The following is a 57671-nucleotide window of genomic DNA, read 5'->3' as shown; positions in this document are numbered from 1 at the left end:
TGCTCGCACCCGCGCAACATCCCCGACGACGTGCTCGCCCAGCTGCCCGGCAACGGCGGCGTGGCGATGGCGACGTTCGTGACCAAGTTCGTGCTGCAGGAGTCGGTGGAGTGGACCGCCGCCGCGCAGCGCGAGCTGGTCGCGCACGGCCTCAGCGACCTGTCGGGCACCCCGGAGGCCAAGGAGGTGCTGCGCAAGTTCGAGGAGGCCAACCCGCAGCCGGTGGCCACCTCGAAGACCGTCGCCGACCACCTCGACCACATGCGCGAGGTCGCCGGCATCGACCACATCGGCGTCGGCGGCGACTACGACGGCACGATCTTCCTGCCGCAGGACCTCGACGACGTCTCCGGCTACCCGAACCTCATCGCCGAGCTGCTCCGCCGCGGCTGGTCGCACGCCGATCTGGGCAAGCTGACCTGGCACAACGCCGTCCGAGTGCTGCGCGACGCCGAGCGCGTGGCCGCGGAGCTGCAGCGCACCGAATCGCCGTCGATCGCCACCATCGAACAGCTCGACGGCTGAGCTCCTCGTGACTCGCGCCCGGCGGTGATCTCCGCCGGGCGCGTTCTGCTACACCTCCCGCCTCGGGTCCGGCAGCCGCGCGTGCGCCGACCCGGTGAGGCGGGGGCGTTCCTCGCGTCCGCGCGCAGTCGCAGTCGGTAGTCGACTAGTCCAATGTGGTCAGGATGGGCCACTCGATCCGGCCACCTCCTGGCGGGTCTGCGCGGGACACGCGCATCCGGTGTCCAATATGGAACCGGGGAGAAGGTGCGTGGTCGAACACCGGCGCGAATCACCGTGATTCATGTGGTTCTTCGTTCGCCCTGCGGTGCCGCAGGGGCGCTCATACGATGCCGGTTGCGCCTCCTGGCCGGTGGATAGGAGGAGGACCGATGGTCTTGTCGTTGCCGGACGAGACGCTGTCCGGAGTGGATCCCGAACACCCGCAGTGGTCGGCGCGTCCGGGGGAGCTGCCGCGCAGCGCCGCCGTGCTGGCGAGAATGCGTTCGGAGAACTTCCCGGTGGCTTCCCGCGTCCTGCCCGGAGGTGTCCGCAGGCACCTGCACGCCCTCTACGGCTACTTCCGGCTCGTCGACTACGCCGGGGACGAGGCGCCCGGCAACCGCGACGCGCTGCTGGACTTCCTCGAACACGACCTCGAACGCGCCTACCAGGACACCGCGCGCATCCCCATCATGCAGGCGCTGGCGCCCACGGTCACCGAGTGCGGAATCCCGATGCGCACGCTGGTCAAGCTGATCGAGGCCAACCGGTGGGACCAGCACGTCAAGCACTACGACGACTTCGCCGGGCTGCGGGACTACTGCGCGCTGTCGGCCAACCCGGTGGGGGAGTCGGTGCTGCACGTCTTCGGCCGCGCCGAGGAGGGCCTGATCGCCCTGTCCGACCGGATCTGCACCGCGCTGCAGATCCTGGAGCACCTGCAGGACCTCGCCGAGGATCAGCGGGCCGGCCGCGTCTACCTGCCCGCCGAAGACCTCAAGCGCTACGGCTGCGACGAGCAGGACCTCACCGCGCCGCGCGCCTCGACCGCGCTGCGCGGGCTGGTGCGCTTCGAGGTCGACCGCGCTCGCCGGATGCTGCGCGACGGCAGCGTCCTGGTCGGAGCGCTGTCGGGGACGGCCCGGGTGGCAGTCGCCGGCTACGTCGCGGGCGGGCTGGCCACCGTCGCCGCGTTCCGCGCCGCCGGACACGACCCGCTGGCCGCGCAGGTCAGCCCGACCAAGTCGCGGACGTTCACCGAATGGGCGCGGCTGCACGCGATGGGAGGGACCCGGTGACCTCACCGACCCGGTTCCGGGACGCCTACCAGGAGTGCGAGCGGATCACCCGCGAGCAGGCCCGCAACTTCTCCTACGGCATCCGGTTGCTGCCAGGTCCGAAGCGCGGTGCGCTCTCGGCGGTGTACGCCTTCGCCCGCCGCGTGGACGACGTGGGTGACGGCGACCTGCCGCGCGAGGAGAAGCTGCGCGAGCTCAAGGCCTGCCGCGAGGCCGTGCACCACGCCTCGACCGATTCGACCGATCCGGTGCTGGTCGCGCTCGCCGACGCCGCCACCCGCATGCCGATTCCGCTGGAGGCGTTCGACGAAGTCATCGACGGCTGCGAGGCCGACGTGCGCGGCGCCAGCTACACCACCTTCGACGAGCTGCTGCACTACTGCCGCTGCGTGGCCGGTGCGATCGGTCGGTTGTCCCTGGGCGTGTTCGGCACCGACGAACCGAGGGTCGCCACCGCGCGGGCCGATGCGCTCGGCGTGGCGTTGCAGCTGACCAACATCCTGCGGGACGTCCGCGAGGACCAGCTCAACGGGCGGGTGTACCTGCCCGCCTCCGACCTCGCGCACTTCGGCGTGCGGCTGGAACCCGGCGGCGGCTTCGTCGAGGACAACGCGAGGTGGAACAGGCTGATGCGGTTCCAGGCAGCGCGCGCCGACCGCTGGTACACCGAGGGGTTCCGGCTGCTGCCGATGCTGGACCGGCGCTCGCGCGCCTGCTGCGCCTCGATGGCCGGCATCTACCACCAGCTGCTGGTGCGCATCGCCATCAACCCCAACGCCGCGATGCACCAGCGGACCTCGCTGTCGAGCTGGCGCAAAGCCGGAGTGGCCGCCCGCTCGCTGGCCGGGATGACGCCGTGAACCGCGGGTCCGTGGTGGTCATCGGCGGCGGGCTCGCCGGCATGGCCGCTGCCCTGGACTGCCGGGAGCGCGGGTACTCGGTGCGGCTGCTGGAGGCGAGACCCCGGCTCGGCGGGGCGACCTACTCGTTCGCGCGCGGAGACCTGCTCGTCGACACCGGCCAGCACGTGCTGCTGCGCTGCTACACCGCCTACCTCGACCTGCTGCGCAGGTTCGGCGCGGCCGACGGGATCCGGATGCAGCAGCGGTTCCGCGTCCCGGTGCTCAGCCCGGGTGCGGTACCGGCGTCGCTGAGCCGCTGGAACCTGCGCGCTCCCGCGCACCTCGCCCCGGCGCTGCTGAGCTACCGGCGGCTGAACTGGGCGCAGCGGGTCCGGGCGGCGCGGACCGCGCTCGCGCTGCGCGGCATCGACCCGGCGGACCCGGCGATCGACGAGCAGAGCCTCGGCCAGTGGTTGCGCGATCGGGGAGAGACGCCGCGCGCGGTCGAAGCGCTGTGGGGTCTGCTGGGCGTGGCCGCGCTCAACGCCGAACCCGACGACGCCTCGATGGCACTGGCCGCCAAGGTGTTCCGCACCGGCTTGCTCGAAACCGCCGACGCCTGCGACATCGGAGTCCCGCAGCGACCGCTCTCCGAACTGCACGGCGAGGCCGGGCGACGCACCCTGCTCGCAGCGGGCGTCGACGTCCGGCTCCGGTGCAAGGCGCGCGCGATCCGCCGCGGGCCGAAGGGCTTCCAAGTCCCGGTCGAGGAGCAGGCCGGCGCGAGCGTGCTCGACGCGGACTCCGTCGTGGTGGCCACCCCGCACCCGGCGGCGTCCGCTCTCGTCGACGAGCTGCCCGTGCGCGGCTCCGCTGAGTGGTCCCGGTTGTCCTCCTCGCCGATCGTCAACGTGCACGCCCACTTCGACCGACCGGTCACCGATCACGAGATGGCCGCCGTGCTCGACTCGCCCGTGCAGTGGGTCTTCGACCGCACCCGCATCTCCGGTGCCGGCCGCGGTCAGTACCTGGCGCTGTCGCAGTCCGCCGCGCAGCAGGAGATCGGGATGCGGACCGAGGACCTGCGCGAGACCTTCCTCCCGGCGCTGCGCGAGCTGTTCCCCGCGGTCGGGAAGGCGGAGCTGCTGGACTTCTTCGTCACCCGCGAACCCCACGCCACCTTCCGGCAAGCCCCCGGCAGCGCGGCACTCCGGCCCTCGGCGATCACCGACGTGCCCGGCCTGGTGCTCGCCGGTGCGTGGACGGCAACCGGCTGGCCGGACACCACCGAAGGCGCGGTCCGCAGCGGCATCCGCGCCGCCGAAGTGGTCGACGCCGAGCTGCGATCGCGAACGAGCGTGGAGGTGACGGCATGACCACACTGCTGCCTCCGGCCCTGCGCACAGCGCGGGAGCTGGTGGAACCGACGCTGCGCTCGGCGGTCGCGCGGCTGGACGCCGAGACCCGGCGGGTCGGCGAGTACCACTTCGGCTGGACCGACGTGGACGGTGCGCCGACCGACGCGGGCGGCAAGGCGCTGCGTCCCGCGATGGCCCTCGCGGCGACCGAAACCGCCTGCGGCACGGCGGAACTCGGCGTCCCGTCGGCGGCGGCGGTGGAGCTGGTGCACAACTTCTCGCTGCTGCACGACGACGTGATGGACGGCGACACCTCCCGCAGGCACCGGCCCACCGCCTGGACGGTCTTCGGATCCTCCGCGGCGATCCTGGCCGGTGACGCGCTGCTGGCCGTGGCACCGGAGGTCCTGCTGGAATCCGACGCCCCCAACGCGGCGGTGGCGGTGCGCTCGCTGCTGACGACGACACGGGTGCTCATCGCCGGGCAGACCGCCGATCTCGGCTTCGAACGCCGCCAGGACGTCGACCTCACCGAATGCCTGAGCATGGCGCACGACAAGACCGCCGCGCTGCTGGCCTGCGCCTGCTCCATCGGGCCGCTGAGCGTCGGCGCTCCGCGGGAGAGCGTCCGCGCCCTGCACGCCTACGGCACCGAGCTGGGGATGGCGTTCCAGCTGGTCGATGACCTGCTGGGCCTGTGGGGAGACCCGGAGGTCACCGGCAAACCGGTGCTGTCGGACCTGCGCACCCGCAAGAAGTCGGTCCCGGTCGTCCACGCCCTGACCTCGGGTACAGCGGTGGGAGAGCGGTTGTGGGAGCTCTACGAGCAGCCCGAGCAGCTCACCGAGACGCAGCTGTGCGAAGCCGCCGAGATGGTGCGGCGCGCCGGATCGGAGGAGTGGACGCGGGGGGAGTGCTGCCGCCGGCTCGAACTCGCGGAGGCGCAGCTGGAAGTCGGATCGCTGGGCGACACCGCGGCACTGGGAGAGCTCGCCGAATTCATCGTACGGAGGAAGCTTTGACCGAACAGCTGCAACAGCCCACGCGATCGGCCACCACCGCCGCCCAGATCCCCAGCCAGGGAGCGGCGCGAGCCGACGCCCGGACGGCGGCGCTGGCCGCCCGCGACCACCTGCTGTCGCTGCAGAGCCCGGAGGGCTGGTGGAAGGGCGAGCTCGAGACCAACGTGACCATGGACGTCGAGGACCTGCTGCTGCGGCAGTTCCTCGGCATCCGCACCACCGCGGAAACCGCGCAGACCGCCCGCTGGATCCGCTCCCAGCAGCGCGAGGACGGCACCTGGGCGAACTTCCACGGCGGCCCCGGCGACCTGTCCACCACGGTCGAGGCCTACGCGGCCCTCAAGCTCGCCGGTGACGACGTCGACGCCGCGCACATGCGGGCCGCCCGGGACTGGATCCTGGCCAGCGGTGGCCTGGAGGGAACCCGGGTGTTCACCCGGATCTGGCTCGCGCTGTTCGGCGAGTGGTCCTGGGACGACCTGCCCGCCATGCCACCGGAAGTGGTGCTGCTGCCCGAGTGGTGCCCGCTCAACGTCTCCGACTGGGCGTGCTGGGCCCGGCAGACCGTGGTGCCGCTGACCGTGGTGTGCACCATGCGCCCCCGCCGCGACCTGGGCATCAACCTGCGGGAGCTGCGCACCGGACGGCCTGCGGTGCCACCGAAGCGCGAGTGGTCCTGGGGCTACGGCTTCCACGCCCTCGACCGCGTGCTGCACCGATACCACCGCCGACCGGTGAAATCGCTGCGCACGCACGCGATGCGGCGCGCGGCGGAGTGGATCGTGGCGCGTCAGGAGGCCGACGGCTCCTGGGGCGGCATCCAGCCGCCGTGGGTGTACTCGATCCTGGCGCTGCACCTGCTCGGCTACCCGATGAACCACCCGGTGGTCGCCAAGGGGCTCGGCGGCTTGGAGCGCTTCCTGATCCGCGAGCAGACGCCCGAGGGCACCGTCCGCAGGTTGGAGGCGTGCCAGTCGCCGGTGTGGGACACGGTGCTGGGCGTGCAGGCGCTGCGCGACGCCGGTGTTCCCGCCGACCACCCGTCGCTGCGGCGAGCGGTGGACTACCTGCTGGCCGAGGAGATCCGGATCAAGGGCGACTGGTCGGTCAAGCGCCCGGAACTGCCCGCCGGGGGAGGCTGGGCGTTCGAGTTCGACAACGACGGCTACCCCGACATCGACGACACCGCCGAGGTGCTGCTCGCGCTCAACCGCGTCGAGCACCCCGACTCCGAGGCCGTGCGCGGTGCGATCGCGCGCGGTGTCCGCTGGTTGCGCGGGATGCGGTCGAAGGACGGCGGCTGGGCCGCGTTCGACGCCGACAACACCCGGCAGCTGGTGCGCAAGCTCCCGTTCTGCGACTTCGGCGAGGTCATCGACCCGCCGTCGGCCGACGTCACCGCGCACGTGGTGGAGGCGCTGGCCGTCCTCGGCGAGCAGGACGAGGTGCTGCGCGGCGGGGTGAAGTGGCTGCTGTCCAACCAGGAGCGCGACGGATCGTGGTTCGGGCGGTGGGGCGCCAACCACGTCTACGGCACCGGTGCGGTCGTGCCCGCCCTGGTCGCGGCCGGAGTGGACCGCCAGCACCGCGCGTTGCGGGACGCCGTGCGCTGGCTGGAGAACCACCAGAACGACGACGGCGGCTGGGGTGAGGACCTGCGCTCCTACGACGATCCTCAGTGGATCGGACGGGGCACCTCCACGGCGTCCCAGACGGGCTGGGCGCTGATGGCGCTGCTGGCCGTGGGAAGGCACGACACCGACGCGGTGCGCCGCGGGATCGGCCACCTGGCCCGAAGCCAGCGCGCCGACGGCGGTTGGGACGAACCCCAGTTCACCGGGACCGGGTTCCCCGGGGACTTCTACATCAACTACCACCTGTACCGGGTGATCTTCCCGCTGAACGCGCTCGGGCGCTACCTGCGGGACGGGGAGTGACATGTCGACGAGGATGCTGATCTGCGCGCCGATGCGACTGGAGGCGAGCGCGCTGCGCTCCGCCCTCGGCGGGGCCGCGACCGGCCAGGAGGCCCTGCGCACCGCCGGGCTCGGGGCCGATTCGGTGACGGTGCGGCGCACCGGGTACGGGCCGCGCCGCAGCGCGAGCAGCGCGGTCCGGCTGCTGGCCGCCGACTTCGACGTCCTGGTGATCGCCGGCCTGGCGGGCGGGCTGTCACCGGAGGTGCGCAGCGGGGACGTGATCGTCGCCGACGAACTGCGCGGACACCGCGAGGTGCTGCGCTGCGACACGGCCCACTCGCTGGCCGCCGAACTCGCGCGCAGCGGGTTCCCGGTGCGCTGCGGGCCCGTCGTGACCGCCGACGCGCTGGTCCGCGGTCAGCGCCGCGCCGAGCTCGCCGCCACCGGGGCGCTCGCGGTGGACATGGAATCGGCGGTGCTGGCACAAGCCGCGGGGCACCGGCCGCTGGCGGTCGTGCGCGTCGTGGTCGACACCGCGCAGCAACCCCTGCTGCGGCCCGGAACCGTCCACCGGGCGATGTCCGGGCTGGCGCGGCTGCACGCCGTGGGTTCGTGCCTGCGGCGGTGGGGCCGCCACATCCCACCGGAACTTCGCACGACCTGTGAGGAGGCGTTGTAACCATGGGAATTCCCGTGCGCCAGGCGGTTCGCGTCGGTGCGTACCTGATGAAGCAGAAGCTGGCCCGGCGCGAGAAGTTCGCGCTCACCCTGGAACTGGAGCCGCTGTTCGCCTGCAACCTGGCCTGCGCGGGGTGCGGGAAGATCCAGCACCCGGCGAACGTGCTCAAGCAGCGGATGCCGGTCGAGCAGGCGCTGGCCGCGGTCGAGGAGTGCGGTGCCCCGGTGGTGTCCATCGCCGGGGGCGAACCGCTGATGCACCCCGAGATCGACGTGCTGGTCAAGGAACTGGTCAAGCGCAAGAAGTTCGTCTACCTGTGCACCAACGCGCTGCTGATGCCGCGCAAGATCGACGAGTTCGAGCCTTCGCCGTACTTCTCCTTCGCCGTGCACATCGACGGGATGGAGGAGCGCCACGACGCCTCGGTGTGCAAGAAGGGCGTGTTCGCCCAGGCCGTGGACAACGTCGAAGACGCCCAGCGGCGCGGATTCCGGGTGACCACGAACTCGACCTTCTTCACCACCGACACGCCGCAGTCGGTGATCGAGGTGCTCGACTACCTCAACAACGACCTCAAGGTCGACCAGATGATGCTCTCGCCGGCCTACGCCTACGACAAGGCTCCGGACCAGGAGCACTTCCTCGGCGTGACCGAGACCCGCGAGCTGTTCAAGAAGGTCTTCGCCGACGGGCGGCGGAAGAGGTGGCGCTTCAACCACTCGCCGCTGTTCCTGGACTTCCTGGAAGGCAAGATCGACTTCGGTTGCACGGCGTGGGCCATCCCGTCGTACTCGCTCTACGGCTGGCAGCGACCCTGCTACCTGATGAGCGACGGCTACGCGAGCACCTACCGGGAGCTGCTGGAGGACACCGACTGGGAGGCCTACGGGCGCGGCAACGACCCGCGCTGCGCGAACTGCATGGCCCACTGCGGCTACGAACCCACGTCGGTCCTGGCCACCATCGGCTCGCTCAAGGAATCCCTCCGAGCAATGCGCGGCTAGGGCCGACGGCAGTTTTGGTCCGAAATTGACCGGGCAAAAGGGACATCGATCCTGGTCGGTTCGGACCAAAACCGCCCGATGGCCCCATCACCGACCGGCGGAGTCAGCCGAACCTGCGGGCGAGGTGGTGGAAGACACCGGGCAGCGCGCCGTGGACCCGGTCGGCCGCGGTCAGCCAGCGCGGTACGAAGACCTCCGCGCGGCCGCGGGCCACCGCGTCCACCAGCGCATCGGCGACCCGTTGCGGCTCGACCATGCGCGGGAACCGGCGCCGGTAGTGGCGGCCGTGGAAGAACGGCGTGCGCACCGCGCCGGGGAACACCGTCGTCGTGGTGATGTCCCGGTAGCGCAGGCTCGCGGCGAAGGCTCGCAGCCCCGCCTTGGTGGCCGAGTAGACGTCCTCGTCGCGGACGCCCACCGCGGCGACCGAGGCCACGAACGCCACCCGCGGAGGCAGGACCGCGCGCGTCAGCCGCATCGGAACGGTCAGGTTCAGCTCGACGAGCTCGTCGATGCGCTCCGGTGGCATGTCGGCGAACGCTCCCGCCCAGCCGATCCCGGCGCTGTGCACCAGCAGATCGACCCCGCGCGCCGCGTCCGCCACCTGCCGCAGCCCGTCGTCGGTGGTCAGGTCCGCGGCGAGCGACTCGCCTCCGGTGCGCTCGGCCAGCGCCTCCAGGCGCTTGCGGTCGCGTCCGGTCAGCACGACCTGCCAGCCGTCGGCCGCGAGCCGGAGCGCGGTGGCCGCGCCGATGCCCGAGGACGCGCCGGTGACCAGTGCCGAGTTCACCCCCACGAGTCGCTGCCCTCCCGGGCGGCCAGCTCGCGGCCGATCTGCTCGCTGCGCCGGGCCAGCACGGCGATGCCTCCGACCATGAGGGCGGCCGCGACCGCTTCGCCGGCCAGGATGGTGGGGGAGGACTCGATGCGCTCACCCAGCCAGCTCACCCCGATCGCCGCCGCCACCAGCGGATCGACCGTGGTGATCACCGCCAGCGACGGCGACATCAACCGGCCGCGCTGGAAGGTCTGCTGGCTGAGCAGGAAACCCATCGGCCCGATCACGCACACCACGTACAACGTCCAGTGTCCGAAGGGCTCGACGATCCCGCCGGTGCGGAACTGCCCGGCCACCACCCGCATCAGCCCGGCCGTGACCCCGTAGAACACCCCGGTGGCCACGGCCAGTCCCACCACGCCGAACTCGCCGGGAAGCCACCGGGCCGCCAGCAGCGAGGCGACCACCAGCAGTCCCATCCCCAGCGCCAGCGGCAGGACGGGCGCCCCGGTGAACTCGCTGCCCTGACCGGATGGCCGGGCCAGGAGCAGGAACGCCGCCAACCCGCCCGCGCACGACAGCGCGCCGAGCGCGAGCACCAGGTCCATCCGCCTGCCCGCCAGCCACGCCGCGAAGGCCGCGCCGAACAGCACCGAGGTCACCAGCAGTGGCTGCACCAGCACCAGCGGGCCGAAGGCCAGCGCCACCACCTGGAGCGACAACCCGACGATCACGGTGCCGATGCTCAACACCCAGATCGGTTTGCGCACCAGGTCCCACAGCATCCGCGGGCTGAACGTGGCGACTTCCGGGACCTGCTTGGTGACGCGGTGCTGGATCGCGCTGGCCATCCCGAAGCTGGCGGCACCGATCACCGCGGCCGGCACCGCGACGCCCAGCACCGTCCCGGAGGTCAACGCCTCTCCCGCAGCTCGTCGAACGCCTCCCGCAGGTGCGCGGTCAACCGCCCTGCGTCGGGTGCGAGTCCGGGATCGGTGGTGATGCCGAAGCCGAACTCCTCGCCCCATCCGATCGCCCCGATCGCCACGCCCACGCCGTCGGCCAGCGACAGCACCGGCAGCACCTGGCTGAGCCTGGTCCCGTTGATGTGGGCGGGCCGCCGTCGGCCCGGCATCACCGAGACCACCGCGTTGAAGAACCGGCGTCCGTAGATGCGCCGCACGATCCACGCGTGCACCGGGGCGGGCAGCAGGCCGAGTCCGGCCAGCACCGCGCCCGCGGCCTCGGGCTGTCCGCTGCGGTCGGGTTCGGCGAGCGCGTCGGCGACCGCGCGGATCCGCCACACCAGCGGCATAGGGCCGACCGGGAGGTCCACCGACAGCGAATGCGTGTGGTTGCCCGGAGCGGCGGTGCCCGCACCGTCCCGCCCGGTGCGGGCCGTGCGCGGAACCATCACCCGGAACCGCGCCTCGCCTCGCTGCTCGCCCAGCGCCCGGTGCAGCGCCTCGGCGACCAGTCCGATGAGCAGGGCGCTGCTGGTCACCCCGTGAGCACGCGCACGGGCGCGGACCTGCACGGCCGGCAGCGTCAGGTGGCCGAAGCTGCGGGCGTGCGAGCTCCGCCCGGTCCAGGCGGGGTTGGTCGCACCGGCCGAGGTGGCCAGGCCGAGGAGTCCGCGCAGCACCACCGGGGCCCGCCGCGTCCACGAGCGCCCGCCCGCGCTCGGGGCCGAAGCGGGGTGGTGGCCGTCGCAGAGCAGCCGGATCAGCGCGTTGGTGACGGCCAGACCGTCACCGAGGGAGTGGTGCATCTTCGCCAGCAGGGTTGCCCGCCCGGTGGCCGCGTCGTGCAGCAGGCGCAGCTCCCACGGCGGCCGGTCGGTGCGCACCGGCGTCGAGAAGAACTCGCTCGTGAGCCCCTCGGCGTCCTGTTCGGAGCTGAGCTCGCGAACGCCGAGGTGCAGTGCGGGATCGACCGGTCCAGCGTGCCTCCACTGTGGACGACGGCCGGGAGGGGTGACCAGCCTGCGGGTCAGCATCGGCAGGTGCGGCGCGCAGTCCTGGATGCGGCGCGCGAAGTGTTCGCACCACACCTGTGCTGAATCCGGCGACGGCGCCAAGCGCAGGATGGCCCCGGTCTGCTGCGACACCTCAGGTGTGGTGGCGTAGACGAAGAAGGCGTCCTGCGCGCGCAACCGGCGAGGGCCGTGGTGGCGGGGCAGGTCGGCCAACGCCGCGACCTGGTCGGCGAACTCCGCGGACCGGCTGTGCTTGAGCGCCCGCTCCTCCCGTTCGCCGACCTCCTGCGGGTCGGCGACCCAGCGGCGCAGCGTCGCGGTCAGCTGCGACTCCTTCGGGCACAGCTCGGCCAGACCCGCATCGGCCATCAGCTCGGCGTTGGCCCGGCCGTGACCGGCGATCGGCTCGAACATCAGCACCGCGCGCCCGCAGGCCAGCGCCTCCAGCGCCGTGGCGCCACCGGCGTTGGTGATCACCACGTCCGAGCAGGCCATCAGGCCGGGCATGTCCTCGACCCAGCCCAGCGGCACCAGCCGCTGCTCGCCCCGGGCGAGCAGGCGCTCCTGCAACGCCTCGTTGCGCCCGCACACCACGAGCACCCGGGCGAGACCCTCGACCCGCAGCGCCGCGTCGATGGCGCGCTCCACCGCGCCGAAGCTCATCGCACCGCACGAGATCAGCGCCGTGAACCCGGCTTCCGGGAGTCCGAACTCGGCTCGAGCCTCGGTGCGATCGCGGGGCTGGAAGTCGTGCCGCACCGGCGGCACGGACACCGCGCCGACCGCCTCGGGCTCGGCGCGGTGCATCGCGCGCAGGCTCGCCTCGCTCATCACGTAGTGCAGATCGGCTTCCGGGTAGACCCAGAACGGGTGCGGCGCGAAGTCCGACACGACCGCCGAGACCGGGAGGTCGAGTTCGCCGTGCCGCCGCATCCAGTCCAGCCCCGCGGTTCCCAGCGGGTAGGTGGACACGATCAGGTCAGGGTCGACCCGGCGGATCTCGCGGCGCAGCAGCGGACCGCACCAGGCGCCGACGAAGCGCCGCGAGGCGTTGGCGAACCACCGGTAGCGCCACAGCGAGTCGTAGAAGAAGTCGTAGAGCCACGGCGTGGATTCCACGTTGGTGACGTAGATCCAGTTGAACGCCCCGGGAACCCAGCGGCCCATGATGCGGAGCGCGTCGAGCCACACCACCTCGCAGTCGGGCCAGACCTCGCGGGCCGCCTCTTCGACGGCACGAGCGGTCGCGTTGTGGCCCTCACCGATGGTGGCGCTGATCAGGAGCACTCGACGGGGCTGGAAGCTCACGCGGCCGGTTCCTTTCGCCAAGCACGTGCCATCGCAGGCTAACGCTTGACGAGGAGACCGGCTTCCCGAGAACGGCCACCGCGATCATCATCCACAGTGGCCGGTGCCGCTAGGCCGCGGTGCGCTCCAGGGGGCCGTGGCTGGACACCAGGCGAACCGTGCCGTCGGCCAACCGGTAGGACAGGCCCGCCACGGCGCAGCGGCCGGCGGCGACCTCGTCGGCCAGCAGCGAGGAGCGCTCGAGCAGCAGCTCGCAGGTGCGCTGGATGTGGACGTCGACGATGCCGTCGACCTCGTCCTCACCGGCGGCCCTGGCGGCCAGCACGCTCGGGGTGACCCGCTCGACGATGTCGCGCAGGTATCCGGGCGGGTTGGAACCCTCCACGACCGCCTGCCGCGCCGCGACGACCGCGCCGCAGGAGTCGTGGCCGAGCACCACGATCAGAGGAGCGCCCAGCACTCCCACGCCGTACTCGATGCTGCCGAGCACCTCCGAACCCGTCACCTGACCGGCGGTGCGCACGACGAACAGGTCGCCCAGGCCGCGGTCGAAGATGATCTCCGCTGCGAGGCGGGAGTCGGAGCAGCCGAACAGCACCGCGAACGGGGTCTGGCCCGGCGCCAGGGAGGCGCGGTGATCGGCGTCCTGGTGGGGGTGCAGCCGCGTGCTCTCGACGAAGCGCTGGTTGCCTTCCATGAGTGTCGCGAAAGCCTCGGCAGGCGTGGTTGGCGTGCGGTTCATGTTGTTGACATTAACCCAACCGGGTGGCCGCGGCAGATCGCGAGTGGGGGAAAGCACGCTGGTGGCAGGGGTGTTTGAGTTCGCAACGACCTGTCGCGCGTCGTATTCTCGGCGCGCGGTGGTGAGGCGGATGAGGGGGCCGCCTCACCACCGATCTGTCGTTCGGAAGTGGTCCGCACACGAGGTCCGACACGACCTCGGCGTGTCGGAGCGAATTGAGATCCGGCAATTCGCACAGAGTTTCGCCAGGTCAGAATGACGGCGACGGCAAGCGTCGAAAATTGTTCGGCCCGGGAGCTTGTGCGCTGTTCGGGGGAACGGTCATCATCGGAACCGATGCCGGTGGTTCAACCACCGCGCTCTGGGGGAAGAAGCTACGCGAACACCTGGGGGGTGTAGCGATGGATCATCGTATTTTCTGGCCACGCGTGTAGGAGACGCCGCGTGGGCCGACCTGCGTTGCCAGCAGGTCGGATGCGAGCACACGCCGGCCCGTGAGGCCGATTCGGGTTGACGTTCCCGCGGCCCCGGTCGTCGCGTCGTCGCGAGCGGTTCGGGTTCTCGGAATGTCGTTCCATTCGCTGATGAGCTGTTGTCACTTGGCCATTCGCGCTCCTATTCCGATATCCGAGCCTGCATCGAACAGGTAGTCGGTATCACTCATTGGAGTGCTTCTCGTTGAGTTGGCCGACGATGTCCGGTCAATGTGCGCGGCGTGGCTTTCTCGCCGCTTTCCGGAGGCAGCGGCGAACGGGCGAAGTGCGGCAGGATTGATCGTTTGTGGATTTCTGGGGGAAGCGAGATGCGGTTCGAAGTTCTTGGACCGGTCCGGATGTTCGACGGGGACAGAGCGGCACCGCTGACGGGTGCGCTGCGGCGCGGCCTGCTGGCGGTCCTGCTCGCCCACGCCAACGAACCGGTACCGGTCACCGTCCTGTTGGAAGCGCTGTGGGGTGAGCCGGACGAGCACGGGGCGAGCCGGCTCCAAGTGCACGTTCACCGGCTGCGCCGGGAACTCGACGACCCCGACCGGCTGACCTACGGACCCGGCGGTTACTGCCTGCGGGTCGAGAAGGGAGAGCTCGACGCGGCGGTCTTCGCGGGGCTGCTCGACGAAGCGGCCGGCGAGCCCGATCCGACCTGTGCGGCCCGGCTGCTGCGCCGCGCGCTGAGCCTGTGGCGGGGCAGGCCGTACCAGGAGGTCGACCTGCCCGACGTCGACGCAGTCATCGAACGGCTCACCGAGCAGCGGTCGCTGGCCGTGGAGGAGTGCTACGCCGCCGAGCTGCGGGCCGGCCGGCACGAGGCCGTCGCGGGCGAACTGCTCGATGCGGTGCACCGAAACCCCCTGCGGGAGCGGTTGCACGGCCTGCTGATGCTCGCGCTCTACCGCAGCGGACGGCAGGCCGAGGCGCTGTCGGCCTACCAGCACGCGTGCGAGGTGCTCAACGACGAGCTCGGCCTGGACCCGGGGCCGGAACTGCGCACCCTGCACGACCAGATCCGCGCGGGCGAAGCGATCGAGGTCGTGGGAGCGACGCAGGTCCCCGCCCAGCTGCCGCACAGCGCAACGGATTTCGTCGGCCGCGAACTCCCGCTGTCCGAGCTGGACGCGATGCTCGACGCCAGGTCCCGCGCGATCCCGATCGCGGTCATCGTCGGCACGGCCGGAGCCGGCAAGACCTCGCTGGCGCTGCGCTGGGCGCACCAGGTCAAAACCCGCTTCCCCGACGGTCAGCTCTACACCGATCTGCGCGGGTTCGGCACCGGAACACCGGCTGAACCCGGCGACGTGCTGGCCGGGTGGCTGCGGGCGCTGGGCGTGGACGGCAAGGACGTACCGCTGGACCCGGCCGAGCGCGGCGCGCGGTTGCGCAGCCTCCTCGACGGCAAGCGCGTGCTGCTGGTGCTGGACAACGCCGCCAGCGCCGAGCAGGTGCGCCCGCTGCTGCCCGGCAACGCCGACTGCGCGGTGGTGGTCACCAGCCGCCACCAGCTCGACGGGCTGCTCGTCGGGCACGGAGCCAACCTGGTCGAGCTGGACCGGATGACCGCGGACGAGGCGCGACTGCTGCTCAAGGAACTGCTGGGCGACCTGGTCACAGACGAGGGCACCGTGGACGAGCTCATCGAGTGCTGCGCGCGACTGCCGCTGGCCCTGCGCATCGCGGCGGAACGGGTGCGGCGGCACCGCAACCGCGGCATCAGCCAGACCATCGCCGAATTCGGTTGCGCCCAGGCGCGTCTGGACCTGCTCGACAGCGGTGACCCGCAGGCGTCGGTGCGCACCATCTTCGCCGCGTCCTACCGGAACCTGTCGGTGGCCGAGGCGAAGTTGTTCCGGATGCTCGGACTGCACCCCGGCGAGGAGATGGACGCCTACTCGGTGGCCGCGCTGGCAGGGGAGGACGACGTCCGCGTGATCCGCCGGGGCCTGGCCGAACTGGTGCGCGCGCACCTGCTGGAGGAGGTCGCGGGCAAGCGGGTCCGGCTGCACGACCTGCTGGCGACCTACGCCGCCGAGCTGTCCAGCACCACCGAGAACGCCGCCGAGCGGCGGGAAGCGCTGCGGCGGCTCTACGACTACTACCTGCAGGTCGCCACGACCGCGTCGGGATTCCTCGCCCCGGGCTCGCTACCGTCGCCGGAACTCGCGTTCCCCGCGCCGCCGATCCGCGACCACGAGGACGCGGCCCGCTGGCTCGACGACAAGCGCGACACCGTGGTGCGCATCGCCGAGCTGGTCGACGGCGAATTCGAGCACTACGCGGTCGAGTTCGCCATCGTGCTGGACGCGGCGCTCGACTTCGGCTGGCACGTCGACGAGGCCCAGCGGCTCCACGGCAAGGCACTGGAGATCGCCGTGCGGCGCGGCGATCGGGTCGGCGAGGGCATCGCGCTGCGCGGACTGGGTGTGGCGCACTGCCGGCGCAACGACTTCGCGACGGCCCGCGACCTGCTGGAGCGGGCGCTGCGCAAGGCGGTGGGGCCTGCCGGGATCGCGGCCGTGCTGCAGAGCCTGGGGGAGGTGTGCGTGTTCACCGGGCACACCGAGCTGGCGCTGGATCACCTGCGCCGTTCCACGCGGCTCTACCAGCAGGCCGGGCTGCGCTTGCTGGGTCTGCGGCCGATGATCTGCCTCGGACGGCTGCACCGCCGGTGGGGGCGGCAGGAGGAGTCGCTGGAGTGCTTGCGAGAAGCCTCGCGGGTGGCCGCGGCGCACGGGTACCGCCCGGCCGAGGCCGACGCGTCCTACGCGCTGGCAGGCCTCTACCGGGACCTCAACCGGTTCGCCGAGGCGACCGATCACGCCGAGCGCGCGCTGGTGCTCGCCCGCCGCAGCAAGTTCCGATTCCTCGAAGGCATGACGTTGCACCGGCTGGGAACCATCCGCCGGTGCCTCGGGCACCACCCCCAGGCGCTGGAGAGCCACCGCGCGGCACTGGTCTTCGCGCGCCGGATGCGGTCGGCGAACCTGGAGGCGATCGCGCTCACCGCGCTGGCCGAGACGCACGCGGCGATGGGCGACGAGGCGGAAGCCGCCCGCTGCCACCAGCACGCCCTGCGGGTGGCCGACAGCGGGTGCAGCCACTACGTGCGGGCGCGCGCCCACGCCGGGCTCGGCGATCTGCACGACGCGGCGGGCAGGCGGGAATCGGCCACCCGCCACTGGCGCACCGCGGTGCGGATCTACGAGGAGCTCGACGCTCCGGAGGCCGGCGAGCTGCGAAGGAGGTTGAACGCGGACATCAGCCCGAGCGTGCCCTGCTGAGCAGGCGAAAGCCGAGCCCGACGGCGAACACCGCCAGCCCGGCCACCACCGAGGTCCACGGCAACGTCGCGGCCAGCAGCAGGCACCCCGCAAGCCCGGCGGCGTTGAGCGCCTTCGGCCACCGGCGCTCCGCCGGTGGCTGGGTGAAGGCGGAGGCGTTGGCGATCGCGTAGTACACCAGCACGCCGAAGCTGGAGAACCCGATCGCCCCGCGCAGATCGGTGGTGATCACGAGCACGATCACCACCGCGGCGACGGTCAGCTCGGCGTGGTGCGGGACCTGGAAGCGCGGGTGCACCGCGGCGAGGTAGCGCGGCAGGTCTCCCTCGCGGGCCATCGCCAGCCCGGTGCGCCCGACGCCGGCGATCAGCGCGAGCAGCGCGCCGAGGCTCGCCGCTGCCGCGCCGATCCGCACCACCGGCGTCAACTGCGCGTACCCGGCCGCGGTGAGCGCGTCGGCGATCGGCGCGGTGCTGGCGGCCAGCGCGTGCGGGCCGAGCACCAGCAGCACGGCGAGCCCGACGACGCCGTAGGTCACGGCCGCGATCGGCAGGGCCAGCAGGATCGCCCGCGGGATGGTGCGCGCCGGGTCGCGGACCTCTTCGCCGAGCGTGGCGATGCGGGCGTACCCGGCGAAGGCGAAGAACAGCAGGCCGGACGCCTGCAGCACGCCCAGCGGCCCGTTCGGCAGCCAGTCATGCGCACCGATGGGCCCGGTGGACGGGTAGAGCAGCGCGGCCGAACCGGCCAGCACGAACAGCACCAGCACCAGCAGGATCCGGGTCAGCGCGGCGGTGCGGGTGATGCCCACGCAGTTCACGGCCGCGAGGACCGCGACCGCCAGCGCGGCGGCCGGTCGCTCGAAACCCGGTGCGGCGTAGGCGGCGAAGGTCAGGGCCATCGCGGCGCAGCTGGCCGTCTTGCCGACCACGAAACCCCACCCGGCGGTGAAACCCCACCAGTGACCGAGCCGGACGCGGCCGTAGACGTAGGTGCCGCCTGAAGCCGGGTGGACCGCCGCAAGCTGCGCCGAGCTCGTGGCGTTGCAGTAGGCGATGAACCCGGCGATGACCAGTGCGAACAGCAGACCACTACCGGCGGCGGCAGCGGCAGGGGCGAACACCGCGAACACCCCGGCGCCCAGCATCGAGCCCAGGCCGATCGCGGTCGCATCGACGGTGCCCAACCGCCGTGCCAGCGGAGCACCCGAGGAGTGCGGGTTCGGCGTCACGACCGGGACCGGATCAGCGGTGCGCGGTGAGGAAGTGGGCCGGTACGAGCGCCCGTCCGGCCTCGTCGGCCGGGTGGTGGGCGCCGACCCCGGCGGGGAGGAAACCGGCGATGGTGCTCGGCTCGATGGAGTCGACCGTCCAGTGCTCGGCGACCGCCGCGCGCAGTTCGTCGGCGTCCACGGCGTTGGGGCCGCCGCCTTCCGGGAACGCGCCCTTGTCGAACACCAGCATGTACAACCTCGCGCCAGCGCGGGCCGCACGAGCGATGGCGGCGACGTAGGCGGCGCGGCTCTCGACGGGCATGGAGTGGAACAGGGTGCTGTCGATGACCGTGCGGAAGTGCCCGTCGTGGCCGGAGAGCCCGGTGATGTCGCCGACCTGGAACGTCGCCGAGGCGTGCCGTTCGTCGCGGGCCGACTCGGCTTGCGCGATGGCGGTCTCGGACAGGTCCACGCCCAGCACCTCGAAGCCGCGCGCGGCCAGCTCCCGAGCGGTGACACCGACACCGCACCCGGCGTCGAGGACCGGCCCGACGACGTCACCTCGCTCGATGACCTCGCTGATGGCCGGCTGCGGCACGCCGATGTTCCACGGCACGCGCGCGTCTTCGGTCACCGGCGACTCGCCCCGGTAGACGGCGTCGAAGTCGGGAAGTTCGGTGCTCACGCGAGCCTCCGCAGCAGATCGCACAATGCCTCGTCAACGCGGGAAAACTACCACGTTCCAAGATCGGCTCCGCGCTGCGCGAAGCCGAGCACGACGGTCGGCTTCGCCGACGCCGGCACCGCTTTCGCGCTCGCGATCACGCCCCCAGGTAGCGCCCGGGGCGGTGGTTGAGCGCGAGGACTCCGTTGAGCAGCACCGCACCCATCGCCGAGATCAGCATCGCGGTGGGGGAGACGACGAGCAGCGCGGCGGCGATCACCAGCACGTCCAGACCCATCTGCACGTAGCCCGCCCGCCACCGCAGCCGTTCCTGGGCGATCAGCGCCACGACGTTGAACCCGCCGAGGCTGGAGTCGTGCCGGAACACGATCAGCAGCCCGATGCCGATGAGCAGGTTGCCGCAGACCGCCGCGTAGAGCGGCGGCAGGTGCAGGGCGCCGAACAGCTGCGCGTGCAGCGGTGCGAACGCGGAGACCAGCGCGATCGAGATCAGCGAGCGCACCGCGAACCGACGGCTCTTCTTGGCCACCGCCAAGGCCATGAACGGCAGGTTGACCACCAGGAACAGCACCCCGAAGGGCACCGGCAGCCCGTAGCTGAGCAGCAGTGACAGCCCGGCCGTTCCACCGGTGACGATCTGGCTGGACTTGAGCAGGTGCAGGCCGAGCGAGACCACGAAGGTGCCCGTGAGCAGACCGAGCACGTCCTCGGTGCGGGTGTGCGGCAGCGCGGTCGGGTGCCGTGTCTCGGCGGCGCTGGTCGGTGCGGTCACGGGGGTCGGGGTCGCGGTCTGCGCAGGCATGCTCGAAATGGTCGGGTCAGCACAGCACAGCAGGCAACACAGCCCTTCGCGGCTGCGACAGAATTCGCGAACGATCGAGTTGGTGTGGCAGAGTGCTCAATCCGCGGGTGCTCGTCACACGGTTCCTCCCCACTGTGTTCGGCACCACACCTGACCTGGGGTTTCGTCCGCGCGAAGCGCGCGGCGAATGGCGACCTTCCGGAGCGTGCCGCTGGTGAACGAGATCGACGCCCTCGACGCCCGAATCCTGCTCGCCCTCGACGACGATCCGGACCTGACGATCCTCGGCCTGTCCCGCGAGCTCGGCGTCGCGCGCAACACCGTGCACGCGAGGCTGCGCAAGCTGGGCCACAACGGGGTCATCGGCGACTTCAGCCGACGCGTCGACCCGGTCGCCCTCGGCTACGACCTGGTGGCGTTCGTGTCGATGCAGATCAGCCAGACGAAGCAGCCGGTGACCACCACCGCGCTGCGCGAGCTGCCGGAGGTGATCGAGATCCACGCGACCTCCGGTGACGCCGACCTGATGGTCAAGGTCGTGGCCCGCGACACCCAGGACCTGCATCGGATCACCAACGAGATCCTCGGCATCGACGGAGTCGAGCGCACCAGCACCGCCATCTCGCTGCACGAGGCCATGACCACCCGGATGCGGGCCCTGCTGGAGGTCGCCGCCCGCACCTCCTGAGCAGCGAAGTGGTCGAGTTGTTTCCGCCTTTTGCTGATTCGGCTACCGACTCGAGATCGAACCGTGTTCACCCGAAGGGGTGTGATCTTGCGTGGCGAACAGGCATGATCACCCGGTGTCGCTCGATGTCTCTCGCCTGTCCGTGCTGATCTTCGATGTCCTGGGAACCGTTGTCGACGAACGAGGTTCGATCCGCACCGCGGTCCAGGAAGCGCTGGGAGAGGCAGGTGAAGCGGAGGAGAAGGGCGACGCGCTCGCGACCGCCTGGCTGAACAGGCTCGACGAGCTGCTCTCCGAGGCATCGGACGGCGAGTACCGCCCGATGGACGAGCTCAACCGCGAGGCCCTGGAGCACGCCGTCAAGGCCAGCGACGTCTCGCTCGGCGAGGACGTGCTGGCCGAGCTCGCCGCGGAAGGACTGCGCCCCAAGCCCTGGCCCGACGCCGCGCCCGGTGTCGGCGCGCTCGCCGACCGGTTCAACGTCGTCGCGCTGTCCAACACCACCATGCTCGCGCTGGCCGAGATCACCCGTCGCGGCGGCCTGCGCTGGGCGTTCGCCCTGTCCTCGGAACTGGTCGGCGCCTACAAGCCGGACCCGTCGGTCTACCGCAAGGCGCTGGAGCTCATGCGCGTCGAACCCGGGCAGGCCCTGATGGTGGCCTCGCACCCGTGGGACCTGCGCGCCGCCGCGGAGCAGGGCATGGCCACCGCCCACATCGCCAGGGAAGGCGACGGCGAGCCGGTCGACGCCGACGAGTTCGACCTCCAGGCCGCTACGATCGCCGAACTGGCCGCCCAGCTCCTCTGAGGCGCCCGAACCGCCGAGGATCGGCCGTTCGGCGCATTGCCGCAGGTATGACGACTACGTGTTACCGAAATGTACACCCGAACGATTGCCACCGGGCTGCGGAACATGGACGATTTGCTGGGGATCGATGATCTCGCCTGCTCCGAACCACCTCAACGACGACGGGAACGGAACATGACGAACCTGGCAGCGAACCTGGTCGCGTCCGCTCAGCGGCACGGCGACCGGCCCGCGGTCCGTCTCGACGAGCACGTGCTCAGCTACGCCCAGCTCCACGCCTCGGCCGCTGCCGTGGCCGGTGACCTGCGGGAACGCGGCATCTCACCTGGCGACCGAGTCGGCTTGGTGCTGCCGAACGTGCCCGCCTTCCCGATCCTGTTCTACGGCGCGCTGCTGGCAGGCGCGACCGTCGTGCCGATGAACCCGCTGCTCAAGGCCCGCGAGGTCGAGTACTACCTGCGCGACTCGCAGATGTCGCTGGTCTACGGCTGGGACGGTGGCGGCGACGCGGTGCCGGACGCCGCCGCGGAGGTGGGAATCCCAGGTGTCGTGGTGGGCGCGGTCGGACCGATCGAACTCGGCGGCGAGCCGATCACCGAACCCGTCGAGCGCACCGACTCCGACACCGCCGTGCTGCTCTACACCTCGGGAACCACCGGCAAGCCCAAGGGCGCCGAGCTGACCCACCACAACCTCGCCTCCAACGCCGAGATGGCGGTGGAGACGCTGTTCGAGCTCACCCCCGACGACGTGGTGATGGGCTGCCTGCCGCTGTTCCACGTCTTCGGCCTGACCTGCGCGCTCAACACCTCGGTGCTGGTCGGCGCGTGCCTGACCCTGCTGCCGCGGTTCGACCCGGCCAAGGCCCTGCAGATCGTGCCGCGCGACGGGGTCACCATCTTCGAGGGCGTGCCCACGATGTACGCGGCGATGCTCAACCACCCCGACGCCGACGGTGCCGACATGAGCTCGCTGCGCACCTGCGCGACCGGTGGTTCGGCGATGCCGGTGGAGGTGCTGCGCGGCTTCGAGGCGAAGTTCGACTGCCACGTGCTGGAGGGCTACGGCCTGTCGGAGACCTCGCCGGTGGCCTCGTTCAACCAGCCCGGCTACGAGCGCAAGCCCGGTTCCATCGGGCTGCCGGTGCGCGGCTGCGAGATGAAGGTCGTCGACCTCGACGGCAACGAGGTCGGCCTCGACGAGCCGGGCGAGATCGTCATCCGCGGCGAGAACGTGATGAAGGGCTACTGGGGCCGGCCGGAGGCGACCGCCGAGGCGATCAAGGACGGCTGGTTCCACAGCGGTGACATCGCCACCAAGGACTCCGACGGCTACTTCTTCATCGTCGACCGCAAGAAGGACCTGATCATCCGCGGCGGCTACAACGTCTACCCGCGCGAGGTCGAGGAGGTGCTCTACGAGCACCCGGCCGTCGCCGAGGCGGCCGTGGTCGGGGTCAAGCACCCGGACCTCGGCGAGGAGGTCGGCGCGGCCGTGTCGCTCAAGCCCGGCCAGGACGCCACCGAGGACGAGCTGCGCGAGTTCGTCAAGCAGCGCATCGCCGCCTACAAGTACCCGCGCGAGGTCTGGCTGGTCCCGGAGCTGCCGAAGGGACCGACCGGAAAGATCCTGCGCCGCGAGGTCAAGGAGATGCCCCGCGAGGTGTGAGCGGAACCGGGCCCGGCCGCGCGCCGGGCCCGGGACCGGCGGACTAGGCTCACGGAAGTCTGTGAGTGAGGTCTGAGCATGGTCGGAATCAAGGACGTCGCGCGGCTGGCCGGGGTCTCCATCGGCACGGTGTCCAATGTGGTCAACCGCCCGCAGCTGGTGTCGGACGAGACGCGGCGGCGGGTGCAGTCGGCGATCGAGGAGCTCGGCTACGTCCGCGACGAGTCGGCTCGGCAGCTGCGCGCCGGCAGCAGCCGCATCATGGCGCTGCTCGTGCTGGACCTGGCCAACCCGTTCTTCGTCGACTTGGCACGAGGGGCAGAGGAAGCCGCCCACGAGGCCGGGCTCAACGTGATCACCTGCAACAGCGGCCAGCGCGTCGACCTGGAGTCGTCCTACCTGTCGATGCTGGCCGAGCAGCGGGTGCGCGGACTGCTGCTGTCCCCGGTGGACACCACCGGCGAGCGGCTGCGGACCTTCGCCCGCAGCGGCATTCCCTACGTGTTCGTCGACCGCACCGTGCCGGAGGTGCAGGGCAGTTCGGTCGCCGTCGACGACGTGACCGGGGGAGCGCTGGCGGCGCGCCACCTGGCCGAGACCGGGCACCGCGAGATCGCGATGGTCAACGGCCCGTCGATGCTCGCGCAGTGCCGGGACCGCGAAGCGGGTGCCCGATCGGCCCTGGAAAGCACCGGGGCGCACCTGTCGGTGCTGGAGTCCTCCGCGCTGGACGTCGCGTCGGGACGCGACGCGGGTGCGCGGCTGCTGGGCATGAGCCCGCGCCCGACGGCCGTGTTCTGCGCCAACGATCTGCTCGCGCTGGGCCTGCTGCAGGCGATGGTGGCCGCGGGGGTGCGGGTGCCGGAGGAGATGGCGATCGTCGGCTACGACGACATCGAGTTCGCCGGGGCCGCGGCGGTGCCGTTGACCTCGGTGCGCCAGCCCGCGCGCAAGCTCGGCCGCACGGCAGCGGAGCTGCTCATCGCCGAAACCTCGGGTGAGCCGATCCGGCACCGCCAGATGGTGTTCCAGCCGGAACTGGTCGTCCGCGCCTCAACTCGCGTCAGCCGCTAGAAGTAGCCGATCCACATCGCACCGACCACGAGGAAGGTGGTGATGGACAGCGTCGCCGTGATCATCTCGGCGTGGCGTGCGGTCATGGTGCTTCCTCGGGTGGGCTCAGGTTCGGGCGGTGGCGCGGCCGGGGTGACCGGCAGCGGCGTGCGGATCGGGGAGGTACCGGGGCGAGCCGGCAGCGGGCGCCCCACCCAGGGGCGGGTGGCGGTCGGGCGCGTGTTGTGCCTGCCGCGGGAGTGCTGCCTGCGACGTGCCTTCCGGTGGACCTGTGCGGTGTTCAAACCAGCGCCCCCTCGCGGCCGATCATCCTAATCCGTCGCGGGCAGGAGCTTTCCCCCGCCTGCCCCGAACGGCGTCGGGATCGTTGATCCGTTCGGTCGACCGCCGGCCAGGGGGCATGCCCGCGCACCCAAGTGCTGGGCTCAATCTGACATCGGCCGATGGAGAAGTTAAGCGCTGATGTCCGGCGCGCCCGAATTCCGCTGGATTGCACCCGATCGGCCGCCGTCCGTCACACATCGTGACCTAGCCGCTGAGCTGGGCAGAACACGGCACAGGTCAGTCGCTCTCGACGAGCTCCAGGAACTGCCAGTGACCGTCCGAGAGACCGGCGAGCAGCTTGCCGCAGTTCTGCAGCACGCCCGGCCCCGAGGTCACGTGCTGGGTGCCGCCGTGCAGATCGCGGAAGAATCGCTGCAGCGCGCTGCGCCGCAGCGCCGCCGTGCCCGCCCACCTGTAGACGGTCTGGCCCACCTCGTGCACCGACGAGGTCGCGTTGCCCAGCGCCAGCCGGGTCAGGGTCTCCTGCTCGGTGCTCAGGCCGCGGCCGTCGTCGAGGGTCTCCTCGCACTGCTTCCAGGTCTCGAACGCGAACGCCCGCGCCGCCCGGAACTTGGCTTCGGCCTGGGCGTATTCGGCGTGGAACTGCTGGCTGTCGACCGCGGCCCGGGGCGTGCCGGTCTTGGTGGCCGCCAGCGCGCGCATCTCGTCGAGCATCCGCCGGCCCACGCCCAGCGCCCAGCCGGCGTGGCAGATGCCCGACATGTTGGCCAGCCCCAGCCGGTACAGCGCCCCGCCCATCCGGGGAGACGTGCAGGTCGCCTCGTAGGCGTAGGACGCGGGCACGAACGCCTCGCGGATGCTGTAGTCGATGCTGCCGGTGGCGCGCAGTCCCATCACATCCCAGTTGTCCTGCAGCGCGACCTGCTTGACCGGCAGGGTGAACACCAGCGCGCGGTCCTCCTCCGCGCAGTGGGCGGAGGTGTGGATGTGGGTGGCCATCGACACGCCGGAGGCGAACTGCCAGTCGCCGCTGATCCGGTACCCGCCCTCGGTCTTCACGGCCGTGCCGGGTTTGGTGCCCTGCCCGGCGATGAGCGCGTGGTGTCCTCTTAGGACGTTCGGGTACAGGTCGTGCACCACGTCCCACCCCAGGTAGGCCGGTGTGGTGCCGGTGGCGAGCTGGAGCGCCATGAACGACCAGCCCGCCGAGGCGTCGAAGTAGCTGACCTCGGCGATGGTCTCCATCGCCTGGCGCGGGGAGAACTCGTAGCCGCCGAGCTCGGCGGGGATCCCGATGCGGAAGATCCCGGTGTCGACGAGCGCCTTGGCGGACTCGTCGCTGAGCCTGCCGATCTCCTCGCTGTGCTCGGCGTTGTCCTCCAGCAGCGGACCGATGGCCCGGATCCGCCCGATGACTGCGTCGAACTCCTCGCTGACGTGCAACTCGGCCATGGTGCCGTCCTTCTCCACGCGTGTCGGTGGACCCGTTCAAGCAGACGCCCATGTCAGGTCCCCGAGGACGCTACCGGCGGTCGCTCGGCGGCGGCCACCGTCAAATGTCCTGCGGAGCCCGTGAGCTGGAGGACACCACCGGCCGGGTGGAGGTGCCCTCGCTGCTCTCGGTCACGTGACATCCGCTGGGATGGGTGCGGGGACCGGAATGCCGCGGTGATCCGGGGACCTGGTGATCCGGCTGATCCGCAGGCGTCCACAGGGGACTGCGCGGTCTCGCAGATGTCGCGCACGTCACCGGGGCGTGCTCAGCAGCGCGTGTGCGCGTGACGGGAAGCTTCCGCGCGGTGCGGATGGACGAGGGGGATGCGGGGTGAGGTCGTGAAGAGTCCGCATCCCCCTCGAAGCACGGGCCCACCGGCCGGCGGCCGGAGTTCCCGCACGCCATTGAGCACCGGATCATCGAGCTCCGGCCAGGGGCTTTGGTCCCGGGGCGCCCGGCATGCGGCGACGTACCGTGGTTCCCAGGTGGTTGGCGGTCCACCGTGGATCGAACCGGGTACCGGGTTCAGCGCTCGACCACGGGGTTTCCGAGGATGTCCAGGGCGCCGGTGAGGTCGTCGAGGGCGATGAGGCGATCCGGCGGGAACGTCTGCTCCACCTTCACGACCGCACCCGCGTCGATGCCGTCGTCCTCGATGCGCAGGTGCGGGTCGGCGTCGACGCCGAGACCGAGCAGTTCGGCACCCGCGTGCATCGTGCCGTCGGCGAAGGGCTCGGGCGACGGGGAGGGTGCGGGAATCGGCAGCGGTGGCAGCGGCGCCGGTCGCTGGACTCCGGGCTGCGGAGCCGGTTGTCCGGGTACCGGCGCGGCTCCCGGCGCAGCCGGGGCGGCTGGAGCCGCCGGGGGAGCGGGCGGTGACGGTGGCGACTGCGGTTGCTGCGGGGCGGACGGCTGCGGCGGTGCGGAGGCGACCGGCGGGATCTCCTCCTCGTTGGCCGCCAGCGCCAGCCCGAGGACGGCCAGCGCCGCGGCGAGCGCGGCGCCCGACACGGCCGCGCGTCGCGGTCCGCCCACGGCGTTGACGACCCCGCCGACGACTCCGCCGCTCCCGGCACCCACCGCGGTGAGGTAGCCCGCGGCGGTCGCGCTGCCGATCACCAGGGGAGCGATGAACACCCGCAGCGCCCCGTTGATCTCCACGAGTTCCGCGGCCAGGGCGCGGCACCGGTCGCAGTCGTCGAGGTGCGCCTCGACCCGCGAGGTCTCCCGCTTCGCCAGGCCACCGCGCGTCCACGCGCCGAGCCGCTCGACGTTCTCCCGGCAGCGCTCCTGCTCGGCGTCCAGGTTTCCCAGGTGCACCTGCAGGAACGCCTGCTTGAGGCCCTCCCTCGCGCGGTAGGCCAGCGCGGACACGCCGTTGGGCGTCATCCCCAGCAGCGGAGCGACCTTCGCCGGGGACTCGCCCTCGATCTCGACGTGCCAGAGCACCATCTGCCAACGCTCGGGCAGCTTCGCGAACGCCGCCGCGACCAGGGACCGGTCCTCGCCCTCGACGGCGGTGTCCTGGAACGGCTGGGAGATGTCGATGCCGGGCACCGTCTCCAGGTCCTCGGCGTACTGCAGCCGCTGCTGCTTGCGGGTGCGGTCGTAGGCGGCGTGCCGGACGGCGGTCAGCAGGTAGGCGCGGAACGCCGAGGTCGGGCCGCGCTGGTCGCGCAGCAGGTCGAGGACCTTCGCGAACGCCTCGGAGACGACGTCGTCGGCCTCGGCGGCGGATTTGGTGACCTGGCGGGCCATGCTGTGCGCGGCGGCGACGTGCCGCTCGTAGAGGCTTCCGTAGGCCCCGGTGTCGCCCTCGCGCACAGCTTCGATCAGCTCGCTGTCGCTGCGCTCCTGGGAGCCAGCCTCCGTCGGTAACGCCGCCATGCCAACCCCCTGCTCGCGACCGTGATCGTCATTGCCCGGCACAATTGCTACCCCGGCAGGGGCGGTGGTGGTCGACGGCGACCCCATTCGTTGCGCCTTCGTGACCGCCTGTTGCTCCATCCGTATGGCGCGCAACGACTTCCGACGGGCTACGACGATGGGCGAAACATCGCAGCACCACTAGGGGCGGTTGGGGAATTTGCGTTGCTCGGCGGTGCCAGCGGCAGAACCTGATCGGTTCCGTGCGGCGGTGCGGGCTGAGTCCCACACCTGAAACAGCAGCTCCGCCCCGTTCTTGGACAGCACCTGACGGCCGGTGATCACGAGCGGGTCACGGTCGATTCGCGAGTTGGATCCGGTGATTCGTCGGACGGGGAAGGACGTGCACCCAGCTGCCCGCGTCGGTGAACACCAGGCCGCATTCGCGCAGATCAGCCAGACGGGAGTGCACCTGCTCGCCGAAGCGGGCCGCGAGCACCGACAGGGGGCAGGGGACGTCCACGTACCGCAGGAGTTCCGCCGCTTCGCCGGCGAAGACGTACTCGTGCCGGCCGAAACCCGGCCGGTCGTCGAGGACGACGAGGGCGTCGCCGTCCTCGACGAGTTCCAGCAGGCCGAGCGGGTTGTCCCGGCGCCACGCCGCGACACCGGCCAGCAGTGCCGCTTCGGTGTCGTCGGAGATTCCGTCGCCGCACCGCACGGCGCTCCGCATCGGCGGCAGGTGGTGCAGAGCGGGGAACTGCGCCAGCACCCGCGAGTAGGACCGGTCGGTCCCACCGGGGAAGCCGTACCGGTAGGTCCAGTCCACCGACAGCCCCAACGTCCGGGCGTCGCGCAGCATCCGCACGTTCCCGCAGCCCTCGGCGCGGCTGCCGGCCAGGCGCAGCACCCGGGTGCTGAGGTTGTCGATGCCGGGCCGGACCCGGCGGAACCCGGTGTCGCGCAGGCGCGACAGCCGCTCGTAGGACACCTCGGTGCTGATCTCGGCCTGCGACCGCATCGGACCCGCATCACCTTTCGCCGCTCGTGCGGTGGAGCGGCGGGAAGCCGCCCCACCGCGCATCTCGAAGTCCGGATGTCGTCCACGCCGCCTCGGCGCACCGCGAAGAACCCGAGTTCGATCCACCGTGCCAGGAGGGTCCTCGCGAAACCAGGCGTGATTCACCCGGACGTCGGCATCGTCAAATTCTCGGTTTCCCGCTTTTCCGCTCGCTCGCCGAGAGGGTCTCCAGCAGCGCGTCGTAGGCGGGCTTGGGGGTGAAGTCGTCCCAGTAGATCGTCGCCGCGCCCTGGTTCGGGAACGTGCCGGGCACCCAGGAGTACTTGTCCGGCAGCCCCCACACGGTGAAGGAGTGGCAGCTGGAGACGTCCAGGCACGACTGCAGCGCGCGGCGGTAGTAGTCGGCCTGCTCGGTCAGCTGCTGCGGGGTGGGGGCGCCGCCCTGCGGCAGCGTCATGCGCACGTCCAGCTCGGTGATCGCGGTTTCCAGCCCGAGGTCGGCGAAGCGCTGGAGGTTCTGCGTGAGGTCGGCCGGGAAGCCGTCGTCGAGGTTGAGGTGGGCCTGCGCGGAGAAGCCCTGCACCGGAACTCCCTGCGCCAGCAGGTCCTGGACCAGCGCGTGGTAGGCGTCGCTCTTGGCGTTGTCGCCCTCCACGCCGTAGTCGTTGAAGAACAGCTTGGCGTTGGGGTCGGCTTCGTGGGCCCAGCGGAAGGCGTCGGCGATGATGCCGGGGCCGAGCTCGCGGATCCAGATGTTGTCGGTGGTGCGCAGGTTCCCGGACTCGTCGAAGATCTCGTTGGCCACGTCCCACTGCTGGATCCGCCCGGCGTAGCGGCCGACCACGGTGGAGATGTGCTCGTGCAGGATCTCGCGCAGCTCTTCGGGCGAGAACCCGCCGTTCTCCAGCCATTCCGGGTTCTGGCTGTGCCACAGCAGGGTGTGCCCGCGCATCACTTGGCCGTGCTGCTCGGCGAAGTCGACGATCGCGTCGGCGGTGGCGAAGTCGTAGGTGTCGCGAGCGGGGTGGAGGTACTCCCACTTCATCTGGTTCTCCGGCGACAGGGAGCTGAACTCGCGGGCGAGCACGTCGCGGTAGGGCTGGTCGGAGGTGAACGGGTCGGGGTAGGGCTGCTCGTCGTGGTGGCCGCCGCCGGCGACGGCGGAGCCGACCACGAGGCCCTCCGGCGCGGCATCGCGCAGGGCGGGTGCCTGGGGTGCGGCTTCGGCGTGGACGGGTAGCAGCAGGACCGCTGCGGCGGCGGTGGTGGCGAGGCGAATCGGCTTCATTGCGGACTCCCGCGTTCTCTACTGGACCGGAACAGTTTCCGAAATATTTCGAAGTTCACGCGATTTCGAAGACTATTGGCGCGCGCGAGGAAAGGTCAAGAACCGCAACTTTCGGAATCAAGGTAGTCGCAATCCCCAGGGTTCGCCCACCGAGGCGATGAAACCTCCCCCGAGGGTGGAATTCATCCCGGACAGCGAAACATTTCGGTGGAGAATGCGATCGAGGATTCCTCGGGTCGGCGCGGTGATCGCGACGATGAGGGGGCGGTGGGGTTGTCGTCGGCTGCGGGAGGTATCAACCTCGGAACAGCTCCCGCTGAGCGGAAACGAACGCTGGTAGGGGTTCCGGGAGGAACCCACATGATTCCGGGCACGACACCGACATCGAAGAGGTGACCTGGAATGACAACGGCGTCAGGACAGTCCGGCCGCGCGCCGGAGACGAGCGCCCGGGGCGTCGCCGCGCTGTGCTGGTCGGCGGTGGCGCTGGAGGGCTACGACCTGGTGGTCCTGGGCGTCGTGCTCCCCAAGCTGCTGCGCGACCCGAGCTGGCAGCTCACGCCCGCGACCGCCTCGGTGATCTCCTCGGTCGGGCTGGTGGGCGTGATGATCGGCGCGTTGTGCGTCGGCCCGCTGACCGACCGCTTCGGCCGCCGCAAGCTCATGATCACCACGGTCGCGCTGTTCTCCGCGCTGACCCTGGCGTGCGCGTTCGCCGACGGCCCGCTGCTGTTCGGCATCCTGCGATTCCTGGCCGGTCTCGGGCTCGGCGGCGTCCTGCCGGTGGCGATCGCGATGGTCAACGAGGCGTCCGAGGCCAAGGGCGGAAGCGCGACGACAACCCTGATGACCGGCTACCACGTGGGTGCCGTGGCCACCGCCCTGCTGGGGATCCTGGTGATCCCGGCGCTGACCTGGCGCGCCATGTTCGTCATCGGTGCGCTGCCCGCGCTGGTGCTGCTGCCCCTGCTGGCGCGCCACCTCCCGGAGTCGCTGCCGGCCACGGCCGAGGAGAAGGCCGCCCGCAGCCCCGTGGCGACCCTCTTCCAAGGCGGCTACCTGCGGTCCTCGCTCGCGTTCTGGGTGACCTCGTTCATGGGCCTGCTGCTGGTCTACGGGCTCAACACCTGGCTGCCGGAGATCATGCGCGCGGCCGGTTACGAGCTCGGCGCCGCGCTCGCGCTGCTGCTGACCCTCAACGTCGGTGCCGTGCTGGGCCTGCTGCTGGCCGGGCGGGTTTCCGACCGCATCGGCGTGCGCACCTGCATCCTGATCTGGTTCACCGCCGCAGCGGTGTTCCTGGCGCTGCTGAGCGTGCGGCTGCCCGGCTTCGGCGTGTACGTCAGCGTGCTGCTGGCCGGCGTGTTCGTCTTCAGCACGCAGGTCCTCGTCTACGCCTACGTCAGTCACCACTACCCGGCGGTCGGGCGCGCCACCGCGCTCGGCGCGTCCAGCGGTGTGGGGCGGCTCGGCGCGATCTGCGGGCCCCTGGTCGGCGGCGCGCTGCTCAGCGCGGGTCTGGCCTACCCGTGGGGTTTCTACGCGTTCGCGGCTGTCGCGGTCATCGGGTTGGTGTCGGTGACGTTCGTGTCGAACCGGCAGCCCGCCTGACCCTTGACCGGGCCGGGGTGCGTGCCCCGGCCCGGTGCTCGCCCGGGATGTGGGATGCGAGCGGCGGCGCTTTACAGCGAGCCCGATCGCAAGAAGGATGACCGGCATGACAGCCCAGGCCGGTTTCGTGGTGCGGTGCCACATCGACCTGTTGCGCGTGTGCAGCGCGATCTGTTGATCCGCGGCTGACCGGACGCCGTTCGGCTCCGGAATCTTCCTCCCCTCCACCGGCTCTCAGCCGGTTTCCGCTGCACTCGCACCTCTCGTTCCAGGAGCTCTCATGCTGTCGTGCCCCGCCATGCTCGCGTTCAGTCCTCGGTGGACCGAGGAGGGCGGGCGTGGTTGAGTTCGCCGTGCTCACCGGGCACCTGACGTCGAGGTCGCGGTCCGGGGCGGTGGCCCGCACCCTCCTCGACGAGCTGCGCCTCACCGGCGCCGAGGTCACCGAGATCGCGGTGGGCGAGCTGCCGCACTCCGCGCTGATGGCCGGCAACCGCCGACACCCCGCCGTGCAGGCGAGCCGGCGGGTGGTGGCCGCCGCCGATGCGGTGGCGGTCGTGACGCCCCGCTACGAGCCGCACGGCAGCGTCCCGCTGCGGTCCTGGCTGGCGATGCTGCCGAGCGATGCGCTGGCCGGAAAGCCCGTGCTCCCAGTCGGTCTGGGCACCGTGCGGAGCCACTCCATCGGTCTCGGCGGCGGCCTCGGCGCAGCGAGGGTGCTGCCCGCGACGTTCCTCTACGACCACTGGTTCACCGAAACCGGAGGGTGGAGGCAGGGTCCCCGCGCCGACGACCTCCTCCGGCGCGCGGCCCGCACCCTGCGGGCCTCCGCGTTCGGCGAGGTCGTCGCCGCGTGAACCGATGATCAGATGCCGTGGACCTGCTTCCGCGCGGCGGCGTAGGCCGCCCGGACCGCGGCCCCGCTGGTGTCGTCGCCGACGGCCCGGCGGGTGCCCGCTACCTCCCACTCCGGCGGCTCGGCGCTGCCGGAACGGGCCCAGGCGGCCTGCTTGGCCGCGCCGATGGCCACGTACTCGGCCGGTTCGGGGATGTCCACGTCGACGCCGAACAGGCCGGGGGCGATGGCCTGGACCGCCTCGGAACGGGCCGCGCCGCCGATGAGCAGCACCCGCCCGACCTCGGCGCCGGTGTCGCGCAGCGCGTCGATGGCGTCGGCCATGCCGCACAGCATCCCCTCCACGGCCGCGCGGGCGAGGTTCTGCGGCGTCATGTTCGCGCCGGTCAGCCCGGCCAGCGTGCCGGTGGCCTCCGGGAGGTTCGGAGTCCGCTCGCCCTCCAGGTACGGCAGCAGGCTCAGCCCTCCCGAGCCCGGCTCCGCCGACAGCGCGAGCCGCGAGAGCCCCTCCAGGTCGGTGTCGAGCATGTGCGCGGTGGAGCTGAGCACGCGCGCCGCGTTGAGGGTGCACACCAGCGGCAGGTACCGGCCGGTGGCGTCGCAGAAGCCCGCGACGGTGCCGGTCTGGTCGGCGCTGGGCTTCTCGGCGGGCGCGAACACCGCACCCGAGGTGCCCAGCGACACCACCACATCACCGGGCTTGAGCCCCAGACCGAGCGCGGCGGCCATGTTGTCGCCGGTGCCGACGCCGATGGTCGCGCCCTCGATCTCGGGCAGCGTCGCCCGCTCGGCTTCGGCGTTGGGGCTCAACAGCTTCGGCAGTGCCGGGGTGCGTCCGCCCATGGCGTCGGTGAGCAGTTCGGGCAGCCACTCGCCGGTGGTGGGGGAGTAGTACCCGGTGCCGGAGGCGTCGCCGTGGTCGGTCCAGCTCTGCTCGGGACGTCCGGCGAGCAGCCAGCCGAGCCAGTCGTGCGGCAGCAGCACCTGCGCGACGCGGTCGGCGTTGTCCGGCTCGTGCTGAGCCAGCCACGCGAGCTTGGTGATGGTGAAGCTGGCGACCGGGACCAGCCCGGTGCGGGTGGCGAGCGCCTCGGCCCCGTGGCGTTCGATGAGCTCCTCGGCCTGCGGAGCCGAGCGGGTGTCGTTCCACAGCAGGGCGTCGCGGACCGGCTCGCCGGAGGAGTCCAGCGCGACCATGCCGTGCTGCTGGCCGCCCACCGACACCGCCTCGATGCGGCCCGGCGACTTCGCGACGACCTCGGCGATGGCGTTCTGCGCGGCCTCCCACCAGGCCGCCGGGTCCACCTCGGTTCCGTCGGGGTGCGACGCCTTGGCCTCGGCGACGACCGCGCCGTCGTCGGCGTCGACGACGAGCGCCTTGGTGGACTGGGTCGACGAGTCGATGCCTAGCACCAGCATTGCGGATCATCCTTCGTGCTCGCGGAGTGCAAGCACTCCCGGGCCGGGTTCGTGCGGCGCCGGAACGCCGGAGTCGGTTCTGACCGGACACGATTGTGCGCGATCAGGCCGCGGTCGTGCGATCACCCGGCCCCGGCACCCGGAACGGGGAGGTCCCGTCTCGGGCGCCGGGGCCGGTTGTCGGTGGGTCAGCTGACGCCGAGGAGGTGGTCCATGGCGAGCTGGTCGAGGCGCTCGAAGTGCATGCCGCGCTGGGCCGCGGCGTCGACGTCGAGCTCCTCGGACAGCAGGTCGGACACCGATTCCCCGTCGTTGAGGGTCGGGGTGGACAGCTCGGCGACCCGAGCCGCCTCCAGCGCCTCCTTCACCCGCGGGTCCGCGCGGAAGGCCGCCGCGCGCTCCTTGAGGATCAGGTAGTTGCGCATGCAGCCGGCCGCCGAAGCCCAGACGCCGTCGTAGTCCTCGGTGCGCGGCGGCTTGAAGTCGAAGTGCCGCGGGCCTTCGTAGCCGCCGTTCTCCAGCAGGTCGACCAGGAAGAACGCGGTGCGCACGTCGCCGGCGCCGAAGCGCAGGTCCTGGTCGTACTTGATGCCGTTCTGCCCGTTGAGGTCGATGTGGAACAGCTTGCCCGCCCACAGCGCCTGCGCGATGCCGTGCGCGAAGTTCAGGCCCGCCATCTGCTCGTGCCCGACCTCGGGGTTCACGCCGACGATGTCGCCGTGCTCGAGCTCGTTGATGAACGCCAGCGCGTGACCGACGGTCGGCAGCAGGATGTCGCCGCGCGGCTCGTTCGGCTTGGGCTCCAGGGCCAGCTTGAGGTCGTAACCGCGCTCCTTGATGAACGCGCAGACGGTGTCCACGGCCTCGCGGTAGCGGTCCAGAGCGGCGCGAACGTCCTTGGCCGCACCGGATTCGGCGCCCTCGCGACCGCCCCAGGCGACGAAGGTCTGGGCGCCGAGCTCGGCGGCCAGCTCGACGTTGCGCAGCACCTTGCGCAGCGCGAAGCGCCGCACGTCGCGATCGTTGGCGGTGAAGCCGCCGTCCTTGAACACCGGGTGGCTGAACAGGTTGGTCGTCACCATCGGCACGGCGAGACCGGTCTCGTCCAGCGCGCCCCGGAAGCGGGAGACGATGGCCGAGCGCTCGGTGGCGTCGGAGCCGAACGGAACCAGGTCGTCGTCGTGGAAGGTGATGCCGTGGGCGCCCAGGTCGGAGAGCCGGTGCACGGCCTCGACCGGGTCCAGCGGGCTGCGGGTGGCTTCGCCGAACGGGTCGCGTCCGAGCCAGCCGACGGTCCACAGGCCGAACGAGAACTTGTCCTCGCGCTTCGGGGTGAAGTCGGTCATGACTTGATGCTCCTCACGTCGTGGTGCAGTGCGATGTCGCGGCGGCACCGGGTGGTGCCGAACCTCGGTCAGCCGGCGGCCTTCTCGGCCGCGGGGATGCGCAGCGGATCGCGGAAGATCTCCTCGATGACGATGCTGCTGGCGCCGCGCACGGCGGCGGAGAACCCGTAGGTGGAGGCGGTGATCCGGCAGACCGCCGCGTCTCCGGCCACCGAGCGGTCGCGCAGTTCCCGCATCGCGGCGGGAACCAGGTAGGGCGCGACGGTGCCGAGGTAGCCGCCGAGCACGACGACCTCCGGGTTGAGCAGGTTGACCAGCACCGACACGCCGATGCCCAGCCACCTTCCGACCTCGTCGAAGCCGGCCATGGCTTCCGGCCCGCCGTCCTCGGCGCGCTGGCGCAGCGCGTGGGCCTGCTCCTGCGGGTCGACGTCCTGGTCGGCCAGGTCGGGAGCCGCCGCGCGCAGCACGGCGGGCAAGCCGATCTTGGTCTCCAGGCAGCCGCGACGTCCGCACCCGCAGACCTGCCCGTCGAGGTCGACCGGGACGTGCCCGATCTCGCCGGTGAACCCGCCGGAGCCGCGCAGCAGGCGTCCACCGGTGATCAAACCCGCGCCGACGCCGACCTCACCGGTCAGGTACACCAGGTCCGCGGCGGGCTGGGGCATGGAGTGCAGCTCGGCGAGGGCGGAGAGGTTGGCCTCGTTGTCGACCACGATCGGCACGTCATCACCGAGGCGCTCGCGCAGCGCTTCCGCGATCGGGATCGATCGCCATTCGAGATTGGGCGCGTAGCGCACCCGGCCCGTCTCGGCGTCGACCAGACCGGGCACGGCCACTGCGATGCCGGCCAGGAACGACGAACCGGTGCCCGCCAGTTCGGTGACGGCTTCGCGGGCGATCGCGGCGAGCCGGTCGAGCGTGGTCTCCGGGTCGGCGCGCATGGCGTCGAACCCGAGCCGCCGCTCGACGATGACGCGTCCGGCCAGGTCGGTGCCGCGCGCGGCCAGGTACTGGGAGTTGATCTCCAGCCCGAGCGCGGTGATGCCGCCGCCGTCGAGCTCCAGCGAGCGCCCGGGACGGCCGACGGCGCCGTCCCGACGCAGGCCGGTCTCGCGGATGAGGCCGCGGTCGATGAGCTCGGCGGCCAGGCTGGACACGGTCGCCTTGGTCAGTCCGCTGCTGGTGGCGATGTCGGCGCGCGAGACGACCTCGCCTCGCCGCACCTCGTCGAGCACGCGCGCGAGGTTGGCCCGACGCACCGCGGTCTGGTCGACACCGGCCGACGCGCCGAGCCGCCCGGCCGCACCGCTTCCTCGTTCCGCCACACCCACCTCCAATAAGTACGGCGGCAAAACTAATAGCCGAGAGGCCTGATGGCAAGAGTGCCGGTGACTGCGGCTCTGCGTGCTGTCTCGGCCACCGAGCCCGAGCGGAGAGTCGTGGGCTTGTTAGTTGACCCGGGTAACTAATCCGGTCACCGGATGCGGTGAGATCGTCACGCGATCCCGCTTTCGGGGGTCGCCGCAGCGCCGAACGGCGTAGTCTCTCGGCTGCCCGTCTCGCTCCCGCCCCCTCGGTGAGGCGGGCACCTCTTCGTCCAGGACACGAACCGGACAGGGTTCGGTTCGTGTCCTGGACAATCCGTTGCCCTGAGCTCGCGAGCGGTGGCAGCATCCTGATCACGCACGATCACCGGATCGCGACCACCAGCGGCGTCCGGAACGACTCGCCGGAGGGGCGATGACCGCGAACCATTCCGCCGACCCGAGCGCGGCCACCGCCACGATCCGGCACGTCGAGATCGGTTGCCGGAACCTGGCGCGCTCCCAGGAGTTCTACACCGGACTGCTGGGATTCACCGAAACCGCACGGGATTCCGGCGTCAGCTGGCTCGACGCCGGGACGGCGCGGATCAAGCTCGTCGAGATCGGCGAGGGCGACCTCGGCGGCTGGGTGCCCGACGACCTGCAGTGCGGCATGCGGCACGTGGGCATGAAGGTCGGCGACGTCGACGCCCAGGCCGCCCGGCTCCGCGAAGCCGGCGTCGAGTTCACCACGCATCCCAAGGACGCCCACGGCAACGTGCGCATCACGTTCTTCACCGATCCCGATGGGACGCTGCTGGAATTCGTCGAGGGCGCCGTGCGCCACGACGAGACCTACTCGCCCGAGCTGGCCGCCGAAGACGTCGCCGCGCACCGCAACCGGCCGCGCGAAGCGGGTCCGGTCTTCGACCACATCGCCGTCACCGCCCCGGATCTGCAAGAAGCGCTCGACTTCTACGTCCGCACCCTCGGCGCGGTGGTGATCGGCAAGCTCATCCGCTCCGACGACCCGCGCGGGTTCGTCATCACCAACCTGCGACTCGGCGGCGCCGTGCTGGAGCTGTTCACCTTCCGCCGCGAGACCACGCCCAGCACCTGGTCGGCCGGGCAGTCCCGGCTCGGGCTGCGCTCCATCGGACTCGGCGTGGCCGAAGCGCGCGGAGCCGTGGGAGCCATGACCGCCGCCGGTGCGGGCGCGGTGCTGCGACCAGGACCGGAGCCGCTGCTCATCGACCCGCACGGCTTGCCGTTGACCATCACCGCGCGCTGATCCTGCGCCAGCCGCTCACCGAGCACATCTGGGACCGCTTCTCCCGCACCGGCTCCGTGCCCACGACGACCTGATGAGCGTGAAGGCCGCGCGAAGGTCACCGAGGGCCCACGAGCACGGGTCCGGTGTGGACGTCAGGACTTCTCGGCCATCGGGAACGTGATCCCGGTGAGGTGCTCCGAGAGGGTCCACAGCCGTTGGGCCGCTTCGGGATCGCTGGCCGCCTGGGTGCGTCCGACCAGGGTGGGGGAACCGCGCATCTCGAACGGCCCGTCCGGACCAACGTAGCTGGCGCCCGGGATGTCCTGGGTGGCGGCGAACAGCGTCGGCAGCGCGCCCGCGGTCGCCGGCTGCGCGGCGATGAGGTTGCCGACGGCCATCAACCGGCGCAGCAGGGAATTCCCCGCGTGGCTCTGCAGGTTCGTCGCCGCGTAGCCCGGGTGCGCGGCCGTGGCGCGGACCGCCGAACCCGCCTCGGTGAGCCTGCGCTGCAGCTCCAGTGTGAACAGCAGGTTCGCCAGCTTCGACTGCCCGTAGGTCTTCTGCGGGTCGTAGGCGCCGGTGAAGTTCGGGTCCTCCCAGCGGATCCCCTTCACCGACCGGTGCAGGCTGGAGGACACCGTGACCACGCGATCGGTGACCTGGTCGATCAGCAGGTTGGTCAGCGCGAAGTGGCCGAGGTGGTTGGTGCCGAACTGGATCTCGAAGCCGTCCCGGGTGAGCCCCTCGGGCGGGAACATGACCCCGGCGTTGTTGATGAGCATGGAGATCTCGCCGTCCCACGCGCCGGCGAACTCGCGCACCGAGGCGAGGTCGCCCAGGTCGAGCCGGCGCACCTCGGCGGAGCCGGGCACGCTCCCGGCGGCCTGCTCACCCTTGGCGACGTTGCGCACGGCGAGCACCACGTGCGCGCCCGCACGCCCCAGCGCCTGCGCTGTCTCCAGTCCGAGTCCGCTGTTCGCGCCGGTGATGACGGCCGTCTTGCCGGCCAGGTTCGGTAGCTGATCGCTGGTCCATCGCGTCATGCCGCCCATCGTGCCACCGATCCCGCGACATGCCGATGACCACGGCCGCGGGACGCGGCCGTGGCCATCGACGTCCCCCTCTCAGCAGGGATCGACCTTCCAGGTGTCGAAGCCCTTGTCGTTGGGGCTGTCCTCCGGGGCAGTGGACGAGTGCTGGGCCTCGCCCGCCGGGCCGTAGAAGTTCGCGACGGTCCCCGCGTACTGCCGGTTCATGAAGGAGCCCAGGTTGTAGCGCAGGTCGATCGGCAGATCCGAGCATTCGTAGAAGTCGGTCCGCTGACCGGTGTAGTTGAAGTCGTCCCAGACGCACAGGTAACCCTCGGCGCACTCCAGCTTGGCGCGCGCGGTGGCCTCCTCCCGCGTCTCAGCGGAGGCGACTCCGGCTCCCGCCCCCAGCAGGAGCAGTGAACCCGCGCCCGCTGCGGCGATCTTGCTGATCAGTGATCCGTGCATTTCTGATTCCCCCAGTTGGTGCTGCCCGGCCACCACCGCGAGCACAGCGGTGGCCGGGCCCTTTCCGATACCTCAGCAGGGGCGCACCTGGCGGGTGTCGAATCCCCTGTTGTTGTCGCTGAACTCGGGTGCGGTCGAGGTGTACTGGACGATCCACTCGCCGCCCGGGTTCGCCGGGTCGGGACCGAGGAACTCGGCCACCTGGCCGGTGTACTGGTTGTTGATCCAGGAACCGACCGGCCACGGCGTGTCGTAGACGCCGCACTCGAAGAACTTCACCATGTCGCCGTGCCCGTTGGCCTCGGGCCAGACGCACAGGTAGCCGTCCCCGCACGCTTCGGCCATGGCACGATGAGTGGCTTCCTGGTCGGTTTCGGCAGAGGCGAGGCCCATGCTCGATCCGGCCAGCAGCAGGCCCCCGGCCACCGCGAGGGTGGCGGTGAAGCCCTTGCTGCGCATTGCGCTCGTCGACATCTTTCCTCCCAGTTCCAAGTGCTCACACGCGTGCGGCCGCACAGGTGTGTCCCCGCGGAGTGGTGCTGTGGCCCCCAGTGGCCCGCGAGTCCGGGCCTTGGCATCGCGACACCCATCTCACGTCGCACGCTCGACTAGGGTTGCCTCCAAGCGGACGAAAGATGCCTTGTTTTCGGTGAAGCCACTCGGCCGAGACCGCTGGCAGGCCGATATGACCGCCGGTAACCAGCGCATTCGTCAGCCAGGCACCACGGTTTCGGCGGTGAACTCCCGTGCGACGGGACTGCGCGGCCGCGCTGTGCGCGGAGCGTGAGGAAGTTGAAGGGTCAGCGCACAACGCTCCTCTGTGGATTTGCGACGGACGCCGCCGCGGATTCGAACCGGCTGGAGGCGTGGATCGTCCTGATGGCCGAGCGGCCTTGGACGAACAGCAGGTCCAGCACCCCGAGCCCGGGGACGAACTCCCCGTGCGGCTGCGCGTAGACCGGGTGCTCGAAGTGCTGTTCGAGCACCGGGACGCCGGCCCGGTGGAACGGCGACCAATCGACCTCGTAGGTGCTGCCGCTGCTGGTCAGGTGAGCGTCACCACCCGCGGCGCGGACCAGTTCCAGCAACCGCTCCTGCCTGTCCTCGGGCTCCGCGGCGTCCAGGCCGGAGGCCCGCACGATCCGGGTCGGAAGATCGAGGTAGCCGCACAGCGAGGTCATCAGGTCCAGGTTGTGGTCGACCAGGTGCTCGTGGGCGCGCCGGTAGACCTGCTGGACGAGGGCGTAGAGCTCGTCGAAGTGCGGTGTGGAGCGGTAGTGGACCTTCAGGTGCTTGAGGTGTCCGCGCTGCCAGTTCTGCCGCTGGTCGATGCGCACTTCGTGCAGCCACTGGCGGTCGCCGGTGTGGGCCACGGGCACGCTCAGCCAGGAGGTCCCGCCCGCCTGGTTCTTCATCCGCTGCCGGGCGTGGAACTCGCTGCGGGTGTACTGGGCCGTGTCGTAGACGACGTGGACGTCGCTCGCGGCGATCTTGGCCATCAGCTTGGTCCACGGCAGGAAGTTGGGCTGGTGGATCGAGACGGCGGTCATCACAGCACCACCCGCATCGTCGCGAAGCCCTCGGCGCTGTCGACCGAGACCTCCTTGCCGCGCCAGCGCGACTGCAACGCCAGGCCTTCCGGGCTCCCGTGGTAGAGCGGGTCCTTGACCTGCGAGGCGTGCAGCGCCATCGCCTGCAACTTGACCTGGAGGAACTCGCTGATGTCGACGAACAGGTTCGGGGTGAACCGCTCGCGTTCCGGCGTCCAGAACAGGCTCGTGTTGTCGTAGCAGAGCACGTGCGGGACGAAGTGCCGGTCGCCCGGCGCGCACGGCCGGGTCGCGGTCACGCAGGCCCGGAACAGCGCCTCGTGGTCCTGGTTGTAGCTGATCGCCGGGATCAGCACCATGGTCGGCCGGACGTTGTCGATGGACAACCGCGCGTCGCGCTCCAGCAGCCGGACGAGTTCCCGGCGCGGCACGGTGTCCAGGGCCATGTGCCGTTCGGAACCGCTGAAGAGCACTTCCCAGTCGTCGACCTTGAGCAGCTCGGCGACCGATTCGAACTCCGAGAGGCGCGTGTCGGCGGTGACCGTCCGCAGCCCGGACTCCTGAGCGCCGCCGTACTGCTCGATGGAGGCCACCGAGGCGACGATCACGTAGGTCTCGCCGCCGAGCGACTTGACCCGGCTGATCGTGCCCGCGCAGCCGTAGGTTTCGTCATCCGCGTGCGGGGCGATCACCAGAACGCGTTGGCGCGCGAGGAATTCGTCCCCGTTGATGTGGTCCATGTCCTTGCTCCTCCCCGGATTCGGGCTTCGCGGTTTCACGGGCAGGCTCGTGTCCAGCTCGCGTCGATCTCTTCCCAAAGACCGGGTGCTTCCGGTCCGTAGCTCCACAGGTGCACCGACCGCAGCCCGAACTCGCGCGCCAGGCCGAGCTTGATGGCGGTGCTGCGGGTGTCCTCGAACCAGACCTCGTGGTCGACGCCGTCCTGGCTGTACTCGAACCAGGCGGATCCACCCACGGGATCCCACACCGGCTCCTTGTCGTACCGCTGCGCGAGCTCCAGGGCCCCGGCGGTGGAGAGCGACGAGCCGTAGCCGCCGCTCCAGTCGTATCCGTAGACCGGCACGCCCAGCACGAGCTTTTCGGCGGGCACGCGCGTGAGCGAGTAGGTCAGCACCTCGCGCACCCACATCTCCGGTGCGGCGGGACCGGGTGCGGAGGTCGCCCAGTGGTAGTCGTAGGCCATGATCCGCACCGAGTCGGCCGCCTCGCCCACGGCGCGGTAGTCCAGCGCCCGGGTGGCCTCGCTGTGGCCGTCGTCCTCGGTCTTGGGCGCCAGGGTCACCGACAGGGTCCTGCCCTCGGCGTGCAGCCGGTCGGCGAGCTCGCGGACGAACCGGGAGAACCCCGGGCCGTCGGCCGCGCGCAGGTCCTCGTAGTCGATGTCGATGCCGGGGTAGTCGCCGTCGCGGGCGAGTTCGGCGAGGTCGTCCACGTGCTGCCGGGTGAGTTCGGGGTCGTGCAGGATCCGGGCCACCGCCTCGTACTGCCAGTCGCCGTCGAAGTGGTTGGCGACGGTGGGGATGACCGCGGGCCCGGCGGAGCGCAGCGATTCCAGCTGCTCGGCCTCGTCCGGGTCGTCGGCCGACTGCTCCGCGATCGCCCCGTCCGGCCGCACGCCGTAGATCCAGGGGGTGACCACGTCCAGGTCCTCGGCTTGGGCTCGCACGGTGTCCGCGCCCTGGTCGAGGTTCCAGTACGGCACCGACAGCGCGGTGGTGCGCGGTGGATCGCACGGCTCGGCGGGGGCGGACGCGGTGCAACCGGCCGCGAGCAGCACCAGCAGTGCCACCGCGGCCCGCAGCGCGACCGGCCTGGGCACGGTCAACTCCTGATCACGGCGTGCGCGCGCTGGTCGGCGGCCACCGACCGGATGATCTCGTCCAGATCGCGGGTGGGACGGAAACCGATGCGGGCGCGGGCTTTCGCGCAGTCCGGGACCCGGTGGGGCGTGTCGCGGTAGCCGGGCTCGAAGTACGCGTCGTAGGGCACGTGGACGATGCCGCCCGGTGAACCGGTGATCGCGTTCACGCGCCGGGCGAGCTGGTCGATCCTGACCGGTTCGGACCCGCCCACGTTGAACACCTGCCCGCGCGTTCCGGGCTCGCGCAGCAGCGCCACCAGAGCGGGCACGACGTCGAGGACGTGGCAGAAGCAGCGGACCTGGCTGCCGTCGCCGAAGACGGTGAGCGGTTCACCGGCCAGCGCCTGCCGCACGAAGCGGGGGATCACCATGCCGTACTCGCCGCTCTGACCGGGTCCGACGGTGTTGAACAGCCGCGCGATCACCACGTCCAGGTCGTGCTCGACGGCGTGCGCGTGCGCGATCGTCTCGTCGACCGACTTGGCCTCGGCGTAGGACCACCGGCTGTGCGGCGGGGAGCCCAGCACCCGGTCGTCGTCCTCGGTGAGTCCGGTCTTGGCGTTGAGCCCGTAGACCTCGCTGGTCGACGACAGCAGCAGCGGAACCCGGTGCCGGCAGGCGGCCTCGACCACGGCCTCGGTCCCGTGCAGGTTCGTGCGCAGGCTCTCGATGGTCTTGCGGGCGATGGTGAAGGTCCCGACGGCGGCGGCGAGGTGGAACACCGCGTCGACCTCGCGCGTGCACCGGTCGACCAGCTCCGCGTCGCACACGGAACCGTCGACGATCTCCGGAACGGGAGAACCGGATTCCGAATCAACATTCTTCGGACTGCCGGTGCTGAAATTGTCGAGAATCAGGACTTTGTGCCCTTCCGAAATGAGGAAGCGCGTGAGATGGGACCCGATGAATCCGGCGCCGCCGGTTATCAGAAAACGCATGATGGCCCCGCAAATTCGAGGGGTTCGGTTGTCCTCCGCGCTGCGGAGGACTCGGTCAAGAGTGCTGTGAGCTGCGAAAACGGCAGATTCCATCGGTGTTCGCGCGATGCGGGGCATCAGTGCTGAGCCGAACGTCGAACGTGTTCGCTGACAACACTGTGCACCACGATGTGGCAGATCGGTCCAGGCGAAAAGAATGAATACTCGAACGGGTGAAAACCACTTGTCTGAATCGGGTTCGCCGTTGTCGCATGGCGAGAGCGCTTCGTGGGAATTCAACGGGATTGAGGTGAGGGCGGTGGAATGGGTCCTGCTGTTCCTCGTGTTCGGGATCAACGTGCCGGTGTGGACGGCGATCGCGTTCCTGCGCCGCATCGACGATCGCCGCCGAGCGCAGCAGGACACCGCCGTTCCACCGACCCGCATGCGTCCCGACCAAGTCGCCGTGGTGATCCCCGCGCACGACGAAGAGGGCGGCATCGCCAAGTCCATCACCTCGGCGATGCGGATCGTGCCCGCCGAGAACGTGCACGTCCTCGCCGACGGCTGCCAGGACCGCACGGCCGAGATCGCCGCCGAGTTCGGCGTCCGCGTGCTGGAGCTCAACCCGGGGCGCGGCAAGGCGGGGGCCATGGAGGCCGCCATCGCCCACTTCGACATCACCCGCCGGTTCGGAGCGCTGCTGATCATCGACGCCGACACCGAGGTCGACGCCGACTACCTCACCAACGGGCTCCCGATGCTCGACGACCCGCGCTACGCCGCCGTCGCGGGCTGCGTCCGCACCCCGTGGGACCCGCAGGAGCACACCCTCGTCGGACGACTGCTGATCTCCTACCGCGCGCGGCTGTGGACCATCATGCAGTGGATGCGCTACGGCCAGTCCTGGCGCTACATCAACGTCACCCCGATCGTTCCCGGCTTCGCCAGCATGTACCGGACCTCGGTGCTGCCGAGCATGGAGCTCAACCCGCCCGGCCTGATCATCGAGGACTTCAACATGACCTTCGAGCTGCACCACAAGCGGCTCGGCAAGATCGCCTTCTCGCACTCGGTGCACGCGACCACCGATGATCCCGACAACCTCGCGGACTACTACCGGCAGGTGCGGCGCTGGGCTTTGGGGCTGTGGCAGACGCTGCGCAGGCACGGCATGTGGATCGGGCGGTTCTGGTTCACCACGGCGGTGTTCATGCTGGAGGTCGTCTCGTCGAGCCTGATCATCCTGGGCCTCGTCGTCGTCGCGGCGCTGGTGGTCCTGGTGCCGTTGACCGGCGGTTGGGTGCTCGACTGGCCGGCGTACCGGGACGTCCACGAGGTGGTGGAGCCCTACGTGTCCCCGTTCAACCTGGCGGTCTTCCTGCTGCTGCCCGACTACCTGCTGACCTGCCTGGTGGCCGTGTTGCGCCGCCGTCCGAGCCTGCTGATCTACGGGTTCGGGTTCCTGCTGGTGCGGGTCGTGGAGGCCACGGCCACGATGTGGACGCTGTACCGGTTGTGGCGCGCGAAGTCCAGCGGGCGCTGGACCTCTCCGCGCAAGTGGACGGCGCTGCCGCGCTCACGCCGCCCGGTCGAGGTGCCGTCGAATTCCAGCACCCGGCGGATCGTGCTGCTGGACGCGGTCGTGGTGCTGCCGGTGGCTTCCGCGGTGGGGCTGGCGATGGCGGGAGTGCTCAGCGCCGTCCTGGTCGCCGCACTGCTCCTGGCGGCCGCCGTCCTCACCACCGCGTGGCGGCGCCGTCCGAGGCGCGCGGTCGCGGAGGTCAGTTCCGCCACCGGCGACCGGCCGCCCGGACGCGTCTGATCTCGTCGGCGTCGTAGAGGTTGGCCAGGGCCCCGCGTCCTGCGGGACGCCGTGCGACCGGGGTGATCTCGTGCCGGGCCAGCCAGGCGTTGACCGATCCCACTCGAATGCCGAGGTAGGCGGCGATGTCGTGGCGATCCCACTGCTGCCGGTCCATGTGGACCTCCTCGTGCGGGACCGGTCGCGGCGGCGCTGACCGTCTGCGAGCTACGGCAGGCCGCCGGCATCGACACCTCGATTGTGCGCCGCATCGCCACGCGAAAGCCGAGGCATAAGTCCCGAACCGGGGCGTTTCAGGCCTTTGTCCTCTACGGCCTCGCACCACGCTGGTGCATGGTCAACGGTAAGTCCGGTCGGTGCCACCAGCGCACCGGCGAGCACCACACCCGGTGGCGTCTCCGGGAAAGCACCAGCGGATCAGCGAATCCGCCTGCGCCCCGATAAAACTCAACATGACGTGCAGAAGCATCGAGGAGTCCCCAGCGATGAGTACAGCGAACAGGCATGGGGCATGGCCGAATTCAGAAGTGCGCACGAAGTCGGCGACCCAGTCCCCGCGCACATCCATCAACGCCGTGGTCGTCGGTCTCGGCTACGTCGGCTTGCCGACCGCGCTGTCGCTCGCCGACTCCGGAATCGCCGTGATCGGCATCGACGTCGACGAGTCCCGCCTGCTGGCGATCAAGGCCGAGCACGTGGACCTCGCCGAAGCGGACCACCAGCGGCTGGGCCGAGCTCTGTCCAACGGCCTGCTGACGATGACCACGAACCCCGCGGCGGTCACCGAGGCCGACGTGGTGCTGATCTCGGTGCCCACACCGGTCGACGCCCACCTGGTGCCCGACATGCGCGCGCTGACCGCGGCGTGCGCATCGGTGGTGTCCAACGCCCGCAAGGGGCAGACGATCGTGCTGACCTCCACCACCTACGTCGGCTGCACCCGCGACCTCATCGCCGAACCGCTGCGGCACCGCAACGGGTGGATCGCGGGGGAGGACGTCTACGTCGCCTTCAGCCCCGAGCGCATCGACCCCGGCGTCGCCCGCCACGACCGGCGCGCGACCCCGCGCGTCGTCGGAGGGATCAGCGCCGAATGCGGCCGCCGGGCGCAGGAAGCGTTGACGAGCACGGCGGCCGCGGTGCACGCGGTGTCCTCATCGGAGGCGGCCGAGCTCACCAAGCTGCTGGAGAACAGCTTCCGGGCGGTCAACATCGCGATGATCAACGAGTTCGCCGACAGCTGCCGGGCCTTCGACGTCGATCCGATCGAGGTCATCGAGGCCGCCGCCACCAAGCCGTACGGGTTCATGCCGTTCCACCCCGGTCCGGGAGTCGGCGGGCACTGCATCCCCTGCGACACGCACTACCTGCTGTGGCAGCTGCGCGCCCAACGCCTGCCCGCCCCGCTGATGAACGCGGCGATGGGTTCGATCGCGGCCCGGCCGCGCAGGGTCGTGGACCGCGCTCGACAACTGCTCGCCGATCGCGGGAAGCGCGTCGCGGGAGCTCGAGTCCTGGTGCTGGGCGTGGCCTACAAGCCGGGCGTCGCCGACATCCGCGAGTCCCCGGCCCTGGAGATCATGGCCGAACTGGCGGGCCTCGGAGTCGACGTCTCCTACGCCGATCCCCACGTCCCCACCCTCCTGCTGGGTGAAACCACGGTGCTGTCGAGCGACCAGGTGGAGTCGCAGGAGTGGGACCTCGTGATCGTGCACACGATGCACCCCGGGTGCGATCCGGGCTGGTTGGGCGGCCAGAACGCGGTTCTGGACACCACCTACCGGCTCAGCCCGGAGCTGCGCTGCGCGCACCTGTAGGACCACTCGACCCGCGGCGTCCCGGGGTGCGGACACGGTCGCTGAAGCGGGAGTGCGGGACCATGCTGGAGCGACCGAACGCCATCTCCCGAGGAGGACGAGATGAGCCATGCCGCGGTCGATCCGACCTTCTACCGCAGTCCCGCCGAGGCGATCGCCGCGCCACCGGAGAAGCTGGCCTACGTGGTCACCTTCGACCGCGCGGCCGAACAACCCGACGCTCTCGCCGTCATCGACACCGACCCGGAATCCGCCCAGCACGGGCAGATCGTGGGATGGGCGGAGCTGCCGACCAAGGGCGACGAGCTGCACCACTTCGGCTGGAACGCGTGCAGCAGCGCCTTCGCCCACGCCGGTCACCACACCGACGGGCTGCAACGCCGGTACCTGCTGCTGCCAGGCCTGCGCTCCTCGAACCTGCACATCTACGACACCCACCCGGACCCGAAGCAGCCCCACCTGGTGCGCACCATCGCCGCCGACGAGCTCGCCGCCCGCGCCGGGTACTCCCGTCCGCACACGTTGCACTGCGGCCCCGACGGCATCTACCTGTCGTGCCTCGGCGCCGCCGACGGCGACGGGGGACCGGGCGGGATCGCGGTGCTCGACCACGACACCTTCGAGGTCGTGCGGGCGTGGGAGACCGACCGGGGCCCGCAGCATCTCGCCTACGACGCCTGGTGGCACCTCAACCAGAACACCCTCATCACCAGCGAGTGGGGCACGCCCTCGATGATCGAGGACGGCGTGGTGCCCGAACTGCTGCTGGCCAACGAGTACGGCCACGCCCTGCACTTCTGGGACCTCGCCGAGGGCGAGCACGTGCAGCGGGTGGACCTCGGCGCCGAGCACCAGATGGTGCTGGAGCTGCGGCCCTCGCACGATCCCAACGCCACCTGGGGATTCGCCGGCGTGGTGATCAGCACCGAAGACCTGTCGGCATCGGTGTGGCGCTGGCGGCGCGACGGCGATCGGTGGACGGCCGACAAGGTCATCACCATCCCCGCCGAACCCGCCGACGCCGAACTGCTCCCACCCGCGCTCAAGCCCTTCGGCGCCGTCCCGCCACTGGTCACCGACATCAACCTGTCCGTCGACGACCGCTTCCTCTACGTCTCGTGCTGGGGGACCGGCGAGCTCAAGCAGTACGACGTCAGGGATCCCGCCGCGCCTCGCGAAGCCGGATCGGTCCGGCTCGGCGGCATCGTGGGCCGGGTCGCGCACCCGTCGGCACCGGACCGGCCGCTGGCGGGCGGGCCGCAGATGGTCGAGGTCAGCCGGGACGGAACGCGGATCTACCTGACCAACTCGCTCTACGGGTCGTGGGACGACCAGTTCTACCCCGACGGCGTCGGCGCGTGGATGGCCAAGCTCTCCACCGACCCGCACCGCGGCGGCCTGACCGTCGACGAGGGCTTCTTCCCCCACGGGGAGGACTTCCGGGGCCGTCGGGCGCACCAGGTCCGGCTCCAAGGAGGGGACGCCTCCTCGGACTCCTACTGCTACGCGGGGTTCTGAAACGCGACGAGGGGCCGTGAGCAGCGCTCACGACCCCTCGATCGGGTGATGACTTTCAGCGACCGCGGGTCGACGGGCGGGCCGACGGGGTCGCCGAGACGTCGCGGATCTCGTGGCTGCCGTCCGCACGGCCGATCACGACCTCCGCGGCGATGCCGGTGAACAGGCCGTTCTCCACCACGCCGGGGATCCAGTTGAGCTGCGAGTCCAGCGCGATCGGGTCCTTGATCGCCTCGAGGTGGGCGTCGACGATGAAGTTGCCGCTGTCGGTGACCAGCGGGCCGCCGTCCTTCTCGCGGCGGGTCAGCTTCACGCCGGGCTGGCCCAGGTCGTCCAGCAGCGAGCTGATGGCGCGCTCGGTGGCCTGCCACTCGTACTGCACGACCTCGATGGGCAGCGGGAACTTGCCGAGCTGGTCGACGACCTTGCCCTCGTCGACCACGCACACCATCTTGTCCGAGGTGTCGGCGATGATGCGCTCCCACAGCAGGCAGGCGCCGCCGCCCTTGATCATGTGGCCCGCGGGGTCGATCTCGTCGGCGCCGTCGACCGTGAGATCCAGCCGGCCGACCTCGGCGAGCGTGGTCAGCGGCACGCCGACCTCGAGCGCCAGGTCACGAGTGCCGGTCGAGGTGGGCACGCCCACCACGTTGAGGCCGTTCGACACGGCCTCGCCCAGCGCGCGGACGAACCAGTGCGAGGTCGTGCCCGAGCCCAGGCCGAGCTTCATGCCGTCGCGGATGTAGGCGTCGATGACGGCCGTACCCGCGGCCCACTTCGCGCGGTCCTGCTCGTTACTCGGTTGCATCGGTCGTAAGTCTCCTGTGGACGCTCCAGCGGATCACCGCCCGGCGGGCCGGCCGGTGGGTTCGCCAGTCACGGTACATGCGCTGGTCGCGGGCGGTCGCGGGGTCGCTCCTGACGGCACGTCCGGCGCGTCGCCGGGGCCGCGACGGACCCCGTCGCGGACTTCGGAATCGATCTGGAAACCCCCACCCATCGGGTGACGGCGGCGTCGTTCGGTCATGATGTTGCCGGTGCGATGAACCTGCGGGTCAGGGCCGTTTCGAGGGCAACTTGAAGCATGCTCGCGATCTTGCCGGGATCGCCGCGTTCGGTAGGCTCCGCCGACCTCGGCGGGCGCTGTGCGCCGCCGGTGTCCGATTCGGAGAGAGCGGTCATGAAAGCGACTACGTCGCACGGGCTTTCGGAGACCGCCGCGAATGTGTTCTGCGCCACCGCTGCCGCCTGAAGTCGTGCCTGTTGCGCGATCACCAGGTTCCGATCGAGTTGCTGATTCCCTTTCGGGCCCAACAATGGTCCGGTGGGGGTAATCCGGTAGCGGGGCGCCCCAGGGGGAACAATTGAGTGGAAGGACGCGTGAGCCATGCCCTTCTATTCGACGATGGCCGAGACCGACATCGCGTGCCCGGCCATGGACGTCTACAGCTACATCACCGATCCGGCGAACTGGGAGGACGGCCGGCCGGTGACCGATCCAGGTTGGACACTCGTGCCACGGGGCAGACAGCCCGCAGGCACGACGTGGCGGGAGCCGCAAGGCGAGGACTGGGCGATACTGGAAGCCGAACCGGGCCGCCGCTGGATCGTCCGGTCCCGGGGTGTCGATGACACGTCCTCGGTGACCATCACCTACAGCTTCTCCGAGGTCGAGGGCACGACTCACCTCTTCCGGCACATGGAGATCGAGGTCTCCGTGCGCGCGGCGATCAGCGAGCACGCTCGCGCCGCGTTCACCTGCTCGAAGCCCGGACGGGAGGTGGTGACCGTCATCAAGCGCGTGCTGGAGACCTCTCGCCGGGCCGCTCCGCAGGTACCGGTGCCCGTCTCGATCTCGCAGCTCGGCTGACGGCCTCCTCGTCGTGCGGTAGTTGACAACCCGGGTTTCGTCAAGAAACCCTACTGGTCAACACCACACGACGAGGGGGTCGCCGAGCATGGAGTGGACCGGCGCGCGCTACGCCGACGGGCCGACGGTCGAGGTCGAGACCTGGATCGACTCCCCACCCGAACACGTGTGGGAACTGGTCACCGACATGGAGCTGATCGCGCGGATCAGCGATGAGCTGCAGGAAGTGCAGTGGCTCGACGGCGCCCGCGGGCCGTCGCTCGGCGCCCGGTTCACCGGGCGCAACCGCCACGACGCGCTGGGGGAGTGGACCACCACCTCGCACGTCGTCGAGTTCGAGCCCCAGCGGGTCTTCGGCTGGGCGGTGCGGGATCCCGAGAACCCGATGGCGTCCTGGCGGTTCGCCCTGCGTCCTGCCGACGGTGGCACGCAGCTGAGCCAGTGGGCCCGGATGGGTCCGGCGCCCTCCGGGCTGAGCCTGGCCATCGAACGCATGCCGGAGAAGGAGCAGAAGATCGTCTTCGTCCGGTTGCGGGACTTCGAGCGCGGCATGACCGCCAACCTCGCCGGGATCAAGGAACTCGCCGAAGCCCGGTAGGCACGCTCGTCGAACAAGGCTTCGTCGACGAGACGGCGTTCGAGGACATGCGGGTCGCACCGCGCGACCCGCCTCAATCGCCCTTCGTGCGCCGGTCGGCGAGCTCGATGGTCGCGGCCAGGTCCTCGATCGGCACCGGCCGTCCCAGGTAGTAGCCCTGCGCCTGGTCGCAGCCCAACCGCCGCAGCACCTCCAGCTGCTCGGCGGTCTCCACGCCCTCGGCGATCACCGCGAGATCGACCGCGTGGGCCATCGCCGAGATGCTGTTGACGAGCGCCTCCGCGTCGTGGGAGTGGGCGATGCCGTCGATGAACGACCGGTCGATCTTCAGCGAGTCGAGCGGCAGTCGCAGCAGCTGCGCCAGCGAGGAGTACCCGGTGCCGAAGTCGTCGATGGCCAGCCGGATCCCGTACCGGCGCAGCTCCTGCAGCATCCGGGTGGCGGTCGCCGGGTCGTGCATGAGCGCGCTCTCGGTGAGCTCCAGCGACAACGACTTCGCGGACAACCCCGACTTGCGCAGCGCCTCGTCCACCGCCTCCGGAAGGCCCGGGTCCTCCAGCTGGCGCGCCGACAGGTTGGCCTTCACCCGCAGGTCGAGGCCGTGCCGCCTGCGGAACTCGGCCATCTGCTCGATCGCGGTGGACAGCGCCCACGACCCGATGTGGTGAATCAGATCGCTCTCCTCGGCCATCGAGATGAACTCGTCCGGGGAGATCCGCCCGTGCACCGGGTGGGTCCAGCGCAGCAGCGCTTCGACCCCGCCGACGCGGTTGGCGTGCAGGTTCACGATCGGCTGGTAGGCCAGCCAGAGCTCGCCGCGGTCGATTGCCGAGCGCAGGTCCTGCTCGAGCTCCAGGTAGCGCTGCAGGCGTTCGCGCAGCTGCACGTCGAAGAACGCCGCCCGCCCGCGGCCCCGCGTCTTCGCCTCGTACATGGCCACGTCGGCATCGCGCAGCACGTCCTCGGCGGTGCGCGCATCGCCGGGCGGGACGAGCACTATGCCGATGCTGGCGTCGACGTGCAGCTGCCTGCCCTCGACCGTGATCGGCTCGGTGAGCCGCCGCCGGATCGCCTCGGCCAGGGCGCCCAGGGACGAGCCGCCGTCCTCGTCGTTCACCAGCACCACGAACTCGTCGCCGCCGTGCCTGCCGACTTGCTCAGCCGAGTGCATCACGGCGCGGAGGCGTTCACCGGTCACGCGCAGGACCTCGTCACCGACGACGTGGCCCAGCGAATCGTTGATGATCTTGAACTTGTCCAGGTCGATGAACATCACGCCGGTCGTGACCGTGCGGTCGGGCTCGCCCATCGCGGCCTGCAACCTGCGCAACACCATCGTCCGGTTCGCCAGCCCGGTCAGCGGGTCGTGGGTGGCCTCCCGCTCCAACCGCTTGCGGAACGCCCGCGGCTCGGTGATGTCGGTGAACGACACCAGCGTCCGGTGCGGCGGCGAATCGTCCGCGGTCAGCGAGCGCGCCGAGATCGCCAGCCACACGCTGCTGCCGTCGGAGCGCTCGAAGCGCGCCACGCGCCGGTTCTCCGGCTCACCGGTGAGCCGAGTGCGCAGGGACGGCGCCTGCGGGAGCTGGTTGCCGTCCTCGTCGAACGTCATCCACGACTCGGGCCGGGTGCCCACGAGGTCCTCCTCCTGGGCCCCGAGGATGGACGTGGCCGCCGGGTTGGCCATGACGACCTTGCCGCCCTCGTCGATGACCAGCACGCCCTCGTCGAGCAGGCTGACCACCGTCGCGTAGCGCTTCTCGGCCCGGCGCCGCGCCGTCTCGTCGGTGCACACCAGCACGTAGCCGTCGCTCATCTCCGCCGCCGAGATCCGCACCTGCACCGGAGATCCGTCGGCGTGCCGGTGCTTGGCCTCCACGGTCCCGCCCACGGTCAGCAACGCGGCCGGGTCTATCTCGGCGCCCACGACCTCGGAGACGTGCCGCCCGCGCGCCTGCGCCGAGGACCAGCCGTAGATCGTCTCGGCGGCCGGGTTCCAGCTGGTCACCACGCCGTGCCAGGTGGTGGCGACGATGGCGTTGCTGACGTTCTCGACCAGCGCCGCCTGGTAGCGCAGAGCGGCCTCGGCCTTCCGCTGCGCGGTGACGTCGCGCAGGATGACCTGGAACGCCGGGCGACCGTGCCAGCTGGTGCGCACCGCGATCGACTCGACCAGCATCCGCGACCCGTCGACCCGGATCATCTCCGCCTCGGCGGGCTCCGTGGTCGTCCCCGGATCGTGGGCCACCGACAGCCGCGAGAACAACTCCGCCTGCGCGTGCTCGGCGACGAACTCGGTGATCGGGTGCCCGACGATGTCCTCGGGGGACGCGGCGTGCATCATCTGCACGCCGGCGGGGTTGACGTAGACGGTGACGCCGTCCTGGTGCACGCACACCGCGTCCGGGTTCAGCTCGATCAGCCGCCGGTAGCGGTCGGCGATGTCGGTGTCGTGGCTCTCATCGCTCAGCGGGTACGCCACGTCCACCGCGATCCCGACCAGGCGACGATCGGGTCCGTGCAGCGTGGGGCGGCAGCGCAGGAAGATCGCACGCCGCTCCCCGGACGGCATCTGGAACGGCTCCTCGACGGACTGCGAGCCGTCCTCCTTCCTGGTCTCGGCGGAGTGCACCAGGGGTGCGATGAGCTCCCGCAGCCTGCGCGGGAGCTCATGCGGATCGCTCTCGTCGACCTGCAGCAGGCTCGCCATCCCCGCCGACCAGCGCAGGTCGCCGTCGGAGAACCGGTAGCTCCAGGCGGCGGCCCGGTTGACCTCGCAGGCCAGGTTGCGGAGCTCCACGTCAAGCCCGTACGCCCCGTCCAGCCGGTCGCTCTCAGTCATGGCCCTCCGCTCTCGAGGCGGACGCCGACGACCACACCTCGCCGACTCCCTCCCGGCGGACCCCCGGACGCCCGCCCGGTGCCGGGCGAGCGGGACGACGCGTTCAGCGGTGCTGAACCGCGGCGCGGGGAGCCGGCGCGAACCTCTCGATGTCCACGTGGGAACCGATGTCGGTCAGCCGGACGGCCACCTGTTCGTTGTCGATGGTGAAGGCTTCGTAGGAGAACTTCCAACCGGTCGCGTCGACGTGCTCTCCCCAGGCGCGGTACTCGCCGAACTGCCAGCCCGGGTAGTTGAAGAACTCGTCGAACACCACGATGCTTCCCGGCCGCAGGCGCGGACCGACGAGCTCCAGCACGGTCTTGGTGGAGGAGTAGATGTCGCAGTCGACGTGCAGGAACGCCACAGGGCCCGGGTGGGTCTCCAGGAACTTCGGCAGCGTGTCGTCGAACCAGCCGACCACCAGCTCGGCGCCCTCGACCACGGGCGGACCGTCGGGGAGCATCTCGCCGCCGAAGGTGCCTTCGGGGAACCCGGCCCGCCAGTGCTCCGGCAGGCCCTCGAACGAGTCGAAGCCGTAGACGTCGACGCCCTCGCGGGAGCGGGCGATCTCGGTGAGGGTCTTGCCGGAGTACACGCCGAACTCCAGCGCCATGCCCTCGGCCGGGGCCAGCGACAGCGCGTGGTTGAGGGTGGCGATGGGGTTGGGCAGCATCCGCGCCGAGGCCATCTCCTGGTGCACCAGCCGTGCGGTGGAGACCGCGGCGTCGCGCTCGCCGGCGGCGAACAGGTCGCGGCGGGACCGCATCTCGAAGTCGCGGGTGGCGTTGACGGCGCGGTCGATCTCCGGGCGGATCACGCCCGCCACGGCCTCGGAGACCGCTCGCTGCAACTTCTCCCGTGCGGCGGCCCGCACGGGGGAGAGGACGCGGGACAGCATGTTCACGATCTACTCCTTGGAAGCGTTGGTTTCGTCGAGCTGGAACAGCCGTGTCCAGTTCTCCCTGCTGGTGAGCGAGCGATGGCCTGCATGCCACGCACCGCGCGCCCCGTCCCCCTCGCGGTGCAGCCGCAACGCCGTGCGCAGCACCTTCGCGCCGATCCGGCGCAGCTCGTCGCGATCGACCCTGCGGACCGACACCGACTCCTGCGAGGCGTCGGTGACCACCGCGGTCTCGAAGAGCCCGACGTGCCACCAGTGGGCGTCGCCGGACGAGATGGACGCCGAGCCGCCGACCCTGCCCAGCAGGTGCCAGACCAGGCGCTTGGCCAGCACGAGCCTGCGCCGGGCCGGGTGCGGACCGGCCTTGGCGATCGGCCGGGACGCACCGGGCAGCCCCGGGACCTGCGAGGGCTTGTGCCGCGCGGTCTCGGCGTGCGGGGCGCGGATCCTGGCGATCCGCGCGAGCGTCGAGGCGTCGCCGTCGCGCAGCACGTCCGGACCGGCGAGGAAGTCCTCCACCGCCGCGATGAGCACCTCGGCTTGGGCGTAGCGCATCGACACCAGGCATTCGGCGGCCCAGCGGAGGAAGACCTTCGCGCTGGCGGTCCCGTCGAAGTCACCGTGCAGCGCGTCGATGATCAGCGCGTTCCGCAAGGTGAAGTAGCGGACCCAGCTGTCCTCGTCCTTCCAGTCGAAGTCGGCGTGCCACACCGCCGCCCCGGGCAGCGTGACCGTCGCGTGGCCACGGCCCCGGATGCGGTAGCCGAACTCCACGTCGTCCCACTGGAAGAACATGGGGATGGGGTAGCCGGCGTCGCGCACGATCTCCGACGGCAGCAGGCAGCACCACCAGGCGTTGTAGTCGGCGTCGACCCGCCGCTCCTGCAGCTCCTCGGTGAGGTCGGCGCGGTCGAGGCCGCCGTCGACGGCCAGACCGGGTTCGATCGTGGTGAAGCGGGCGTGCTCGGCGGAGACGTGGATCCGGTACGGGTGCAGCAGCTGCAGCATCTGCGAGCCGACCACGATCGGTTCGACGGAGGAGTTCGCGAACGTCGTCATCCGCACGACCGTGTCCGGTTCCAGCAGGATGTCGTCGTCCATGAACAGCGCGTTGGCCGCGATCTCGTCGTCGGCGAGCGTCTCGTGCAGTCCGCGGGTGAAACCGCCTGCGCCACCGAGGTTCCGCTGGCGCCGGTAGTGCAGCAGGCCGCCGAACATCCGTCGGACCGACTCGAAGGACTCGCGGGATTCGACGGTGTCATCACCCTGGTCGACCACGTAGACCGCCGACAGCGCGCTCATCGCCACGGGGTCGGCCGCCAGCGCGCGCAGCGTGTTCAGGCAGTCGTCGGGCCGGTTGTGGGTGCACAGCACCGCGGAGGTGGGGCGGCTGCGCGGCGGGGCGGGCACGAACCACGCGACGTCGGCGACCTGCAGCGAGTCGGCCTCGGTGATCAGTTCGAGCCAGATCGCACCGCCGTCGACGAACTTGCCGATGTCCACGGTCCAGCACACCTGGGTCTCGGTGGTCCTTCCCGCGACCCGCTCGGTGTGCAGCGTGCGGGCTCCTCCTCGCGAGTCGGACGCCATCACGCGCACGATCCCGGCGCCGCTGACGTTCGCGCGGACGGTCACCTCGGCGGCGGCCGTCCAGCGCTGCCAGTAGCTGGCGGGGAAGCGCCCGAAGTAGGTGGAGGTGGACACCGTGCTGTGCGGGTGGACCGTCACCGCGTTGCGGTGCCGGGTGGCCGCGCCGTCCTCGATCTTGGCGTAGAGATCAACGGGCAGGCTGGCGAACGGAGGCGTGAAGAACGTCCGCATGGCCATGGTCGGGCCGGGATTTCCCCGGCGGGGTTGGTCCGGCCGTTCGGCCTGGAGCGTCTCGTTCTCGTCCACTCCCCGGATGCCGCCAACAAGTGTCATGAGCGCCGCATTCTTTAGCTTTGAACTCAACGGTGTGACTTTCATGTTTATCGCGCTCGCGCGCGCGGACCTTGAAGGCGCGACGGCCCACCAGCCGAACATCACCAGAACAGGTGATGTTCGGCGAGACGGGTGCTCCGACCTGCCAGCTTGACAAAGTCCCCGGGCGTCACCAGAATTTTGAGCACGCCGGGTTCGACCGACTCGATGCTCTCCGATCAGGAGCGCGACCGCTAGCTGAGAGGCGCTGCAACGGACTTCACGTCCGCCACGCTCGGCCGGTGGGGTAAAGGGACAGCACGGTAAGGGCGCCTCCTGACGGAGGTGCCTTTTTTGATGTCGCGAGAGGGATCACGGCTACCGGCCGACGACGCCGGGCCGTGTTGAGCCGAATCTTCGCCGACCCCGTGCGATCGCCGTCCGGCACCTCCGCCGAAGCAGTCCAATTCGGACTCGATCGTCGATGAATCTTCGCACCCGAGAGGAAGTCATGAGCGTCAAGTTGCAGAAGGTCAACGGCCTCGAGTTCGCCGTGAAGGACCTGGGTCTGGCCGAGGCCGGTCGGCACCAGATCCGTT

The 57671-nt window shown here is 70.8% G+C and carries 48 protein-coding genes (1 of these 48 running past the window's edge); 21 read left to right on the top strand and 27 right to left on the bottom strand.

Features of this window, described 5'->3' with window-relative positions:
* From AB0J91_RS19405 to hpnH, 8 genes are all read left to right on the top strand, one after another.
* Positions 1-525: the end of a dipeptidase gene (locus tag AB0J91_RS19405; RefSeq protein ID WP_363870613.1), read on the top strand. Its footprint begins 669 nt before the window's first position; the window shows 525 of its 1194 coding nt (coding positions 670-1194); its start codon lies off the left edge, out of view; the stop codon is at positions 523-525.
* Between the two features lie 371 nt (positions 526-896).
* Positions 897-1805: a squalene synthase HpnC gene (gene hpnC / locus AB0J91_RS19400; protein WP_363870610.1), complete on the top strand. Its 909-nt coding sequence runs from the start codon at positions 897-899 to the stop codon at positions 1803-1805.
* A complete protein-coding gene (gene hpnD, locus AB0J91_RS19395; RefSeq protein ID WP_363870606.1) occupies positions 1802-2665 on the top strand; it encodes a presqualene diphosphate synthase HpnD in 864 nt (287 codons plus the stop codon). Before hpnC ends, hpnD begins: the two co-directional genes overlap by 4 nt.
* Positions 2662-4023 (top strand): hydroxysqualene dehydroxylase HpnE, encoded by a 1362-nt coding sequence (gene hpnE, locus AB0J91_RS19390; RefSeq protein WP_363870603.1) that lies wholly within the window; start codon positions 2662-2664, stop codon positions 4021-4023. The genes hpnD and hpnE overlap by 4 nt, the downstream gene beginning before the upstream one ends.
* On the top strand, positions 4020-5027 hold the full coding sequence (locus AB0J91_RS19385; protein WP_363870600.1) for a polyprenyl synthetase family protein: 1008 nt from the start codon (positions 4020-4022) through the stop codon (positions 5025-5027). The genes hpnE and AB0J91_RS19385 overlap by 4 nt, the downstream gene beginning before the upstream one ends.
* A 47-nt stretch (positions 5028-5074) precedes the next feature.
* A complete protein-coding gene (gene shc / locus AB0J91_RS19380; protein WP_363870712.1) occupies positions 5075-6964 on the top strand; it encodes a squalene--hopene cyclase in 1890 nt (629 codons plus the stop codon).
* Position 6965: 1 nt separating this feature from the next.
* Complete coding sequence (locus AB0J91_RS19375) at positions 6966-7625, top strand: hypothetical protein (protein ID WP_363870597.1); 660 nt, start codon at positions 6966-6968, stop codon at positions 7623-7625.
* Between the two features lie 2 nt (positions 7626-7627).
* Entirely contained in the window at positions 7628-8629 is a 1002-nt protein-coding gene (gene hpnH, locus AB0J91_RS19370; protein WP_363794254.1) for an adenosyl-hopene transferase HpnH, read from the top strand.
* 103 nt (positions 8630-8732) lie between these two features.
* Here the strand turns inward: hpnH and AB0J91_RS19365 are convergent, their stop codons facing one another.
* The 4 genes from AB0J91_RS19365 to AB0J91_RS19350 all read right to left on the bottom strand — a co-directional run bounded on the left by AB0J91_RS19365 (position 8733) and on the right by AB0J91_RS19350 (position 13435).
* Positions 8733-9419, bottom strand: a complete 687-nt coding sequence (locus tag AB0J91_RS19365; RefSeq protein ID WP_363794252.1) for an SDR family NAD(P)-dependent oxidoreductase — start codon at positions 9417-9419, stop codon at positions 8733-8735.
* On the bottom strand, positions 9416-10324 hold the full coding sequence (locus AB0J91_RS19360; protein WP_363870594.1) for a DMT family transporter: 909 nt from the start codon (positions 10322-10324) through the stop codon (positions 9416-9418). The genes AB0J91_RS19365 and AB0J91_RS19360 overlap by 4 nt, the downstream gene beginning before the upstream one ends.
* On the bottom strand, positions 10321-12693 hold the full coding sequence (locus tag AB0J91_RS19355) for a wax ester/triacylglycerol synthase domain-containing protein (protein WP_363870591.1): 2373 nt from the start codon (positions 12691-12693) through the stop codon (positions 10321-10323). Before AB0J91_RS19355 ends, AB0J91_RS19360 begins: the two co-directional genes overlap by 4 nt.
* A 109-nt stretch (positions 12694-12802) precedes the next feature.
* Positions 12803-13435 carry a carbonic anhydrase gene (locus AB0J91_RS19350; protein ID WP_363870588.1) on the bottom strand — a complete coding sequence of 211 codons (633 nt, stop codon included), beginning with the start codon at positions 13433-13435 and terminating at the stop codon, positions 12803-12805.
* Positions 13436-14237: 802 nt separating this feature from the next.
* Here AB0J91_RS19350 and AB0J91_RS19345 point away from each other — a divergent pair.
* Entirely contained in the window at positions 14238-17207 is a 2970-nt protein-coding gene (locus AB0J91_RS19345; RefSeq protein ID WP_363870585.1) for a BTAD domain-containing putative transcriptional regulator, read from the top strand.
* Here AB0J91_RS19345 and AB0J91_RS19340 read toward each other — a convergent pair.
* From AB0J91_RS19340 to AB0J91_RS19330, 3 genes are all read right to left on the bottom strand, one after another.
* The gene (locus tag AB0J91_RS19340) at positions 17185-18438 is read right to left on the bottom strand and encodes an APC family permease (protein ID WP_363870582.1); all 1254 of its coding nucleotides are present in this window, start codon (positions 18436-18438) and stop codon (positions 17185-17187) included. The genes AB0J91_RS19345 and AB0J91_RS19340 overlap by 23 nt on opposite strands.
* 13 nt (positions 18439-18451) lie before the next feature.
* Positions 18452-19105 carry a class I SAM-dependent methyltransferase gene (locus tag AB0J91_RS19335; RefSeq protein ID WP_363870579.1) on the bottom strand — a complete coding sequence of 218 codons (654 nt, stop codon included), beginning with the start codon at positions 19103-19105 and terminating at the stop codon, positions 18452-18454.
* A gap of 136 nt (positions 19106-19241) precedes the next feature.
* Complete coding sequence (locus AB0J91_RS19330; RefSeq protein WP_363870576.1) at positions 19242-19907, bottom strand: YitT family protein; 666 nt, start codon at positions 19905-19907, stop codon at positions 19242-19244.
* A 205-nt stretch (positions 19908-20112) separates the two neighbouring features.
* Between AB0J91_RS19330 and AB0J91_RS19325 the strand changes: the two genes are divergently transcribed.
* The 4 genes from AB0J91_RS19325 (at position 20113) to AB0J91_RS19310 (ending at position 24145) form a co-directional block, all read left to right on the top strand.
* Positions 20113-20595 carry an Lrp/AsnC family transcriptional regulator gene (locus tag AB0J91_RS19325; RefSeq protein WP_363870573.1) on the top strand — a complete coding sequence of 161 codons (483 nt, stop codon included), beginning with the start codon at positions 20113-20115 and terminating at the stop codon, positions 20593-20595.
* Positions 20596-20710: 115 nt separating this feature from the next.
* Positions 20711-21403, top strand: a complete 693-nt coding sequence (locus AB0J91_RS19320; protein ID WP_363794234.1) for a haloacid dehalogenase type II — start codon at positions 20711-20713, stop codon at positions 21401-21403.
* Positions 21404-21577: 174 nt separating this feature from the next.
* Positions 21578-23071, top strand: a complete 1494-nt coding sequence (locus AB0J91_RS19315) for a long-chain fatty acid--CoA ligase (protein WP_363870570.1) — start codon at positions 21578-21580, stop codon at positions 23069-23071.
* A gap of 78 nt (positions 23072-23149) precedes the next feature.
* Positions 23150-24145, top strand: a complete 996-nt coding sequence (locus AB0J91_RS19310) for a LacI family DNA-binding transcriptional regulator (RefSeq protein ID WP_363870567.1) — start codon at positions 23150-23152, stop codon at positions 24143-24145.
* Positions 24146-24706: 561 nt separating this feature from the next.
* On the opposite strand, the gene AB0J91_RS19305 is transcribed toward AB0J91_RS19310, so the two are convergent.
* From AB0J91_RS19305 to AB0J91_RS19290, 4 genes are all read right to left on the bottom strand, one after another.
* Positions 24707-25882 (bottom strand): acyl-CoA dehydrogenase family protein, encoded by a 1176-nt coding sequence (locus AB0J91_RS19305; RefSeq protein ID WP_363870565.1) that lies wholly within the window; start codon positions 25880-25882, stop codon positions 24707-24709.
* Between the two features lie 568 nt (positions 25883-26450).
* On the bottom strand, positions 26451-27812 hold the full coding sequence (locus AB0J91_RS19300; protein WP_363870562.1) for a sigma-70 family RNA polymerase sigma factor: 1362 nt from the start codon (positions 27810-27812) through the stop codon (positions 26451-26453).
* 331 nt (positions 27813-28143) lie between these two features.
* Positions 28144-28812, bottom strand: coding sequence for a hypothetical protein (locus AB0J91_RS19295; RefSeq protein WP_363870559.1), 669 nt, complete (start codon positions 28810-28812; stop codon positions 28144-28146).
* A 181-nt stretch (positions 28813-28993) separates the two neighbouring features.
* A complete protein-coding gene (locus AB0J91_RS19290; protein WP_363870556.1) occupies positions 28994-30100 on the bottom strand; it encodes an endo-1,4-beta-xylanase in 1107 nt (368 codons plus the stop codon).
* A gap of 402 nt (positions 30101-30502) precedes the next feature.
* On the opposite strand from AB0J91_RS19290, the gene AB0J91_RS19285 reads away from it, so the two are divergent.
* Positions 30503-31711: an aromatic acid/H+ symport family MFS transporter gene (locus tag AB0J91_RS19285; RefSeq protein WP_363870553.1), complete on the top strand. Its 1209-nt coding sequence runs from the start codon at positions 30503-30505 to the stop codon at positions 31709-31711.
* Positions 31712-32049: 338 nt separating this feature from the next.
* Positions 32050-32568, top strand: a complete 519-nt coding sequence (locus AB0J91_RS19280) for an NAD(P)H-dependent oxidoreductase (protein WP_363870550.1) — start codon at positions 32050-32052, stop codon at positions 32566-32568.
* A gap of 8 nt (positions 32569-32576) precedes the next feature.
* Here AB0J91_RS19280 and xylB read toward each other — a convergent pair whose 3' ends face one another.
* The 3 genes from xylB to AB0J91_RS19265 form a co-directional block, all read right to left on the bottom strand.
* Positions 32577-33986, bottom strand: coding sequence for a xylulokinase (gene xylB / locus AB0J91_RS19275; protein WP_363870547.1), 1410 nt, complete (start codon positions 33984-33986; stop codon positions 32577-32579).
* A gap of 188 nt (positions 33987-34174) precedes the next feature.
* The gene (gene xylA / locus AB0J91_RS19270; RefSeq protein WP_363870544.1) at positions 34175-35332 is read right to left on the bottom strand and encodes a xylose isomerase; all 1158 of its coding nucleotides are present in this window, start codon (positions 35330-35332) and stop codon (positions 34175-34177) included.
* Between the two features lie 68 nt (positions 35333-35400).
* A complete protein-coding gene (locus tag AB0J91_RS19265; RefSeq protein ID WP_363870541.1) occupies positions 35401-36660 on the bottom strand; it encodes an ROK family transcriptional regulator in 1260 nt (419 codons plus the stop codon).
* A gap of 415 nt (positions 36661-37075) precedes the next feature.
* On the opposite strand from AB0J91_RS19265, the gene AB0J91_RS19260 reads away from it, so the two are divergent.
* Positions 37076-37930: a VOC family protein gene (locus AB0J91_RS19260; RefSeq protein WP_363870538.1), complete on the top strand. Its 855-nt coding sequence runs from the start codon at positions 37076-37078 to the stop codon at positions 37928-37930.
* A 134-nt stretch (positions 37931-38064) separates the two neighbouring features.
* On the opposite strand, the gene AB0J91_RS19255 is transcribed toward AB0J91_RS19260, so the two are convergent.
* The 7 genes from AB0J91_RS19255 to AB0J91_RS19225 all read right to left on the bottom strand — a co-directional run bounded on the left by AB0J91_RS19255 (position 38065) and on the right by AB0J91_RS19225 (position 43778).
* The gene (locus AB0J91_RS19255) at positions 38065-38955 is read right to left on the bottom strand and encodes an oxidoreductase (RefSeq protein WP_363870535.1); all 891 of its coding nucleotides are present in this window, start codon (positions 38953-38955) and stop codon (positions 38065-38067) included.
* An 81-nt stretch (positions 38956-39036) separates the two neighbouring features.
* Positions 39037-39408, bottom strand: coding sequence for a peptidase inhibitor family I36 protein (locus tag AB0J91_RS19250; RefSeq protein WP_363870532.1), 372 nt, complete (start codon positions 39406-39408; stop codon positions 39037-39039).
* A gap of 72 nt (positions 39409-39480) precedes the next feature.
* Positions 39481-39882 carry a peptidase inhibitor family I36 protein gene (locus AB0J91_RS19245; protein WP_363870529.1) on the bottom strand — a complete coding sequence of 134 codons (402 nt, stop codon included), beginning with the start codon at positions 39880-39882 and terminating at the stop codon, positions 39481-39483.
* 326 nt (positions 39883-40208) lie between these two features.
* Complete coding sequence (locus tag AB0J91_RS19240) at positions 40209-40958, bottom strand: WbqC family protein (RefSeq protein ID WP_363870526.1); 750 nt, start codon at positions 40956-40958, stop codon at positions 40209-40211.
* A complete protein-coding gene (locus AB0J91_RS19235) occupies positions 40958-41698 on the bottom strand; it encodes a PIG-L deacetylase family protein (RefSeq protein ID WP_363870523.1) in 741 nt (246 codons plus the stop codon). Before AB0J91_RS19235 ends, AB0J91_RS19240 begins: the two co-directional genes overlap by 1 nt.
* A 35-nt stretch (positions 41699-41733) precedes the next feature.
* On the bottom strand, positions 41734-42798 hold the full coding sequence (locus AB0J91_RS19230) for a glycosyl hydrolase family 18 protein (protein WP_363870520.1): 1065 nt from the start codon (positions 42796-42798) through the stop codon (positions 41734-41736).
* A 2-nt stretch (positions 42799-42800) separates the two neighbouring features.
* Positions 42801-43778 (bottom strand): NAD-dependent epimerase/dehydratase family protein, encoded by a 978-nt coding sequence (locus AB0J91_RS19225; RefSeq protein WP_363870517.1) that lies wholly within the window; start codon positions 43776-43778, stop codon positions 42801-42803.
* 298 nt (positions 43779-44076) lie between these two features.
* Here AB0J91_RS19225 and AB0J91_RS19220 point away from each other — a divergent pair, with 298 nt between their 5' ends.
* Positions 44077-45582, top strand: coding sequence for a glycosyltransferase family 2 protein (locus tag AB0J91_RS19220; RefSeq protein WP_363870514.1), 1506 nt, complete (start codon positions 44077-44079; stop codon positions 45580-45582).
* Here AB0J91_RS19220 and AB0J91_RS19215 read toward each other — a convergent pair.
* The gene (locus AB0J91_RS19215) at positions 45542-45739 is read right to left on the bottom strand and encodes a hypothetical protein (RefSeq protein WP_363870511.1); all 198 of its coding nucleotides are present in this window, start codon (positions 45737-45739) and stop codon (positions 45542-45544) included. The genes AB0J91_RS19220 and AB0J91_RS19215 overlap by 41 nt on opposite strands.
* 370 nt (positions 45740-46109) lie before the next feature.
* Between AB0J91_RS19215 and AB0J91_RS19210 the strand changes: the two genes are divergently transcribed.
* Together AB0J91_RS19210 and AB0J91_RS19205 are read left to right on the top strand one after the other, a co-directional pair.
* The gene (locus AB0J91_RS19210; RefSeq protein ID WP_363870508.1) at positions 46110-47399 is read left to right on the top strand and encodes a nucleotide sugar dehydrogenase; all 1290 of its coding nucleotides are present in this window, start codon (positions 46110-46112) and stop codon (positions 47397-47399) included.
* 102 nt (positions 47400-47501) lie between these two features.
* Positions 47502-48917, top strand: coding sequence for a selenium-binding protein SBP56-related protein (locus tag AB0J91_RS19205; protein WP_363870506.1), 1416 nt, complete (start codon positions 47502-47504; stop codon positions 48915-48917).
* A gap of 55 nt (positions 48918-48972) precedes the next feature.
* Here AB0J91_RS19205 and rpiA read toward each other — a convergent pair whose 3' ends face one another.
* Positions 48973-49725, bottom strand: coding sequence for a ribose-5-phosphate isomerase RpiA (gene rpiA / locus AB0J91_RS19200; RefSeq protein WP_363794188.1), 753 nt, complete (start codon positions 49723-49725; stop codon positions 48973-48975).
* Positions 49726-49940: 215 nt separating this feature from the next.
* Entirely contained in the window at positions 49941-50306 is a 366-nt protein-coding gene (locus AB0J91_RS19195; protein WP_363870504.1) for a hypothetical protein, read from the bottom strand.
* Here AB0J91_RS19195 and AB0J91_RS19190 point away from each other — a divergent pair.
* Positions 50305-50787 carry a hypothetical protein gene (locus AB0J91_RS19190; RefSeq protein WP_363794186.1) on the top strand — a complete coding sequence of 161 codons (483 nt, stop codon included), beginning with the start codon at positions 50305-50307 and terminating at the stop codon, positions 50785-50787. The genes AB0J91_RS19195 and AB0J91_RS19190 overlap by 2 nt on opposite strands.
* A gap of 88 nt (positions 50788-50875) precedes the next feature.
* The gene (locus tag AB0J91_RS19185; RefSeq protein WP_363870502.1) at positions 50876-51385 is read left to right on the top strand and encodes an SRPBCC family protein; all 510 of its coding nucleotides are present in this window, start codon (positions 50876-50878) and stop codon (positions 51383-51385) included.
* A 73-nt stretch (positions 51386-51458) separates the two neighbouring features.
* Here the strand turns inward: AB0J91_RS19185 and AB0J91_RS19180 are convergent, their stop codons facing one another.
* The 3 genes from AB0J91_RS19180 to AB0J91_RS19170 all read right to left on the bottom strand — a co-directional run bounded on the left by AB0J91_RS19180 (position 51459) and on the right by AB0J91_RS19170 (position 57093).
* Complete coding sequence (locus AB0J91_RS19180) at positions 51459-54227, bottom strand: EAL domain-containing protein (protein WP_363870500.1); 2769 nt, start codon at positions 54225-54227, stop codon at positions 51459-51461.
* A gap of 103 nt (positions 54228-54330) precedes the next feature.
* Positions 54331-55167 (bottom strand): class I SAM-dependent methyltransferase, encoded by an 837-nt coding sequence (locus AB0J91_RS19175; protein WP_363870709.1) that lies wholly within the window; start codon positions 55165-55167, stop codon positions 54331-54333.
* Positions 55168-55176: 9 nt separating this feature from the next.
* On the bottom strand, positions 55177-57093 hold the full coding sequence (locus tag AB0J91_RS19170; RefSeq protein WP_363870498.1) for a glycosyltransferase: 1917 nt from the start codon (positions 57091-57093) through the stop codon (positions 55177-55179).
* Positions 57094-57671: the final 578 nt, after the last annotated feature.

The organism is Saccharopolyspora sp. NPDC049357 (genome assembly GCF_040677225.1).
Taxonomy (GTDB): Bacteria; Actinomycetota; Actinomycetes; order Mycobacteriales; family Pseudonocardiaceae; genus Saccharopolyspora.
The sequence above is the reverse complement of the archived record's forward strand: the minus strand, read 5'-3'. Positions and strand labels throughout refer to the sequence as shown.

Excerpts from the sequence above, each read along its gene's own strand:
- AB0J91_RS19205 (WP_363870506.1), top strand. The coding sequence starts at position 47,502 with ATGAGCCATGCCGCGGTCGATCCGACCTTCTACCGCAGTCCCGCCGAG.
- AB0J91_RS19330 (WP_363870576.1), bottom strand. The coding sequence starts at position 19,907 with ATGCCTGCGCAGACCGCGACCCCGACCCCCGTGACCGCACCGACCAGC.
- AB0J91_RS19305 (WP_363870565.1), bottom strand. The coding sequence starts at position 25,882 with ATGGCCGAGTTGCACGTCAGCGAGGAGTTCGACGCAGTCATCGGGCGG.
- AB0J91_RS19315 (WP_363870570.1), top strand. The coding sequence starts at position 21,578 with ATGACGAACCTGGCAGCGAACCTGGTCGCGTCCGCTCAGCGGCACGGC.
- AB0J91_RS19350 (WP_363870588.1), bottom strand. The coding sequence starts at position 13,435 with ATGAACCGCACGCCAACCACGCCTGCCGAGGCTTTCGCGACACTCATG.
- AB0J91_RS19290 (WP_363870556.1), bottom strand. The coding sequence starts at position 30,100 with ATGAAGCCGATTCGCCTCGCCACCACCGCCGCCGCAGCGGTCCTGCTG.
- AB0J91_RS19175 (WP_363870709.1), bottom strand. The coding sequence starts at position 55,167 with ATGCTGTCCCGCGTCCTCTCCCCCGTGCGGGCCGCCGCACGGGAGAAG.
- xylB (WP_363870547.1), bottom strand. The coding sequence starts at position 33,986 with ATGCTGGTGCTAGGCATCGACTCGTCGACCCAGTCCACCAAGGCGCTC.
- AB0J91_RS19310 (WP_363870567.1), top strand. The coding sequence starts at position 23,150 with ATGGTCGGAATCAAGGACGTCGCGCGGCTGGCCGGGGTCTCCATCGGC.
- AB0J91_RS19260 (WP_363870538.1), top strand. The coding sequence starts at position 37,076 with ATGACCGCGAACCATTCCGCCGACCCGAGCGCGGCCACCGCCACGATC.
- AB0J91_RS19235 (WP_363870523.1), bottom strand. The coding sequence starts at position 41,698 with ATGGACCACATCAACGGGGACGAATTCCTCGCGCGCCAACGCGTTCTG.
- AB0J91_RS19190 (WP_363794186.1), top strand. The coding sequence starts at position 50,305 with ATGCCCTTCTATTCGACGATGGCCGAGACCGACATCGCGTGCCCGGCC.
- rpiA (WP_363794188.1), bottom strand. The coding sequence starts at position 49,725 with ATGCAACCGAGTAACGAGCAGGACCGCGCGAAGTGGGCCGCGGGTACG.
- AB0J91_RS19375 (WP_363870597.1), top strand. The coding sequence starts at position 6,966 with ATGTCGACGAGGATGCTGATCTGCGCGCCGATGCGACTGGAGGCGAGC.
- AB0J91_RS19225 (WP_363870517.1), bottom strand. The coding sequence starts at position 43,778 with ATGCGTTTTCTGATAACCGGCGGCGCCGGATTCATCGGGTCCCATCTC.
- AB0J91_RS19250 (WP_363870532.1), bottom strand. The coding sequence starts at position 39,408 with ATGCACGGATCACTGATCAGCAAGATCGCCGCAGCGGGCGCGGGTTCA.
- AB0J91_RS19345 (WP_363870585.1), top strand. The coding sequence starts at position 14,238 with ATGCGGTTCGAAGTTCTTGGACCGGTCCGGATGTTCGACGGGGACAGA.
- AB0J91_RS19255 (WP_363870535.1), bottom strand. The coding sequence starts at position 38,955 with ATGACGCGATGGACCAGCGATCAGCTACCGAACCTGGCCGGCAAGACG.
- AB0J91_RS19245 (WP_363870529.1), bottom strand. The coding sequence starts at position 39,882 with ATGTCGACGAGCGCAATGCGCAGCAAGGGCTTCACCGCCACCCTCGCG.
- AB0J91_RS19285 (WP_363870553.1), top strand. The coding sequence starts at position 30,503 with ATGACAACGGCGTCAGGACAGTCCGGCCGCGCGCCGGAGACGAGCGCC.
- AB0J91_RS19195 (WP_363870504.1), bottom strand. The coding sequence starts at position 50,306 with ATGGCTCACGCGTCCTTCCACTCAATTGTTCCCCCTGGGGCGCCCCGC.
- AB0J91_RS19185 (WP_363870502.1), top strand. The coding sequence starts at position 50,876 with ATGGAGTGGACCGGCGCGCGCTACGCCGACGGGCCGACGGTCGAGGTC.
- hpnC (WP_363870610.1), top strand. The coding sequence starts at position 897 with ATGGTCTTGTCGTTGCCGGACGAGACGCTGTCCGGAGTGGATCCCGAA.
- AB0J91_RS19180 (WP_363870500.1), bottom strand. The coding sequence starts at position 54,227 with ATGACTGAGAGCGACCGGCTGGACGGGGCGTACGGGCTTGACGTGGAG.
- AB0J91_RS19240 (WP_363870526.1), bottom strand. The coding sequence starts at position 40,958 with ATGACCGCCGTCTCGATCCACCAGCCCAACTTCCTGCCGTGGACCAAG.
- AB0J91_RS19300 (WP_363870562.1), bottom strand. The coding sequence starts at position 27,812 with ATGGCGGCGTTACCGACGGAGGCTGGCTCCCAGGAGCGCAGCGACAGC.
- AB0J91_RS19215 (WP_363870511.1), bottom strand. The coding sequence starts at position 45,739 with ATGGACCGGCAGCAGTGGGATCGCCACGACATCGCCGCCTACCTCGGC.
- AB0J91_RS19170 (WP_363870498.1), bottom strand. The coding sequence starts at position 57,093 with ATGACACTTGTTGGCGGCATCCGGGGAGTGGACGAGAACGAGACGCTC.
- AB0J91_RS19295 (WP_363870559.1), bottom strand. The coding sequence starts at position 28,812 with ATGCGGTCGCAGGCCGAGATCAGCACCGAGGTGTCCTACGAGCGGCTG.
- xylA (WP_363870544.1), bottom strand. The coding sequence starts at position 35,332 with ATGACCGACTTCACCCCGAAGCGCGAGGACAAGTTCTCGTTCGGCCTG.
- AB0J91_RS19385 (WP_363870600.1), top strand. The coding sequence starts at position 4,020 with ATGACCACACTGCTGCCTCCGGCCCTGCGCACAGCGCGGGAGCTGGTG.
- hpnH (WP_363794254.1), top strand. The coding sequence starts at position 7,628 with ATGGGAATTCCCGTGCGCCAGGCGGTTCGCGTCGGTGCGTACCTGATG.